Genomic DNA, 44,253 nt, shown 5'->3' with positions numbered 1-44,253 from the left:
AGTGAATGACACGTAAGGATCTGATGGCAATGTACGGACGGATTGGGCTCACCGTAGCGGCTTTCGCTCTCATAGCGGGCATTATCGCAGCACCCATCCTTCCAAAACTTGGATCACCCACCGTAGTAGCATCCGCGCAGCACCAGGAACCGACACCACGCCTGCCAATCTCGCCAGTGAGCCTTCAGGTTGACTAGCGACACCATCAGCCTGAGTTATCTTTGCACCGCTTGTGGTTCGACACGAGCGGTTGTGCCCGTAAAGTCCAACGATGGTTCAGTCGTCCACTGCTCCCGCTGCGATACGGCACTAGGCTGTCTCAGCGATATACGGCGGGAGCTGGCGGAGAGAGCCAAAGCGGACGCACGTACTCTGGCGAACCTAATTTACCAACAAGGCAGAGGTAGCCGATACCCCTAGTACCTGTCGTTTCCGCTGGAGCGCATCGCCTGGATGCTGGATCTCCTCCAGACGCCGGGTTGGCTCCAGCACCGCCTCCAGCACCTCAAGGCTTGTCATCTTGGCAGGCCGGAAGCGGCGGTTATGGAAAGACGCCTCGCCTTCGCCGCCACAGACCCACTGAAGCAGGGGATTATGAAGCTCGTGGAGCAGCAGGCCGTCCCCATACTCGTCCGGTCGGATTTCGCGGATCGTGTAGACGCCTCCAACCTTTGGCACCTCCGTCACGACGTCAGGCCCCGGGAGCCCGCTGTCATCCACGCAGACCACCACCTGACCAACATGAAAGCTCATTGCAGTTTTCCTCTTTCTGTCTCGCTGAATTCTCGTTGCGCCGCCCATCAGACCAGCCAGCGCATGTCCCGCTTGGGCATGTTGTAAACCGTCGTGTTGACGGGACGGGCGAACGTCAGGGCCACTGCGTCCCACTCGTCCGGGGACGGAACGCCACGGCGGCGCATGTCTTCTTTCTTCTCAATCTGGAGGCGGCTCAGGCTGTCGTATTTGTACGTTGGACCGCAGGCATCCGCCTGGAGACTATCCAGGTCCGGGATCTGCACCCCGCCCTCATCCTCCAGCCATTCCTTGGACTTCATCCACATCTCGGCCCGACGATTGACGGGGCCGCCCTTAGGCTTCCCGGTCTCATCCCGTGGCTGCGGCTCCAGAGGCGAGGAGCCGAAGTTCACGGCCTCCACAATGGCGCTGTAGCCCATCTCCACAAGGCGGTCATAAATGCCCGCGCCAATGCCGCCCACGTCCATGAAGACCTTGATGGGCTTCTCGGCATCAATCACCTGCTTGACCCAGCCAGCGGCCTCCATGGCGTTGAGCTTGGAACGGCTCTCCACCTTCAGAAGCTTACGCCCTTTGCGCCAGGCCATCGAGGAGCGGTCCGGCCCCATCCAAGCAGGGTCAAAGCCAATCACCAGAGGCCCGATTGCCTCCGAAACAACGTGCTTGCGCGCCCGGACAATCAGCGGCGCCGGGATGTAGCTATCGTGCCCCGACATCTGGAAGGCCTCGGCTGCCGTGGCCGGATACTCCTGCTTAAACAGGTTCGGGTCCTTCAGCTCCGCAATCTTGTTCCGGCGCCACACCATCTGCTCCAGGTCCAAGCCATAGGCTTCCTGGTATTCCTGCTCCTCTTCGCTCAGGCTGAACCCTTCCGGGACTGCCTTCCGGTACTCATCCTGCCAATACCAGGGGACGAAGATGGCGATGAACTCGCTCTGTCCCATCTCCGCAGCCCGCCAGGACTGATGGAAGTAGTTGCCCAGACCGTTGGCCGTGCTCTCCAGAATGACCTCTGTGCCAGGCATGTCAGGCACCGCCTGAAGGACGCCCGCAGCATGGCTCTCCGCATTCGGCCAGAAGGCCACTTCCGATCCATGAAAGAGCTGCACCGTCGAAGAGCGGCCCGCGCCCTTCGTTCCCGCCGTGCCGACCTTGTAGCCGCTATCCAGATCCGAGAAGTTCAGTTCCTTGGCGTTGGCGGCCCCGGTCTTGGGCTTCACGGCCTCATCGACCTGTTCGTGGTAGCGGTTCACCATCTCGAAGAGGTTCTGTGTGGCCGCGTCCTCGTGAGTCAGGATGAAGCACCGGAGGCCGACGCTGTGGGAAACTCGATGATAGAAGCGGCCTGAGACGTAGGTAGAGCAACCTTGCTGGCGTCCTTTCAGGATCAGAGCCCGAACCCGGCCCGTTGCCGCCTTCTGCTCTTCCAGCTTGGCATGGATGTACTGCTGTGCCCGGTTGAACACGAACGGCTCAATGGCGCCCGTCTTGGTGCGGATCTTCAGGAAGCGCGGTGCATAGGTTGGGAAGTGCGCCCGTTCCTTCTCGTCAATCACGGTCGAGCCGCTGGCTGCCTTCAGCGCCACAACCTGTTCAATCTTCGATAGTCTCCGGGTGAGAGCGCCTACACTCATTTCAGGCCCTCCACGGCAGCTTCCATGGCCTCAAGGCGCCGCTGGAGCTCCTCTACCTTCACGGCATTGGCGAACCCCTCAACGAGCTTACTCAGTTCAGCCGCCTCACCAGGCGTCAGTTCCCCCGTGGCCGTTGCTCCCACGAGAGCAGCCGTTGCCTTCACCACGTCCCCGGCCGTCTCCAGCTTCGGCATGGCAAACAGCACGGGCCGATCCCTCCGGGGTGGCATGATCCGGTCCATGCAAAGCCGCATGGCCGTTGTGTCGCCTTCCAGAGCCATTTCGATAGCCCGGCGCGTCAGCGCCTCGGCTTCCCCGTCCAGGAGTGCCTCCAGGGCCAACGTGGTCTTGTTGCGCGAGCCCTTTGGACGTCCCGCAGGATTGCCGCTCTGCCCCTTCTGAAATGGTGCGGCCTTCCCCTGTTTCTTGATTGTATTATCAGCGACGGGCCTACTCATGCCTGCCTCCGTTCTAAACGCCTCACCAGATACGATACGGCGGCCTGTGACGGCTTTTCTTCCTTCTTGGCTAGTTTGTACCCATCGCAGTCCTCACCAGATCCCAGGACCGTTATTCGAGGGCGAGCCATCGGCCTTGCCGTAGCCGCCCATTTCCTCTGTCATTCCGCCACCGCCATATCCGCCACCTTCACCGCGCTCGTAGGCGTCCATGAAGGCGTCGATCCCTGCTCCAATCGAGGCGTATCCATCCCGCGACGTCACATCGCCAATCGAGAACCCGCCGAGGCTGTCCCCGCGTCCACCGCCACCACCGTGGAAGCCTCCAAGCCCACCCAGGCCACCAACGGTTAGTGTCCCGAGGTTCGTGGCCCCGAGCGGATCCATGTGATGCCCGCCTGCTGCACTCCAGGCTTTGACAGACCGAGGTCGTTCATGAGCCCCCGAGGATGACTGAATGCCAGCCCCAAGGAAGGCATGGGCCAGTTCAAGGGCGACGATGGCCTGCCTGAAGTGCTGCGCCCGGTTTTGGGCGGTATCGCCAGTGGTATCGATGACAACCATGGCGTTCAGCCCTATGCGCCACAGAGCGAGACGTCACCTGGTCTGGTGTCGCTGTGCCTCTTGGTCTTGGCTGGCTCAATCCCGAGCGAGCGGAGGCGATCAACGAGCGCGCGCCTGACGAACTCGGATGATGTGGTCAGGTCGCGGGCCGCAGCCTCAGCGATAGCCTCTGCAAGTCCATTCGGTGCTCGGAATCGGACTACTTCAGAATAAGACGTATGTTGCGGCATTACTCCAACCTCTTCGTAGGCACAATGTAGCAACTAACGGCAGAAAAATCAAGTAAATTAACGGTTTATCGCCTGCATTTTCCTGTAGTTTCCTAGTGCTACTCAATGTATTCCTGAGTATTATTGTTCGCGCTCATACCGAATGGCTCGATTCAAAATCTTTTCAAAACTCGCAGTTTTCTTCGTAGAACCGAGCGGCCATCCGAGAGGTATGCTGAAGTGGCGGTAAGCTTGGTGACATGTGCGCCTTCGAGCGCCCGCACGAGGCCATCCACGCGAAACAGATCATCTGCTTGCCAGCCCATGGATTGAGCCTGCTGGCCAAAGGCATCGAGGAAGCACCCGGCATCATCGACGGCTTGGAGCCATCTCGGGATCGATAGACCGGGCGGCGGCGTCAGTTGCAACCTGGCAAATCCAGCCGAGTAGAGAGGGGGAACACCCCCCTCCATCTCCGCCATGGCTTGCCGCTCATCCATTTCGGAAGGCGTGGGGAAATGTCGGGCAATTTCCATCACACCTGTCACACCCATCACACCTGTTTTTTGAGAGGAGCCGGATTTGAGGAAGGCGCGGAAGGCTTCGCGGTTGGGGCGCATTACAGCACTCCCCACTGCTCAAGAGCCGAGGCTTTGAAAGCGTAGACCGGCACTACCCGGCCATCCACTTTGACGTGGAGACGGTTGGCCTTATCGTTCTTGGACGCCACCAATGCGCCCCGCTCGGACATCATGCGGGCAATGCCCTTGGCCTCTGCAATCCCGGCCAAGACCTCTTTCCAGCCGGTGGACGTAAAGCCCCAGAGAAGCTCACCTTCACGAGACAGACGATAGCCCAGAAGATCCCGGATCGGTGCGTGATCGGTCGTAGAAAGACCTCCGTCATAGACCTTGCGGAAGCGGCTCTCGCCATGCTTCTCGACGGCTGCCTTGATGGCCTCCAAGGCAGACACGAGCTCACCCGGTCCCTCTCCGCCCAGAGTGCCGCGCCAGGCGTCGAAACAGAGCGCCGTTGCGCGTTCCGCCTCGCCTTCAGCCCACGGAAGACCGAGAGCGACACGGGCAAACTCGCCAGCCGTGGCAATCAGCGCAAACCTGTGAGCAACCCGGTAAGCCTGCCCACTGGTTTCGCCAATCCCCTCCAGCAGGGCCCGCTGCATGTCGGCAATGCGCTGCCGGGCGGCTTCCGCCACTGCTTCGGGATCATCCGCCAGATATTCCACAAATGCCGGACCAGCAGTTCCGTAGGTACGCAGTGCCGCTGCTTTGATCTCCTTTGAGAACTCTGCCGGGTCTTGGCCCTTGATGTCCTCGAAAAGCCCCAGACCCCTGCCAGCATCAGCAGGCACATCCACGAGGCGAATGAGTTGCCCAGCCTTTGCCCGCTTGCCCGTTTCAGCAATCTTGTCGCCAAGACCGATTTCACCCGATGACAGGAGCATGATGCGCCATTCTGAGCGCACTCTCACTTCCGCATCACGAGTTGCGCGGGCCTTGCCCTGTCCATTGACCAGGAGATAGGCCGTTGAGCCCGCCTCCTTAGCGTCCAACTCTCCAAGTTCGTCGAGGGCCAGAAGCGTGCCGGAATGTGCCCGTGCGATAGCCTCCAGCGCGTTTCCGGTGGCTCGCCATGTTTGCGTAAATCCTCCACGACCACCGCCACCCCAGACGCTGCCAGCGACTACCAGGGCTGTGCTCTTTCCGAGGGATGACCCACCGACAAGATGCAATCCGCCACCCTCATCATTGAGAAGATCAACAAGAGGTCCAGCGAAAGCGGTCGAAAGAGCTAAGACCAAGCGGGAGTTCCCGGCAGCAGGTCTTGCAACCCTCTCGACCCATGCGGCAAGGGTGCCACTCTCGCCATAGCGGGCAGCATCGGCCCTACCATCATAGACGACGCGTTCGCCGGCTGCGTGTCCAATGGTGACATTAGGCAGAACGAACATGTCACCATGCCATCCGCTTCGCCTGACGAGGCGGACTCGTGAACCGCAATCCAGCCCGGCCAATGCGGCCTTGAACTTCTTCAGACGGTCGGAATGTGGTGAGAGTTCCAGTCCACCAGCAGCAAGGGGCTTCAAAACTTCCGTGCCGTCACCGATCAGATCCGCCAATGGAACGAAGTGGCGGTGCTGGATGTGGTCCCGGTCAGACCATTGGAGGGCAATCGACCAGCCGTCACCATTCGAATCGCGAGCAAGCCCTAAAACCGTGAACGGGCCAGACAACCGGATGGGAGGCTTGTCGTCGCCAGGATCGAACCATAGTCCTGTGGTGTCGAGCACATAGCCGTTCGGCCACCGGATCGGGTTGGATTGGCGCGGTGTCTCGGTTTCCCACTCCGCAGCCCCGAGGCGTTCCATCTCATCAGTGAAAGGATCATCGAGAGCGGTCATACGCGCTGCTCCTTGTTCGAACGAAGGTCATTGAGTGTTCCGAGGGCTGCGCGGGTGTAGGCCACCAATCTGCGCAGCGCGTATTCCAGGCCAGCATCGTCCCCGATGGACGCATAAGTAACGCCCAGCTCCGCCTGGATGCGGGCCATGTCGAGGGTCTCGCTGATGAACTCGCGGTAGGCATCGGGCGTGCCGTGAGGCACACCCGGCATTGCGATGGGATCGGTCATGGGACGTACTCCCCGCCGATCCCGTAGAGCCGGTAAAAGAGGGTCTGAAGCCACTTCTCCTGCTTCGCGGAAGCCTGACGTCCCGTTGAGAGGCGGGAAGCCATATCCGCCACGAACTGACGCTCCTTGAAGTTCATCCGATGAGTGGCGTGTGTGCGGAGCCAACTGGCGATATCCCGCAGCGATGAGGGCTGAGGCGCAGGCTCCGGGGCGGCGTAGTCTCCAGGGATCGCAACCGGCCCACGAGCGGCCAATGCCTGGGCGAGGTCATGGAGATCCAGGCCAGCACTCTTCAGCGTCCGGTCAATGGCACGGGCGGCCGCGACCACTTCGCCATCGTGATCTGTCGCCAGCATCGGAATGAGCTTCGACAACTTCGGGGCGATGGTGGCCAGACTAGACATGACGCACCTCCCGGATGAGGCCCGACAGTTCGGCAATCGCCAGAGCCAGCGCAGGACTAACTTTGGCGCGATGAGCGACCCTGCGGACGGCGTGGATGGCGAGAAGCTCGGTCTCACGAGCCTTGTGCCCTTGGTGAACCTTCTGGCTCTTCTGCATCTCAGACATTGGCGCAACCTCCCGTCTGAGCGAAGTGAGAGGCGAGCCTTGAGAGACCCTGCTTTAGAAGAGAGGCCCGGTGCGGGTTCCCAACTCCGCAGTTGTCGCGGCAGACCGAAACAACAGCGTAGGCGACATTCTCCCCGAGAGAGAGAAGCACACAACCTGCTGCAATGCGGGCCTGCTGCTCAAGGCGCCCGGCGGCTTGCCAGAGGGCTGCCATGCGCCGCCCCGCCTGATATTCGCGATGGTCGATGATGCCTGCGTCCCGCGCCCGATTGAGAGCCGTACCAGGGTGCCCGAACTCTTCGGAAACGGTATGGATGCGCGCTCTATGACCGAGGTTCGGCAGGCGCGGTTTTTCGTTGCGCTTTGAGCGCGATGCTGTATTGATTGTCATGTCGAATATACCCCTGAGCCCCGCGCGAGCCCTCGTCCGGGGCTCTTCTTTTGTCCACGTGAGGCCCTGATTGAGTTGAGGGATCACGCGGCAGTCGCGGTGCTTTCGGAAGTCGAGCGGCGCTCGTGGCTTGCCATCCACTCCTTCACGGTCGGAACGTGATAGCGAACGGCTTTCCCGATTTTCGAGAAAGGAGGAGTGTCGCCCGTCAGGCGGCGCTTATTCCAGGTGCTCGCACTGATGCCGGTAATCTCTGCCAGCCTGCGAACGTCTACGTATTGGTCTTTGTCCATCGAATTCCCCCACTTGAGGAAACACCCGGTCGCGCCGGGAACGATGAGACAATAAGTCTTTGATCGGCCTGGATTCTTGGTAGTTAGTTGGTAGACGATTGGATTTAATTGGATCGCTCAGCCGGGTCCGCTGGATACTCCTTCGCGTATCGACGGCGAAGCCGATCCACCTTGCTCTGTGGCGCACCGTTCCCGGGCGCTCGATCAACGACTTTCCACGCGGCAGCATTGATAGAAGCAACGGCCCCGCTCACGTAAAGGTCATGCATTTCTCTGATGAACGGAGTGTCTGCCGATGAAAGCGATACATTCCCGCGCCGCCTCGGTCGGGAGATAGAAGAGCCAGGCTCCACCTCGTTTAAGTTTCCTGAGATGGCCTGTGCCTCCTGCATAGTGGCGGTTTGATCCTGTGCCGGGAAGCATGCAATGACCTGTGCGGAAGGAACTCTGACGCGGACTTTGTGCTCGTCTGGGTCTAAGCGCTGAATGTAGCGCTCGCCGCCTGAGAGCATCGTTATCTGTACCGACACGGGAAGGCGGCGGTTCTCAAGCAGAGTCTCTCCCTGGCCGCAAAGGTACTCCGCTTCATCGAACCACGTCGGGTCGAGCTTCTTGGTTCCGGTTAGGACATCAACTTGTCCATTCTGAAAGGCTCGCAGAAGCTGTTGCTCAGCGTCTTGGGATGACACAACCATATCGTCATGATCATACTCATCCTCGCCTTTCTCCGGGTTCCACACTGGAGCGTGGAGAAGACGGAAGTCGATCCAACTGTGCCCACTTGTCACCCATTCAGGGTTACGGGATGAGACCCAAATAAGGGCCTGATCCAAGCTCCATCGAGGCAGGTCAAAAGCGCTGTTTGTCATCGCACCGCACATGCATGTCCGCACCATGAATGTTGGTACACGGCAGCCCCGGTGCGGTCGGGGTTTTCGGATGGCCGCCCTAGCCGTGTGTCGTCTCGGTAGTCGTTAGCCTGCCTGACTAACCGGCTTCCTGCATTGGTTAGCCCGCTGCAAGGCAGTGAGTAAAAACTCATCCGTCCTCAGTGCCATTCGAGCCGCTGGCGCCTTCAACTCCTTATCGAACGTAGCAAGGGCTTCGTAGAGGGGCACGTCGGTGCGTTTACACCCGACCCAGAGCACCGTTTGCACGTAGGCCATACAGGCAGACGCGAGTCTCTGATCAACTTCATTCGCAAGACCATTAGTTCCATTAAGAAGATCCCAGAGCGGCTTACACTCTGCAAAGAAGCGATCCGGAGACAAGCCGCCGTACGATCTGAGGGGCAAAGCCACACGGTCCTGCGCTTGAACAGATAGGGATGTGAGCGTGACCAGAAGAGCAGCGAGTATCCTCATAACATCAGCCTCTAGACGGCTCACTAAATCGCACACCAGCACCCCCGCCGTTTTCGGGAATGAACTGTATGCCAGCTCCCTCTAAGGCTCTTTGGATATCAGCAAGAGTCCGGTCATAGGGGGTGCGCTTGCCCGCCTCAAAGTCCGCTAGCGTCTTCTTCGATACGGATGCGGTTTCGGCTAGCTGATCCTGGGTCCATTCAAGCAGCGCCCTTGCCGCCCTGCACTGCCCCCTTGTAATTGCCATTTTTGAATAACCTTACTTTTTAAGAGTTGACTTTGCTCAAACCTTACACTAAAAACGTCACATAGCGCAATAGAGGCAATCATGGCTCTCCACCGCAAGATCAACTGGACCTCCGCGATGCGCGACATGCGCAGCGACCGCGCCGCTCCGACTGACCCCGGCTTTCTTGCTACCCGGGCCATTGAAGCCGCCCGCCTGGATCGTCTCGCCAAAGAAGCCGCTGCCGTCCCGTTTGCAGTAGCTGGCTCCTATGACCGCTCCGCCATCATGAAGGCTGCCATTGCTTCTGCCCGGGCACAGAAGGCCAAGGGCTCCAGGCTCCCTGGTTCCCAGCTCGTGGGCTAACCGTTTAATCCCGGCGCTGGACGATGGTAGGCGTCAATGGGTGTGAGGCAGGCAGCGCTTTTCTCCTATGTTACTGTCTCCGCGGACGAGGACGCACCAGATGCAAGACCGAACGGTTTTCCTGATTAAGCCAGACGGAAGCGTTGGCTACGAGTTCCGGGGTGGGTTGTTGCCGGAAGATGAGCTTGAAGCGGAAGCTCGAAAAGCGGCTTTGGAGGATCAGGCAGGTACCTACGAGGAAATCGCCGCCTGGACGTTTATGGCACCTGCTGCGCCGGGAGAGCAGAGCAACAGCCACTGAGCACGCCCGAGCCGCCGCGTAGTCGAGCGCTATGGGCGCCTATTGGGGATGAATGGCAGTCTCTAGCTAACTTCGCTGCTGCAAGACTATCGACCGTGCCGCCGCCTGCATCTTGGAGGGCCTGAAGGGCTGCCAATGCTTCGCCCTCTCCTCTGTGCTCGTCCAGCCGGGTTTTGCCCGTCGTGCCGATCCGCCCCCAGCGCCGGACAAGGACCACGCGCCCCAGCAGATCCCGCTCCACCTCAAGGGAGTAGAAGCGGGCCATGTTCTTGGCGGGGTCATCCATGCGCAGGATAACGGGTTGCATCTTCTTTACGGGGATGCAGGCTGGTAGCTCCGTGGTGCATCCCCCGGATAGGAGGAAGGCAAAGGACAGCTGGAGCATGGGCACCGTACCGCTGGTGAGTTGTAGCCATCAACGCACGAAATGGCGAGAAGATTTATACTACAGCACGGCTGCATCAAAGCACTACCCGCTCGACGTTGCGTCCAGCTTCTTAGAGATAGAAGTCCGATGCTGCGAGTGACAACACTTCGGGAACATTAATCTGAAAGTCGGCCAACTTGTCGCCGTTGATGTCCCCAGACAGGACGCCATCAATGAACTGCAGTTCCCCTGCTTTGCCGCTAAAGGTTCCGCTGCCAACGAACGTAAAAGCCTGATTGTAGGACTGCTTAGTGCTGGCATCGATGCTGCGCAGGTCGATCTTGTCGACGCCTGAGACAAAATCGCGGATTGTGTCACGTGCGCTCGGCAGAGACTCGCCGACAGACTTGAAAACAAAGACGTCCGCGCCGGCTCCCCCGAAGAGTTCGTCGGCACCAGCGCCTCCATACACCGTGTCACTTCCATCGCCGCCATGCAGGATGTCATTATCGGCGCCTCCATCGAGATAGTCGTTGCCAGAATCTCCATCCAAGGCGTCATTCCCGCCGCGACCATACAGTCTATCGGTCCCAGCACCGCCATTCAGCACGTTAGCAGCATCATTGCCCCTAAGGGTGTCAGCAAAGGCGCTGCCGGTCAGGTTCTCAATGCTGACATACTTGTCACCTTTTGCATCGCCGGTGTTGCGCGATGAAGACATCAAATCGGCCACGACACCTGCCTTCGCTGTCTCGTAGCTGACCGTATCAATACTAGCTCCCCCGTCGAGATAGTCACCGCCGGCCCCGCCGATCAGAACATCATCGCCATCCCGACCGTAAAGAGTATCATTCCCTGCATAGCCGTACAGCTGATCATTGCCGGCACCACCGTTTAGAGTATCGGCATCGCTGGTTCCGGTCAGGACCAGATCCTGGCTCGTGGCCGTCATTGTGGTGGTGGTCTGCTCGCTTGCGGCTAGGTCGGACAGGGCGTACAGCTTGTCCGTGAACTGGAACCACTCGACATTCCATACCACGTCCTTGCCGTCCGGCGTACCGGACCTCAGATCTGCCACCTGCAGCGAGCCATCCGGAAGCAGCGTCACGCTGTAGTGCGCGCGCATGCCGCTGTAGACCGCCGTATCACTGCCTATTCCGCCATCCAGAGCATCATCTCCGCCGCCACCCATCAACGTGTCGTTGCCGGCGGCGCCCTTGAGCACGTTCGCCGCCTGGTTGCCGATCAGCGTATCGTTGCCGCTGCCTCCGATCGCGTTCTCGATGAGGGATCGGCCGTCGCCCTTGTAGAGCAGCGCGTTGGCAATGTTGCCGGCGGCGATCTTCGAGCCGTTGTAGTGAAGCTTCGCAAGCTGGGTCGTCGACGTGGTCGTCCACCCTCCCGGCTGAAGGTCGACCTTCAGGGCGCCGGAATATTGCGAGAAGTCGTAGGTATCCGTGCCGCCGCCGTCCCACACCGTCTGGAAGATGCGGTTGCCGCCCGGCGCTCCCTGGCCGGTCCCGTTGACGGACATCTCGCCCGTGGTCGGGCTCCAGGAATAGGTGGTGTTGCCGCTGTTGGTGGAATAGTTCGCGCCGTACATGTGCTGCAGGGCCGCGATGTCGTACATCATCAGCGACTGTGCATAGCCCCAGCCTTCGTTGACGTATCCGGACGTCGTCGAGGCGCCGACATAGGAACGATAGCTCATGACCGTGTACTCCATCGAGTCACGTTCCTGCGGCATGACGAATTCTTCGTGGGCGTGTTCGAGACCCAGCGCATGTCCGATCTCGTGCATGAAGGTCATGTAGGCATAGTTGCCCTTGGCGGGGCTGTTATAGGCGCCGCTGGATTTGTTGAACCAAGCATCGCCGCCCGCCGCATTCGTCGATGGAAAATAGGCCCAGGCCGTCCTGGGCTTATCGGACATGGCAAAACGGAGATCCGCATGTCGGAACGAGGACTCAGCGGTTTCCGCGAAGCTGAGATTGGCGACCGAAGCGAAGGTCTTCAACGTAGAGCGGACAGTTGCCTGCTGCGCTGTATTGAGCCCCCCAAAGTTGCTAATGTTCTCACCAGTGCCATACGAGGTGCCATAATAGGAGCCCGAGGTGGGGAAACTGTAGGTGAAGCTGTTCACCGCCCACTTGAGGTCGCCAAGAATACCGTTGATATAAGCGTCGCTGGTAAGGCGATAAGTCGTGACAGCAGGCATATGGCCCCCAAGTTATTATATTTTGGCTCGTGATAGGCCTAGTCGGGGATCTGAACCTTAAAGAGTCAGGGCCGAATGGCTTGAGCCTGCGGTCGCTCTATCTCCCAACACAGGTGAGCAGATCAATTCGGCCGTTTGGCCGAATGCCTGGGCAAATTACCGCATGTACGGCACCCTGGAACCAAACGGAAAGGGTAGACTCCTGTTATGTTGCCGGGTTTCATAGTTGGAAATGACCGCCCCTGGTGTCTGAGAACCTTTGGTTCCCGGCACCAGAGGCCCTGTGTTCTATTAGTCTGAATTAGGCCCACAAATCCCATTCGCTGGTCACGATGATGCGGCCCTCATCCAAGCCGTACCTGAGATAGTGCGTCATGGGATCCACATTGGCCGCTGCCACGTCGGGGTTCGCCTCAAGATAGGCCGAGACATCCATCCAGGCGGACGGGTCACGGCCCTCCGACCAGCCGAAGCGGGCAAAGTGCTCATAACCGCTCTTCAGGCTGCCTGCCTCAACAGCCGCCGCCACATCAGCGTTGGTCTGAAGATACCAGGCCTCATCGAACAGGGCGTTCGGATCACGACCTTCTCGGGCGCCTGCCTGCAGGTAGTGCTGCAAGCCACTCGCGAACGCACCAGCCGCCACGGCAGCGGCCACGTCCGGGTTCTGCGACAGGTAGAACGCCTCGTCGACCACCGCCTGCTGAGGAGCAGGAGACCTGCCCTCCTGGGCTCCGAACTTCAGATAGTGCTCCTGCCCTGAGGCAAGAGCTCCCGCCTGAACGGCTGCCGCCACATCAGGGTTTTGCGCCAGGTAGTACCCTTCATCGAAGGCCGGTGCGGCAGGAATCTGCGGATTGTTCGCCAGCACAACCCGATCATCGAAGTGCAGCAGCTCGATGTTCTGGAGGGTGTCCGTGCCAATACCTGCTCCGCTGACCGTCAGGGTGCCGTCGGCATTGTAGGTGAGCGTGGCATCGTTGAAGTTGATGCCGCCAAAGCGAGCCACATCCACTCCGGTTCCGCCGTCGAGCTGGTCGTCCCCCTGTCCACCGCCGAGCCGGTCATAGCCCTCCCCACCGAAGACAACATCGTTGCCCTGGTTGCCGAAGAGCAGGTCACGACCGCCAGCCGAGCCGATCACGTCATCGCCAGCGCCGCCGCGCAGGACATCATCGTCAGCTCCGAGCACGATGTATTGATCAGAGCTGTCACCCCAGACGTTCTGCGAACCCTCACCGCCGGTGACCCTCACGGCACCGATGACAGCTGCGAACTCCACGTTCTGGAGCTGAATGTGGGTTCCGGATGGCAAGCCGCGAGTGTCGATGACGAGAGCCGTCATCGGGTTGCCGGCTGCTTGAGGTGTGCCGGAGATAACAAGAGGTTCATTCGGAGCCGCGGAGGCCCCCGATGCCACTGTGGGTACGATGGTCTGCACCAGCAGCGGGGTATCGGCAGGCAACCTGCCCAGGAAACCTGAGCCGCCGCCGGTGAGCTGGTTCTGGTCGGCAGAGCCTGCTTCCGTGTGGGCGTTGATCTCGCGGATCAGGTCCGTGAGCGAGGTTCCGGCCGTCTTGGGAACTGCCGATCCTGTGACCTGCAGGCCGTAGCCGGTGGGCACCTGCGCCGTCAGGAGGGAGGCACCCGTGCTGGTCTTCACCAGTGGGATATCGGCCACCGTGTTGTTGCCGACCTCCTCTGGACGAGTGGACACGACGACCGGGATGGTAACGACCTGTGAGACCGTGCCGTCCGGGTTGGTGACTGTTCCGGTCTGCACCGGCACACCATCCACAGTATCGGATGTAGGAGGTGTGGGGGGTGTCGGCGGCTGCGGGTTCGGGTTTGATGGCGGGGCGATGACGTTGAGCGTTGTAGGTGCTCCCAACACTGCAGAAGAATTTCCCGCCGGGTCCTCCGCATACGCATAGAACGTCACCGACTGCCCAACCGGCACCTGCATGGCCTGGGCCAGGATCACGTTGTACCCGTCAGCAGGATTGGTGTCGCTCGGATCGATCTCAAAGGGCGTGAACGCCGCGCCCATTGGCGGGATGATCGTGATCTTCGCTCCCGCTTCAGAGAACAGCTTCCCAACCACGGTTCCAATGGGGGTATTCTCAGGAATGCCCTGTACGAACGCGGCAGCCGGGGTAAAGATCGGCGGAGCGGGAGGTTGGTCGTCTATGGTGACAGCACCCAGGGTGCCGACGCTGCTAACGTTACCAGTCGCATCAGTCTGCCGCACCTGCACCGCCCCGGCCGTGTAGGTTCCAGCGGTCACGGTAAAGGTCGTTCCTGTACCTGCGCTCCAGCTGCCACCGCCGTTGGTGCTGTACTCCCAAGTCGCGTCACCCTCAATCCCAGAGATATTGACCTGGCCTTCAGACGTGGTGCCGTCACTGGCACTCTCACCAGAGTCACTGGCCAGCTCAAGGGTTACGGCAGCAGGTTCTTTGGTATCAAACGTGAGTGAAGGAGTTTCGCCGGCCGTGCCAATGTTGCTGGCCACGTCGGAGTAGGAGCCAGCATTGATCGTGATGCTGGCGGTGCCGCTGTTGACCCCCGGATCCGGCGTGAAAATCGCCGTGCGCGTTAGCCCGCTGCCAGAAATCGCCGAAAGTGTGCCGCCGCTGACTGTGATGTCGCCCACACTGCCGTTCCAGGTGAAAGTCGCGCCCGGATCTTCGTTGAACGTGAAGGTGATGGTCGCAGTCTCACCGACTTTCAGCTTCCCTACGTCGCTGGTGATTGTCACGGCCGGCGCGACGGTATCCAGCGTGTAGTCCTGGATATGCATCGGCCCGCCGTTATCGACGGCATTTGCCACACGCACCGCAATCGTGTGCGTGCCGCTCGCCAGCGACGTTGTCAGCGACCAAGTGGTGGAGGTGTCGCTGCTAGCAACTGTCCAGGTTTGCCCGCCATCGAAAGAAATCTCGACGCGTTCGCCGGCCGCCAATTCTGCGTCTAGCTTGCCGGTGATGGTCTGGGAGGCCTGGTTGGTGACAAAGTCTGCGCCGGAAGTGCCAGTGTCGGACGACAAAGCCATATCGCTCACGCGCGTGGCGGGCACGTCGGTGATGACCTGAATTGCCAGAGCTGGCGAAGCCGCGCTGACATTGCCGGCGAGGTCAGTGGCCCTTACGGCGATGCTGTGGGTGCCTTGGGCCAGCGTGCTGCTGGTAATGCTCCATACGCCTCCGATGGCTACGGTCGAGCCGATTGCGGTGGCGCCGTCATAGAGAGTAACCGTTGTGCCATCCTCCGCCGCGCCGCTGAACGTCGGCGTAGTGTCGCCGGTGATGTTGTCGCTGTCGGAGCTGCCGGTATCCGAAGCCGCATCCAAATCAGGCGTGGGCGGCGCCACCGGCGCGTTGGTGTCGAGTACATAGGCGTGAGAGTACGCGGCACCGGCGTTGCCGGCTGCATCGATCACGCGCACCTGCAAGATGCCGCTCCCGCTCAGGGTGGCCGCAAGCGACCATGTGCTACCGTCGGCGGTGGCTACGCCCCAAGTAGCCCCGTTGTCCAGGGAGACCTCGACTCGCTCGCCGGCCGTCAGGTTGGCACTGAGCATGCCGCTGACGGTCTGCACCGCGCTTGAAGTCACCATGTCGGTGGACGAAGCGCCGGTATCGGCCGAAAAGGCGGCGCTCGCGACTACCGTAGCCGGTGCCGTACGGTCGATAGTCACCGTCACGTCGCTAGACGCCGCGCTGGTATTGCCAGCGAGATCGGTGGCTCTGGCAGTGATGGTATGTGCTCCCTCCGACAGCGCATTGGCGGCCACCGACCAGCTGCCGTCTCCGTTGGCGGTCGTGGTCGCGATCACAGTTGTGCCGTCGGTATCGTACAGGCGCACCACCGCGCCGGCTTCGATGCTGCCCGCGCCACCGCTGAAGGTCGGCACGCTGACGTTGGTGATGCTGTCTGTGGAAGAGCTGCCGCTGTCGCTGGCAGCAGCCAAGACGGGGGCCTGCGGCGCCGACGGTACGGTACGGTCAATCGTCACTGTCAGGCCACCAGAGGCAGGGCTCTCGTTGCCGGCGGAGTCGACGACCTTTGCCGTAATTGTGTGAGTGCCTTCGGCGAGCAAACTACTGGTTGCAGACCAACTGCCATCATTCTCGACGACCGTGGTGGCGACTACGATCGTGCCGTCGGTGTCATAAAGCGTGATCGTCGCACCAGCTTCGGCATCGCCTGCAGTACCGCTGAAGATCGTGGTCGTAGCGGCCGTGACGTTGTCCGTATTTGACTGACCGCTATCGCTGCTGGCCATTAGATCGGGCATGGAGGGAGCGGCTGGTAGAACGACCTCGAGAAGAAGTACGCGCCCTTCGATCCCGGCACTGGTGCCATCTGAGGACGCATCAGTCCAAATCGTCCCGAATCTTCCGTCAGCAAACGCAGAGATAACTGGCTCTGTCTGATCACCACGCCGATACTGATTGATTTCAAACTCAGATGGATCGGTGGCATTGCCAGAACTGTCGAACCGACGACCAAAAATGCCATTCATGTCGTAGTCGCCGACGCTCGACTGCCATGCGAGAACGAAGCCTCCTGCAGGCAGGGCCGATAGATCCGGCGAGAACTTGTACCCTTCTAGATTGACGTTCGCGGTTCTGGTGCCACCGACCTGCAGCCCAGTATTGTCAAACAACTGGAACTGAACATCCGCGCTCTCACCATCCTGCGTATAGCTGTCCCAAGCGACGACGAAGCCCCCGCCGGAAAGTCCGACGGCACTAGGGCGCCCGCCCCAGAAATCTACGCCCCATGAAGCTTCCGCATCACTGACCACGATGGTGTTAGCTAGATTGCTGCCGAGCGCGGCATAGATGTTTCCCGTGCCAGCATCGCCCCAGGCAACGACGAAGTCGCCATTGCTCAGCGCAGCGATGCTCGGATTAGCGTCATACTCGCCTGCACTAATCTTTAGCTCCGGCCCAATCAGCGATCCGTCACTTCCACTGATCTTCTGAGCGCTGATAAAACCATCAGATACCCAAGTGATCACAAACGAGCCGTCGTGAAGCATTGTGACCGCCGGGCTATGCTGGAGTATGCCGGCATCCCCGTGAACCACTACTTCGCTTCCAACACCTCCACTCGATGAAACCACACGGAAAGCAATATCGTAGTCACCGCCGTTAGATCCCTTGGCATAGGCGATAACGAAGTTGCCATCCTCCAATGCTGCAACCGCAGGGGTGATCTCGTCGGCGTCGTTACCTGTAGCGGTGACTGGTATCTCAATTCCGACAGGGGAGCCTTCGGCCGTAAAGATTTGGGCCTGAATCGAGTGCGCAGCATTACCGTTCACATCTTGGTCGTGCGACTGCCAGACCGCAATGAAGTTGCCATTGCTCAGTGTTGCCATGGCGGCATTGGACTGGTCGTTCGCTTCAGTCGTGCTTACGCTGAAGTCTTCACTAAAATTGAGATCCTGGCTCGTCTCGGCGGCAACGGTGAAAGTTAACGTCTTGCTGTAGCCTGATCCGCTGATTGGATCGCCATCGCTCTCGCGCTGGAACTGGTCATAATATTTAACTGTAACAGAAACGGTTTGACCGGGCACCACAGCGGCGCTAGAGCCCATAATGAGGTTTGCTAACGTATCCCCGGGTTCTGCCGTGGGCGAGATCTGGAACAATCCCGGAACCGACTGGCTCTCAATCTCCCAATACCCTCCCGAATTGGGCTTGGAATCGGTCGGCGTAAGTGTCGCAAGGATGGTTCCTGACGGCGAATTGGCCAAGATATGGTTGGTATCTGCCTCAATGTTGCTCGGCTCAAGATCAGGACTAATGAAAAAGTTTGTGCTTGTGGAGGGATCCCAACGCAAATGGAAGTCCTGTGCCGTCGCGGTATCATCCGCTCGGTCGTCGACATAACGTACCGTGGCGTTCAAGGGCGCAGCCGTTCCACCATTCGTCCTCGATGGCACGCCGCTGTTCGCTGCGCTGTAGTACTCAACCTTTACGAGATGCCAGACGCCATCACCGGTGTTATACTCGAAGTGACCCCGCAAGCCGGCGTCGTACTCCTCTTTGCTCAAGGCCTCATTGACGAGGAAGGAGAGATTATCCCCACGGGTATTCACCCAACTGGTGCCGATCTCACCAGGACGAGCAACGGCCGTTTGGCCCTGTGGCTGAGGATTGTTGCCCCAGGTATCCCCCTGAACGGTATTTGTCGTCATGTCTGCCCCGATCAGCCTTATGGCTTATACTTTGCTTTTCTGCCCTTGCTGGGCCACTAGGATTAAAGACAAACACCACAGCAGTTTTGGTGTCAATTGCGGTATCTATGCAGGTAGACGACCCTTCCTAAGTTGTCTGAGCATTCTCTTAGGCATTGTGTCTTCTGGATCACTATTGATTGGAACGCATCTAGAGCGATTTGCCTATGGCATCTATTTGCAATCCAAATAGCCAGTTAAAAGCATTCGAATTGATGATCACTTTCTTGGAAATTCCTAGCCAAAAACTTAGCCGGCTTTGGCGGTCCGAGAGAAACCTATCTCGGATCTGTTTACCTCGCTTGTGCGGGAGTCCTGTTTTATTCTAACCTCCGACGGATTGTCGGAAACGCGATTACCTCACAGGCTGACGCCGTACCGCATGTGCGACTGAGTTGTCCTGCCCGCGCCTGCCCAGCCACGGCGCTAAAGAGGGCGCGCAGGCCGTATAGACGGGGAGGTGCAATTGCAAATGTGCGAAGAGACGACCGTCGGGCAAAAAAATTGACGGCAAGCCTAGAGGAATGCCCAGTTGCGGTTCGGTTAAACAGGAAGAGCGGCCTTGCGACCGCCCCTGCTCCGAAGAGCCCCTACCCCACCGGACTGCGCCACACCGGGCTAGACCACGCCACGCCACGCCACGCCACGCTACGCAACGCCACATCGCATCCCGCCAATCCAAGCCTTGCTTGACCGCGCTCTAAAGTGCCTGCGCGCTGAAGCGCCCGAACTTTGGGCGCCAATCGCCAATTCCGACGACCGCGCCCGCCGTGCGGACCATTTCCTCAACCTCGGACCGGTTCAACTGACCGGGCACGAAGTCTACGGAAATCTCTGATGCCCATTCCCTGAAGATTGGGCGTGTTCTCATCACCTTGTTGCGCTGGACCTTAACACCAACAGTAAGGCGGAAGCGTTCATCGGCCCACAGCTCGGTTGTTGTGCGTGGACCGTCATACTCAATCGCAAAGTTGCCGCTTGAGATGAGGCCGGCCTTCGCCTGTTGCCCCTTGCGCATTTTGCGAGCAGCCTCGACCAGAGTGGCCTCGATAATCTCACCCGGGAGGCAAGGCTCACCATTATCCAGGTACAGCCCACCAAGGAACTCCAGTCGCGCCAACTCTTCGAAGTCAGCGTCAGTCTTTGCCCGCTTGCTCGAAACACGCTTCATTTCTTTGGCTATCGGATCGAGCGGGTTGGCGAGGCGCCCATTGTGACAGATCAGGCCCGATACGCCGGTAAGACGAAACTTCAATCTCTGGTACTGCATGTTTCACCTCGACATGGCTTGGCGTCACGCGCTCGAAATTGCTCACTGTGTGGACACGGGCGGCATAGCGGCGGCGGCGGATGAGGGTCGTGATGGCGTGGTGGCAGCCATCAGGTCCACCACAGAGAGTCGTCAGGTCATCAACGGTTTCCGCCCCGAGTACAGTCGGATAGGTACGGTGATGGACTTCCAGCCCTTCCGCTGCATTGCAGCCACGACAGCGGAATCCATCGCGAGCCAGAGCCTCCTGGCGCAAGGCCGCCCATTGAGGTGATGCAATGTAATCCTCGTATGTCACGCCCATCATCCTCGCCTGCGGTGAGAAACAAGAATCAGTTCTGCGTCCAGATTAAAGCTTAGCCGTTAGCGTGGATGGAGAGCCACTTTGGAGGGAGCAAAGGGTGCGGACGGATATTACTGACACGGCAATATGGACTATGACGCGTTACGGTCAGCCGTTGAGCGAAGCAGCTCAATTTCGCAAGGCAAGCGAGGCGGCCTGCAAGGATGCTCCAGTAATCTCGGTCACACGGGTCACACCAATCACAAAGCTCGTGTGACTGACTAAGCCATTGAAACATAAGGCGGTCACACGAGTCACACCGGTCACATCAAGTAATCTGTTGTGTCAGCGGCAATCCACCCTGCGGCGTCAGGCCGTTGGCCGCACCACAAAAAATTAGCCGTGATCTGGGCAGCGATAGGGACAGTACAGGGCAGAACCGACGCAATTCCACCAGCCTGATGTACTCGCATGTCAGGGCAGGAAGGGGCGCCTGATACAATTGGCACTCTGGACTCGCCCCACACAATCCTAGGAAGGAACCTACAGGGCTTGCGGCCCTCAAAGCCGCCGGGTATAGCAGCGCTCCCTTCGGCTGGACCTAAAACCATTAAGCCGTGGGCGCGTAGCTCAGTGGGAGAGCACTACGTTGACATCGTAGGGGTCGCTGGTTCAATCCCAGCCGCGCCCACCATTAGCAGAACGGCTGCATCGCGCGGATCGGCCTAAACCAAGCGCATCTATTGTACGAACAGCTTCTGAGCAGAGCGAAGTGCGTCATCGTCGGATGGGAACGGCCCCTGAGGCTCACCGATTTCCTGCCCCTCGACACTAATCTGGTAATACCAGCCGAAATCGTCCTTCTGGCCCGGAAGCGAGGAGTCGATTCGAAAGACCTCGATGCTGGGAGTGAGGCCGTTGCTAAGGGAGATTGTATGGACCTGACTCATAGCTGCCTGACAGGTTTCGACAGACGTTAGTTGGCGCATTTTTATTGCTAATAGATCGAGTTCAACCCAGCACGTGGGTACGCTGTTCCTTTACACAATATATGACGGGCGACGGGGCTCGAGCCCGCGCGCGATCTCCGGCGTGAACCGACTGAACTACGCCCGCACGCTCCAATGTTTTCGACCACTTGGTCTTTGGTAGAGCCACAACTCGCTTACGGTCGCTCTCAACTGCCGTGGTCACCCGGTGGTCACCGAAGCCATGCGGCAGGAACCTACCTGGGGTAGTCGCCCATCCAACTCACTAGGATTTAAAGGGAAATTTGGTGGAGCCAGGCGGAATCGAACCGCCGACCTCTTGAATGCCATTCAAGCGCTCTCCCAACTGAGCTATGGCCCCACTCCGGTTGCGGCGCTTGGGTGTCGCCGCAGGGGAAGCCGCCGAAGCAGCGGCGTCTCTATAGTCGGGTCTGACGGGAGGTTCAAGCCTCTTCGTCGTCCTCCAGATCGCTGTCGATCAGATCGGAAACGTCGTCGTCGCCCTCCTCCTCGTCCTCGAGGAAGGTGTCGTCGTCGGCCACGTCGTCGCCCACGTCGATGTCGTCGTCCGACGGCAGATCCTTGTCGGCCTCGCTGGCCTCGACCTCATCCAGGGAAACCAGCTCCGGACCCACTGATTCGATATCGCTCTCGTCGTCGTCGGTGCTGCGGGCCACCACAGGCGCCGGGGCACGGGCCAGAGCCGTCGCCTGGAACACGGTGCCGCATTTCGGGCACACCGCAGGGTCCTTGTTGAGATCGTAGAATTTCGCGCCGCAGCTCATGCACTGGCGCTTCAAGCCGAGTTCCGGTTTGGCCACGGGGGTCTACCTTCGAAGTGATGGTCGGGAACGCTCCGTTAGTCGCGGGGGCATCCCTTGTCAAATAGGAAATTGCAGCGGATGGCCCCATCGGGGACAGCTTCGGGATGACGGCACCGAAACCCCGTGTTAGGAGCCGCCCCGAAGGACGAGAGGAAGCAAGAATGTCGCACGCGCATGGCTTGGCATCACCGGTCACGAGCAAGGCGGGAACGGCCCTGAAGGGACGCATCCGCGTGCCGGGCGACAAATCCATCTCCCATCGCTCCATGATCTTCGGCCTGCTGGCCATCGGGGAGACGCGGGTCGAGGGCCTCCTCGAGGGCGAGGACGTGCTGCGCACGGCGGAAGCCTGCAAGGCCCTGGGAGCCGGTATCACGCGGGAGGCGCCGGGGCGCTGGCGCATCCGGGGCGCGGGCATCGGCGGCCTGAGCGAGCCCGCAGGCGTTCTCGATTTCGGCAATGCGGGCACGGGCTCGCGGCTCATGATGGGGGTCGCCGGCAGCCATCCCATCACCGCGACCTTCGATGGCGACGCCTCCCTGCGCAAGCGTCCCATGCGCCGCATTCTCGATCCTCTGGTGCGCATGGGCGTCACGGTGGTCAGCGAGGCCGAGGGCGGCCGGGTGCCGCTGACCCTGCGCGGGCCGCGCGAGACCATCCCGATCACCTACGAGACCCCCGCGGCCTCGGCCCAGATCAAGTCGGCGATCCTGCTGGCGGGCCTGAACTCCCCCGGCCGGACGACCGTGATCGAGCGCGAGGCGACCCGCGACCACACGGAACGGATGCTCCGTCACTTCGGCGCCACGGTGGACGTCCAGCCCCATGGGGAGGATGGCCGCGCCGTCACCCTTCAGGGACAGCCCGAGCTTCGCGGCTCCACGGTCGTGGTTCCGACGGACCCCTCATCCGCCGCCTTCCCCCTCGTGGCGGCCCTGATCACTCCCGGCTCCGATATCGTGATCGAGGGAGTGATGATGAACCCCCTGCGCACGGGCCTCATCACGACGCTCCTTGAGATGGGCGCGTCCATCGAGCGACTGAACGAGCGCGACGAGGGCGGGGAGACCGTGGCGGACCTGCGCGTGCAGGCGAGCCGCCTGACGGGCGTGACGGTTCCCGCCGCTCGGGCGCCGGCCATGATCGACGAATACCCGATCCTCGCGGTCGCGGCCTCCTTCGCGGAGGGCACCACCAGGATGCAGGGGCTTCACGAACTCAGGGTCAAGGAATCCGACCGTCTCGCAGCCGTCGCGGCAGGGTTGGCCGAGGCGGGCGTCGAACACGAGATCGAGGGCGACGACCTCATCGTCCACGGCTCCGGCGGACGGGTCCGCGGCGGCGGCAATCCGGTCAAGACCCATCTCGACCACCGCATCGCCATGTCGTTTCTCGTCATGGGGCTTGCAGCCCGGGAGCCCGTGACCGTCGACGACGGCGCCATGATCGCCACGAGTTTCCCGTCCTTCATACCGCTCATGCGCGAACTCGGCGCCGCGATCCAGGATTGAGCCGCCGCATGATCATCGCCATCGACGGTCCCGCAGCATCGGGCAAAGGCACCCTCGGCAAGCGTCTCGCCGAGCATTTCGGCTTCGCGCATCTCGACACCGGGCTCCTGTACCGGGCCGTGGCCCGCGTCCTGCTGGACAGGGGCGTCGCCCTCACCGACCGGGACGCGGCGGCTCTCGTGGCACGGGAGCTCGACGTCACCCACCTGGACGATCCGCGCCTGCGCGGCGCCGAAATGGGAGAGGCCGCCTCCGTCGTTTCGGCCTATCAGCCCGTCAGGGACGCCCTGCTGGCGTTCCAGCGCCAGTTCGGCGACCAGGAGCCCGGCGCCGTGCTCGACGGACGGGACATCGGAACGGTGGTCTGCCCTCATGCGGACGTGAAGCTCTTCATCACGGCCAGCCCCGAGGAGCGGGCGAAGCGGCGGCATCTCGAACTCACCAAGCGGGGCGAGGCCCCGCCCTACGAGACGATCCTCGACGACATCCGCCGTCGCGACGAGCGGGACATGAACCGCAGCAACGCTCCTCTCAAGGCCGCGGACGACGCCCTGACGCTGGACACCACCCATCTGGACGCGGATGCTGTCTTTCAAGCTGCGCTGGAACTCGTGCGGGGGAAGCAGACTTAACCTTGAGCTGGCCTGGGAAGCCGGCAAATCCTCAGAACCGACCCTGCTCCGAAGAGGAGAGTTCGATGGTTCGCCGCGGCTGCACTTCTCTCGTCGCAGGGCTGGCCCTGCTGTGCTCCCTCTTCGCCCTTCCCTCCGAAGCCGAGGCCCAGACCGAGGTGGACCTCGCCCTCGTGGTGGCGGTCGACATCTCGTTTTCCATGGACACGGAAGAGCAGGCTCTCCAGCGGGAGGGCTTCGCCCAGGCCTTCCGCTCCCAGCTCGTTCACGAGGCGATCCGGGGCGGAATGCTCGGAAGGATCGCGGTCACCTACATGGAATGGTCCGGCTCGATGGAGCAGAAGGTGATCGTTCCCTGGACGGTTCTCGACAACTCGGAAAGCCTGATGGCCTTCGCCGACAGGATCGCCACGGTGCCCCTGCGCCGCGCCCAGCGCACCTCCATTTCCGGCGCCATCGACTTCAGCGTCAAGCTGCAGGAGGAGAGCGGGTTCGAGGCGACGCGCCGCGTCATCGACGTGTCGGGCGACGGCCCCAACAACCAGGGCCGTGCGGTCGTCCAGGCCCGCGACGAGGCCCTGGCGAAGGGGATCACGATCAACGGGCTCCCCATCATGCTGCGCAAGCCCGGCTATCTCGACATCCCGGAGCTCGACGTCTACTACAAGGACTGCGTGATCGGCGGTCAGGGGGCGTTCATGGTACCGGTGCGGGAGCGCGACCAGCTCATCGAAGCGATCAAGACCAAGATCCTCCTCGAGATCGCCAATCTCACCCCTCCCGAGCCTGAGGGATCCCTCATCAAGCGCATTCAGGACACGCCACGCACCAATTGCCTGTCCGGCGAGATGCAGTGGCGGGACCGCTGGAACAACTGACAGACCGACCATGACCAAACTGACGTTGGCGCTCGTGGCCCACGACGCCAAGAAGGACGACATGGCCCGCTTCGTGGCCATGCACGAGAACGCCCTGCGCCCCTTCGAGCTCTTCGCGACGGGAACGACCGGCAGCCGGGTGATGGAGAAGTGTCCGTCCCTCTCCGTGACGCGCCTCAAGAGCGGCCCCCTGGGCGGGGACCAGCAGATCGGCGCGATGATCGCGGAGGGAAAGGTCGACGTCCTGTTCTTCTTCGTCGATCCGCTCTCGCCCCACCCGCACGACGTGGACGTGAAGGCGCTGATGCGCCTTGCCCTCGTCTACAACATTCCCATGGCCCTCAATCCCGCAACGGCGGAACGGCTGATCGCCACATTCGCCTCTTAGGTCCCCCGGGGCTTGGCCCGGCGGGTGGGCGGCGCCGTCACCGGGTCCTCCGGCCAGGGATGCTTCGGATATTGCCCGCGCATATCCGCCCGCACGGCGGCCCAGGACCCGCGCCAGAAGCCGGGGAGATCCCGCGTGATCTGGATCGGCCGCTGCGCCGGCGAGAGCAGGTGGAGGATCAGCGGCACCCGGCCGCCGGCAATGGTCGGATGCTTGTCCAGACCGAACAGCTCCTGCACGCGAACGGCCAGGACCGGTCCTTCCTCGGCTCCGTAGTCGATGGGGATCTGCGATCCGGTCGGGACTTCGAGATGGGTCGGCGCCTCCGCATCGAGGCGCCGCTGCAGGTTCCACGGCAGCAGCGACCGCATCGCTTCGCTCAGGAGATCGGCGCCGATGTCGCCGAGGCCGCTTCTCCCGACGAGATGCGGCGCAAGCCAGTCCTCGATGCCGGCGATCAGCGCCTCGTCGGAGAGGTCCGGCCACTCGTCTCCCTCCGCCCGGCGGAGGAACATGACGCGCTCGCGCCACTGCGCCAGCGCCTTCGAGAAAGGCAGGGCCTCGACCCCCAGAGACCCCAGACCCTCCGCGAGGCTGCGGGCCGCCGCCTCCGTCGCCGGAACCGGCAGGGGCCGCTCGTTCAGGGAAAGAGCCCCGTAGCGCCGGATCGCTCGCGCCCGCAGGGCGCGGGCCTGCCGGTCGAAGACGACCTCCTCCCGCTGCTCGATGTCGCCGCCGAGGCAGGCTTCGATCTCCTCCGGCGTGATCGGAGCGGCCGCCAGGATCCGCGCCGCCGCGGCTCCGCCGGAAATTTCGGCGATGGCCAGATAGGGCTCCTTTGCCAGCCTGTCGTGCGGCTCCAGGGCGGCGCCCCGGCCATTAGCCATCAGATACTCACCCGTCTTGCCCCTCGCCTTGGCGAGACGGTCGGGATAGGCCAGCGTCAGCAGGGCGCCGACGGAGCGGGCCTCACCCCTTCCCTGCGCGGCGCTCCTGGCCCAGCCCTGCGCCATCCGCCGCATGTCCTCGGCCCGTTTCGAGCGGTCGCGCCGGAAGCGCTCCACCCGCTCGGTCAGGTCCGCCGCATCCCCGCCGAGGCCCCGCTCCACGAGGATTGCGGCAAGATCGGCCGCATCCTGCGCCTGTCCGGTCTCGCCCGCGACGAGCACCATTCGCGCGAGACGCGGCGGCAGCGGGAGGTTGCGCAGGCGCCGCCCCGTTTCCGTGATCCGCCCGTCATCGTCGAGCGCATGGAGTTGCTGCAGCAGCGTGCGCGCCTCCTTCAGGGCCGGGCGGGGCGGCGGATCGAGGAAGGCGAGCGTCGTCGGGTCGGCAACGCCCCAGGCCGCGCAGTCGAGCAGCAGCGGCGCGAGATCGGCGGAGAGGATCTCCGGCCGGGCATAGGCTTCGAGCGCCCCCGTGGCCGCCTCCTCCCAGAGGCGGTAGCACACCCCCGGTTCGGTTCGCCCGGCGCGCCCCCGGCGCTGATCGGCGGCGGCGCGCGAGACGCGCACGGTCTCCAGCCGGGTCAGGCCGATATTCGGCTCGAAGACGGGGACACGGGCGAGCCCGGAATCCACCACCACGCGCACGCCTTCGATGGTCAGCGACGTCTCGGCGATGGAAGTCGCGAGCACCACCTTGCGGCGGCCGGGCTTGGCGGGGCTGACGGCGAGATCCTGCTCGCCCCGGTCGAGGGCGCCGTAGAGCGGCGCGATGTCGACGGCAGGATCGGCGACCCGCTCGCGCAGGAGCGTTTCGAGACGGCGGATTTCGCCCTGCCCCGGCAGGAAGACGAGGATGGAGCCGGGTTCGGCCCGCAGCGTCCGCGTGACGGCATCCGCGAGCTGCTCCTCGATGCGCCGGTTGGGATCCCGCCCGAGATAGCGGGTCTCGACCGGAAAGGCCCTGCCTTCGGATTCCACCACGGGGGCGTCGCCGAGGAGCCGCGCAACCCGGGCGCCGTCGAGGGTCGCGGACATGACGAGGAGGCGCAGGTCCTCCCTCAGGCCTCCCTGCGCGTCGAGGGCGAGCGCGAGCCCCAGATCCGCATCGAGCGAGCGCTCGTGGAACTCGTCGAACAGGACCGCCGCCACGCCCTCCAGGGACGGATCGTCCAGGATCATGCGGGCGAACACGCCTTCGGTCACCACCTCGATCCGGGTCCTGCTACTGATCTTCGATCCCAGGCGGACGCGCAGGCCGACCGTCTCGCCGACCGCCTCGCCCAGGGTCTGCGCCATGCGGGCCGCCGCGGCCCGCGCCGCCAGGCGGCGCGGCTCCAGCAGAATGAGCTTTCCGCCCCCGACCCAGGGCTCGTCGAGGAGGGCCAGGGGAACGCGCGTCGTCTTGCCCGCGCCCGGAGGGGCGACGAGGACCGCGTTCGGGCGCTCCCGCAGCTTCCCGGTCAGCTCGGCAAGAACGGCGTCGATGGGCAGGGACGTGTCGAAGGCGCGCATGGGGCCTGATCGCTCAACACCGCCGAGAGGGCAAGCCCGCTCTCAGACTTCGATGCCGTGCTTGCGCAGCTCGGCCGCCAGATCCATCGGCTCGGCATAGTGGATCGCGTGCATGCCGACGGCGCGGGCGCCTTCCACATTGGCCTTGGAATCGTCGATGAAGATGCAGTCCTGCGCCTTCAGTCCGTAGCGGTCGAGCAGCAGGCGGTAGATTTCCGCGTCCGGCTTCAGCATGCGCTCGTCGCCCGAGACGATGACGCCGTCGAAGCTGGCCAGGAAGGGATAGCGCTCCTTCGCCTCGACGAACTTCGCCCCGGAGAAATTGGTGATGCAATAGGTCGGAACGCCGGCCTCCCGCAGCCGCCCGAGCAGGGCCACGTTTTCCTCGATGACGCCGGCGACGGTCTCGTGCCACCGCTCATGGAAGGCGCGGATCGGCGTCTCGTGGTCGGGGTAGTCCTTCACCAGAAGGGCGACCGCCTCGTCCCAGTCGCGGCCGCGATCCTGCTCGATGTTCCACTGGCTCGTGCAGATCGTGGACAGGAACCACTCCATCTGCGCCTCGTCGTCGAAGATGCGGCGGTAGAGATTGCGCGGGTCCCAGCGCAGCAGAACATTGCCCACGTCGAACACGACGATCTTTGGCTTCTCGGTAGTCAAGACTTATCCCCCAAACGGCTTCGCGGAGGATTTAGCCTTTCCGGAGGTGTAAGGCTATTCTCAAAACCGGGCCCCTCCGGGAAGGCGCCATCGGCGGGGTCACCCGCCGATGTTGTAGGCCGCAAGCGCCGCCATGTTGACGATGTCGGCATCGGTCGCGCCGAGGGAGACGATCTGGACCGGCTTGTCGAGGCCGACGACGAGCGGTCCCAGCACCATCGCGCCGCCGAGTTCCTGCAGCATCTTGGTGGAAATCGAGGCCGAATGGAAAGCCGGCATGACCAGGACGTTGGCCGGCCCCGTGAGCCGGCTGAACGGATACTGCACCATCAGGTCCCGGTTCAACGCCACGTCGGCGGACATCTCGCCGTCGTACTCGAAATCCAGGCGCATGCCGTCGAGGATCTGGACCGCCTCCTGGATCTTCTCCGCCCGCTCCGCCCGGGGATGGCCGAAGGTGGAGAAGGAGAGAAGCGCCACGCGGGGCTCGTAGCCGAGGCGGCGGGCGACGCCGGCCGCCTCGATGGCGATCTCGGCCAGCTCCTGGGCGCTCGGCATCTCGTGGATGGCGGTATCCGCCACGAGCACGTTGTGGCTCCGCGTCAGGCAGAGCGAAATGCCGATGACCCGGTGCCCCGGCTTGGCGTCGATCACGTGGCGCACGTCCGCGAGCGCGGTGGAGTAGTTGCGCGTCGCGCCGGTCACCATGGCATCCGCGTCGCCCAGGGCGACCATGGAGGCGGCGAAGTGGTTGCGGTCCTGGTTGATCAGGCGCTGGCAGTCGCGGAACAGATAGCCTTTGCGCTGCAGGCGCTCGTACAGGAACTGCGCATAGGTGCTGTTGCGCGAGGAAAGCCGGGCATTGTGGATCTCGATGCCCTCGCGCCCCTCCAGCTCGATGCCGGCCGCCGACGCGGTTTCGTGGATGCGGTCCTCGCGGCCGACGAGGATCGCCCGCCCGAGCCCCTGGTTGACGAAGGAGAGCGCGGCGCGGATCACCTGCTCCTCCTCGCCCTCGGCGAAGACGACCCGCTTCGGGAACTTGCGCACGCGCTCGAAGATGCGGTTGAGGGTGCCGGCCACGGGATCGCGCCGGGCGGAGAGCTGCGCCTTGTAGGCGCGCATGTCCACGATGGGACGACGCGCGACGCCCGTATCCATGGCGGCCTTCGCCACCGCCATCGGGATCGTGTGGATCAGGCGCGGATCGAAGGGCACGGGAATGATGTATTCGCGCCCGAAGCGGGGACGCGCGCCCTGATAGGCGGCCGCGACCTCGTCGGGCACGTCCTCCCGGGCGAGCTCCGCCAGGGCCTGCGCCGCCGCGATCTTCATCTCCATGTTGATGGTGGTCGCCTGCACGTCCAGCGCGCCGCGGAAGATGTAGGGGAACCCCAGGACGTTGTTGACCTGGTTCGGGTAGTCGGAGCGGCCCGTGGCGATGATCACGTCGTCGCGGATGCGGGCGACCTCCTCCGGCGTGATCTCCGGATCGGGGTTGGCCATGGCGAAGATGATCGGATTGGGCGCCATGGAGCGGATCATCTCGTCCGTGAAGGCCCCCTTGGCGGACAGGCCGAACACCGCGTCCGCGCCCCTCAGGGCGTCCGCGAGGGAGCGGGCGTCGGTCTCGGCCGCATGGGCCGATTTCCACTGGTTCATGCCCTCCGTCCGGCCCCGGTAGATCACGCCCTTGGTGTCGCAGAGGATGACGTTGTTGGGCGCGAAGCCCATGGCCTTGAGGAGTTCCGTGCAGGCGATGCCCGCCGCGCCCGCGCCGTTGACCACGAGCTTGGTCTTCGCCATGTCGCGCCCGGTCAGATGGAGCGCGTTGATGAGACCGGCGGCGGCGATGATGGCCGTGCCGTGCTGGTCGTCATGAAAGACGGGAATGTCCATCATCTCGCGCAGGCGCTCTTCGATGATGAAGCATTCCGGAGCCTTGATGTCCTCGAGGTTGATGCCGCCGAAGGAGGGACCGAGATAGCGCACGCAGTTGATGAACGCGTCCGGATCCTCCGTGTCGACCTCGAGATCGATGGAATCCACGTCGGCGAAGCGCTTGAACAGGACCGACTTGCCCTCCATGACCGGCTTCGAGGCGAGCGCGCCGAGATTGCCGAGGCCGAGAATGGCCGTGCCGTTCGAGATCACCGCCACCATGTTCGAGCGGGTGGTGTAGTCGAAGGCGCGGGACGGATCCTCCGCGATGGCGAGAACGGGCACCGCGACGCCCGGCGAATAGGCCAGCGACAGGTCCCGCTGGGTCGCCATGGGCTTGGTGGGAACCACCTCCAGTTTTCCCGGTCGGCCCTGCGCGTGGAACTGCAGCGCCTCCTGATCCGTGAAAGTCGGGCGGCTGCGGCGAGACGAGGGCTGATCGGTCATGGAGTTATCGTCTTTGTGGCTGGGCGTTTCCGTAGGACCTGCGACCTTAAGGCATGGAGCGGGATTTCCTCAAGACTTGTCCACACCCTTTCCGTGGACCCTGTGACACGGGTGAAAGGCGCGGCCCACTTTGGTAAGAGGAGGACATGTCATCCCAAGCCCTCTACCAGCCGCCCGGAACTCCCGCGAAGCCAGAGCCCGCCGCCTCGAAGGTGGCGCAGGACAGCCGCGTCACGCCCATGATGGCCCAGTACATCGAGATCAAGGCGGCCAATCCGGACAGCCTCCTGTTCTACCGCATGGGAGACTTCTACGAGCTGTTCTTCGAGGATGCGGAGATCGCGAGCCAATCCCTCGGGATCGTGCTGACCAAGCGCGGAAAGCACCAGGGCCAGGACATTCCCATGTGCGGCGTGCCCGTGGACCGGGCCGACGATTACCTGCAGCGCCTGATCGGCCTCGGCCACCGGGTCGCGGTGTGCGAGCAGACCGAGGATCCGGCCGAGGCGAAGAAGCGGGGCTCCAAATCGGTCGTGCGCCGGGACGTGGTGCGCCTCGTCACGCCCGGCACGATCACCGAGGAGCGCCTGCTCGAGCCGGGCCGGGCCAACTACTTCCTCGCCATCGCGCGCCGGCGCGTCTCGGATACGCAATGGTGCTACGGCCTTGCCGCCGTCGACATTTCCACCGGCCATTTCGTCCTGAGCGAGACGGATGCGGCGGGCCTCCCGGCCGAGATCGCCCGGTTCGACCCCCGCGAGATCCTGGTGCCGGACGTCATCCACGACGATCCGGAACTGGCGGCGTTCTGGCGCGAGACCCGGGCCTCGATCACGCCGCTGTCCCGCGAAGGCCTCGATCCGGCATCGGCCGAGCGGCGCCTGAAGGACCATTTCGGCGTCGCGACGCTCGATTCCTTCGGCTCCTTCGGCCGGGCCGAGATCACGGCTGCCGGCAGCGCCCTGTTCTATATCGAGAAGACCCAGATCGGCAGCCGCCCGATCCTCAACCCGCCGACCCGGGAGGATGCGGGCGCGACCCTGGCGATCGATTCCGCCACCCGGGCCAATCTCGAACTCACGCGCACCCTTTCCGGCGAGCGCGCCGGGAGCCTTCTGGCGACCATCGACTGCACGGTGACCCCGGGCGGTGCCCGCTGCCTCGCCGAGCGCCTGGCAGGTCCCCTCACCGATCCGCACCAGATCCAGGACCGGCAGGATGCCGTCGCCGCCCTCGTGGACAACGGGGACCTGCGCGACCGCCTGCGGCGCATCCTCAAGCGCTCGCCGGATCTCGCCCGGGCGCTCTCGCGCCTCAGCCTCGGACGGGGCGGGCCCCGCGACCTCGCCTGCGTGCGCGACGGCCTCTTCGCGGCGCGGGATCTGGGCCTCGAACTCGCGATCACCCCGGACCTGCCGAAGGAACTCCGACACGCCGCGGAACGGCTGCAGTCGCTGCGCACGGATGCGGCCGACCGGCTCGCGGCGGCGCTTGCGGAGGACCTGCCGCTGCTCAAGCGCGACGGCGGCTTCATCCGCACGGGCTTCGACCAGAACCTGGACGAGCTCCGCGAGCTCCAGCACGATTCCCGCCGCTTCATCGCCGCCCTGCAGACGCGCTACGCATCGGAGACGGGCTGCCGGACCCTGCGGGTGAAGCACAACCACATGATCGGCTACTTCGTCGAAGTGCCGCAGAACGTGGGCGAGGACCTGCTGAAGGAGCCGTGGAAGGACACCTTCGTCCACCGCCAGACCATGGCCGGCGCCATGCGCTTCTCCACCATGGAACTGGGAGAGCTCGAATCCAAGATCGCCTCCGCGTCGGACCGGGCGCTCAAGATCGAACTGGGTCTTTTCGACGACATGGCCCAGGAACTGCTCGATCTCTCGGCCGATATCGCCACCGCCGCCGAGGCGCTGGCCGTCGTGGACGTGACGGCAGCCCTGGCGGATCTCGCCGTGCGGCTCGATTGGCGCCGGCCCGTGATCGACACGAGCCTCGCCTTCCGGATCAAGGGCGGGCGCCATCCGGTGGTGGAGGCGGCCCTCAAGCGCGAGGGCGCGGCCTTCATCGCCAACGATTCCGACCTGTCGGGCCGCGATGCCGGGCACATCCTTCTGATCACCGGCCCCAATATGGGCGGCAAATCCACCTATCTGCGCCAGAACGCCCTCATCGTCGTGCTGGCGCAGATGGGATCCTTCGTTCCGGCGAAGGAGGCCCATATCGGAATCGTCGACCGGCTCTTCTCCCGCGTCGGCGCGGCGGACGACCTGGCGCGCGGACGCTCGACCTTCATGGTCGAGATGGTGGAAACGGCCGCGATCCTCAACCAGGCCACGCCCCGCTCCCTCGTGATCCTCGACGAGATCGGCCGCGGCACGGCCACCTTCGACGGCCTCTCCATCGCCTGGGCCGCCATCGAGCATCTGCACGAGGCAAACCGCTGCCGGGCTCTGTTCGCCACCCATTTTCATGAGCTGACGGCCCTGGCCGACCGCCTGGCCCGCGTTTCCAACGCGACCTTGAAAGTGACGGAGTGGAACGGGGAAGTGGTGTTCCTGCACGAGGTCGTGCCCGGTGCCGCCGACCGGTCCTACGGCCTGCAGGTGGCGCGCCTTGCCGGCCTGCCGACGGCGGTGGTGGATCGGGCCAAGACGATCCTGAGCGAGCTGGAGCGGTCCGACCGGGAGAGCCCGAAGAAGGCGCTCGTCGACGACCTGCCCCTGTTCGCGGTGCCGCTCCGCCAGGAGCCCCCCGCCCCGGCGCAAGCGGATTCCCTGCGCGAGGCCCTCGACGCCCTCGACCCCGACCAGATGACGCCTCGCGAAGCGCTGGAGGCGCTCTACCGCCTCAAGTCGGAGCGCTGATCCGAGGGCTCAGGAGACCTGGGGATTGTCTTCCCGGCGCAGGGCGCCGAAAGGAACGAAGGTCATCGTACGGGCGGCCTGCCGCTCGTCCTGCTGCTCGGAGGTGACATAGGCCAGGGCCTCCCTGACGCCGCGCTCCGTGTAGGGCTTGGCGATGACCCCGCAGGCGCCGGCGCAGTCCTCGGGAATGCGCTTGGCGTTCGCCGTCATGAACAGGACGGTGACGCCGAGTTCTCCCGTCAGGCAGCGGGACACGTCGACGCCGGTCGGGCCGTCGGACAGGTGGATGTCCACGAAGGCGAGATCGGGGGCGAGGTTCTTGCCCATGGCCACGGCCTCCTCGCAGGAGGCCGCGATGCCGATAACGTCGTGACCCAGATCCTGCAGCAGGCTTTCCAGCTCCAGGGCGATCAGGATCTCGTCTTCGACGACAAGGATGCGCAGGGATTTGCTAGGACTCAAACTGGATTTCCTCCGCGTCCAACGGCACGACGATTTCGACGCGTAAACCTGGCTTCGTGTCGAGCCAGGTCAAGTGACCTTTCAATTGGCGGACGAGCATGTCGATCAGCGTCCGGCCGAGCCCACCTTCGTGGAGGACCGCCCCGTCGAAACCGACACCGTCGTCCGCAACCGCGAGTTCGAGGCCCTTTTCGGTTTTCCCGATCTCGATTGTCAACGTCCCTTTGCGCCCCTCGGGAAAGGCGTGCTTCACGGCGTTGCCGACGAGCTCGTTGAGAAGGAGGGCGAGAGAGGCCGCCTTTGCGGCCGAGACGCTGACGGGCTCCACGTCGAGATCGAGCTCGACCTGTCCAAGGGGCAGGCCCGCCGACAATTCGGGAATCAGCTCGTGGGTGAAGGCTGCGAAGTCGAACCGGCTCACGTCCCCGGACGTGTAAAGGAGCCTGTGGACGGTCGAGAGCGCACTGATGCGCTCCGCCAGCTCCTGCAGGACCCTCCGGCTTTCGGGGCTCTTCAGGCGTCGCGCCTTCAGGAGCACGATGGACGAGATGACCTGGAGGTTGTTCTTGACCCTGTGCTCCACCTCATGGAGCAGCGCCGTCTTCTGATCGAGGGCCGATTGCAGGTCCAGGATCTGGTTCTCGATCCGCTCCTCCAGATCGGCCTTTGTCCTTGCCAGCTCGAGCTCGGCCTCCTTCTTGGCGGTGATGTCGCTTTGAAGCGAGATGAAATGGCGGAGATTGCCGTCCCGGTCATGGACCGGGCTGATGGCAAGGGCATTCCAGAAAGGGGAGCCGTCCTTGCGGTAATTGAGGACTTCCGTCTCGATGCCCTCGCCGGCGCGAAGGGCGGCATCGATGGCGGCCACCGTCGCCGGGTCCGTCCCGGGACCCTGCAGGAAGCGGCAGTTCAGGCCGACCACCTCTTCGGCGGGATAGCCGGTCATGCGGGAGAAGGCGTCGTTGACGAACACGATCGGATCGTCGGCCTGGCGGGGATCGGTCATCACCACGGCCGTCCGCAGCGACCGGAGAGCCGTCTGAAAGGCTCCGTCTGCGCCGATGTCGATCTCTTGCCTTACGTCGGTTTCGGAGGAGGAGGACTTCGCCAGCATGATCTTCTCTGACCGACGCGATCTACGGCTTCATGGGAGGCGCGAAGGCCTGTGCTCAAGCGAAATCGTGTCGTCCCTTGCCACGGCGATCTCCTCCCATCCGGTCGGGGTTCGATTCCCGGGCTCTCCGGCCCGGTTCTCTTGCCCCAGTCCGACTCAACGTCACGCCGTGGCAAGGGTTCCCGGCTGCCGGCTTCCCTGCGGCAAAGATGATCGGATGCTTAATGAAACGCTATTAAGTTTTAAACGATCGCGCTAAGAACGGGGCTTGCTTCAGGGAGGCACGCCTCATGGTCACGCGCATTTCAACCGTCGCCTTCGAGGGCATCGAAGCGCGGGCGGTCGATGTTCAGGTCCAGATCTCTCCCGGCAACGTCGCCTTCATGGTCGTCGGGCTGCCGGACAAGGCCGTGGCCGAGTCCCGCGAGCGGATCCGCTCGGCCCTGATCGCTTCGGGGCTGGCCCTGCCGGCCAAGCGGATCACGGTCAATCTCGCGCCCGCCGACCTCCCCAAGGAGGGGAGCCATTACGACCTGCCCATCGCGCTGGGCGTCATGGCGGCCATCGGGGCCGTTCCGGCGGATGCGCTCAACGGGTTTACGGTTCTGGGCGAGTTGGCCCTCGACGGCTCGATCACGCCGGTCGCGGGCGTGCTTCCCGCCGCCATGGCGGCCTTCGAGCGCCGGCACGGGCTGATCTGCCCCGCCGCCAGCGGACCGGAAGCCGCCTGGGCGAGCCGGGACATCGAGATCCTGGCGCCCCGCTCCCTGATCCAGCTCGCCAACCACTTCAAGGGCACCCAGGTCATGGCCCGGCCGGAGCCCGCGATCATGCCCCTCTCCGGCGCCCTCCCCGATCTGCGCGACATCAAGGGCCAGGAGAGCGCGAAACGCACTCTCGAAATCGCCGCCGCCGGCGCCCATAACCTGCTCATGAACGGCCCGCCCGGCGCCGGAAAGTCCATGCTGGCCCAGCGCCTCCCCTCGATCCTGCCGCCGCTCGCCCCTCGGGAGCTGCTGGAGGTGTCGATGATCCAGTCCGTGGCGGGCCTCCTGGCGAACGGCGCCCTGTCGGACCGCCGCCCCTTCCGGGCGCCGCATCACTCCGCCTCCATGGCGGCTCTCGTGGGCGGCGGGCTGAACGCGCGTCCGGGGGAGGCCTCGCTCGCCCATCACGGGGTCCTGTTCCTGGACGAGCTGCCGGAGTTCCAGCCGCAGGTGCTCGATTCCCTGAGGCAGCCCCTGGAAGCGGGCGAGATCCTCATCGCCCGCGCCAATCACCGGGTCACCTATCCGGCGCGGTTCCAGCTCGTGGCGGCCATGAATCCCTGCCGGTGCGGCCAGGCAACCGAGCCGGGCTATGTCTGCCGCCGCCAGCCCAACGAACGCTGCATCGCCCAATACCAGGCGCGCCTGTCGGGCCCCCTGCTCGACCGCATCGACCTCGTCATCGACGTGCCGGCCGTCACGGCCGCGGACCTGATCCTGCCGCCGCCGGTCGAAGGATCGGCCGAGGTGGCCGCGCGTGTCGCGGAGGCGCGCGACCGCCAGTCGAGGCGCTATGCCGCCCTGAAACTCGACGGCGTCTCCACCAACGCCGCCTGCCCCGCCCCCCTCCTCGAGGAGGTCGCCCGGCCGGATGCGGAAGGCCTGGCCCTGATCCGCGACGCGGCCAATGCCATGCGCCTCTCGGCCCGCGGCTTCCACCGGGTGCTGAAGGTGGCGCGCACATTGGCGGACCTCGACGGCGAGGACAGGGTCAGGCGCATTCATCTGGCCGAGGCCCTCTCCTATCGTGCTCATGCCGACCGTCATCCGGCGGCCGCCTGAAGCACGGGAAACTCATGGACGAACCTTGATTAGCCGCCTTATTTCCTCGATATCTCGTGTCACAAAACCGTTCGAAATGAGCTCTATGTCACGGCGCAAGGCATCCGGCCCAGGTTCCGGTCCCCATTCGAGCGAGGTTTCGATGAGTCTCTCCCCGTTGCCCGAAGCGGGCACGAGTCCCCTGGTTCCTGCAGCCGATACGCCGCACCTCGACGACATGAGCCGCTTCGTTCCCGGCCTCGCGAAGAAGGTTCGCGACTACGGCCATCTCAATCCGGTACTGGGCCGGATCGGCTCCCTCGAAGTCCGCCTCGCCACCACCACCCAGGAGATCCGGCAGGCGCAGAAACTGCGCTTCAAGGTGTTCTACGAAGAGATGTCGGCGGTCCCGAACAGCATCTCCCTCGTTTCGCGCCGGGACATCGACGATTACGACACCCTCTGCGACCACCTGCTCGTGCTCGACCACGACGTGAAGGCGAAATCGCCGCGCGGTGCGAAGCCGAAGGTCGTCGGCACCTACCGCCTCCTGCGCCAGGAGGTGGCGGACCGGAACTGGGGCTTCTACACCGCCGGCGAATACGACATCGCTCCGCTGATCGAGGCACATCGGGATCTGCGCTTCCTCGAACTGGGCCGCTCCTGCGTGCTCAAGCCCTACCGCAACAAGCGCACGGTCGAGCTCCTGTGGCACGGCATCTGGGCCTATGTGCTGCATTTCGGGATCGACGTGATGATCGGCTGCGCCAGCCTGGAGGGTACGGACCCGCAGCAGCTTGCGCTCCCCTTGAGCTTCCTGCACCACTTCGCCTCCGCGCCCGCCGAGTGGCAGGCCAGCGCCCTGCCCGAGCGCTTCACCCCCATGGACCTTCTCTCCAGGGATGCGGTCGATCCGAAGGCGGCGCTCCACGCGCTGCCGCCCATGATCAAGGGCTATCTCCGCCTCGGCGCCAGCTTCGGCCGGGGCGCGGTGATCGACCGGGAATTCGGCACCACGGACGTGCTGGTGATCCTGCCGGTCTCGGCCATCAGCCCGCGCTACATCGACCATTTCGGACCGGGCGCGAACCGTCACGCTACCTGAGCGGTCTCGTCCGCGGTGCGGCGCCATTCGCTGCGCACATCCGCATCGGCCTCCTGCTCCATCCGCTTCTCGCGATGGGCCGCCACCGCCTCCGCCGGAAGCAGGCGGGCGATCGCCCACACCGCCATGGCGCGCACGAGCGGGGACGCATCGTCGAGGAGATGCACGGCCTCTTCCGCCAGCGCCATGTCTCCCGAATTGCCGATGGCGATCAGCACGTTGCGGACGAACCGGTCGCGCCCCGTGCGCTTGATCGGCGTGCCTGAGAACCGGGTGCGGAAGGCGGGATCGTCGAGCCGGGCGAGTTCCGCCAGCGGCAGGGCGGCGAGATCCTCGCGCTGCACGAGCCGCGCCTCGCGTCCGGCCTGGGCGAACTTGTTCCACGGGCAGACCGCCAGACAATCGTCGCAGCCGAAGACCCGGTTGCCGATGCCGGGCCGCAGCTCTTCGGGGATGTGCCCCTTGTGCTCGATGGTCAGGTACGAGACGCAGCGGCGGGCATCGAGCTGGTAGGGCGCCGGGAAGGCGTTGGTCGGGCAGATGTCGAGGCAGCGGCGGCAGGAGCCGCAATGGTCGCGCTCAGGATCGTCCGCAGGGAGTTCCGCCGTGGTGAAGATCGCCCCGAGGAAGAGCCAGTTGCCGAATTCGCGCGAGACGACGACCGTGTGCTTGCCCTGCCAGCCGAGGCCGGCGGCGGCGGCCAGCGGCTTCTCCATCACGGGAGCGGTATCGACGAACACCTTCACGTCCGACCCGGCGCGGGACGCGAGGAAGCCCGCGGCCTCCTTCAGCTTGCCCTTGATGACGTCGTGATAGTCGCGGTTGCGGGCATAGACGGAGATCGAGGCGCGGTCCTTCATCGCCAGCGCGGCGAGCGGGTCCTCGGTCGGCCCGTAGTTCAGGCCGAGCAGGACGATACTCCTCACCTCGGGCCAGAGGGTCCGGGGATCGGCGCGGCGCTCGGCCGTTTCCGCCATCCACTCCATGGAGCCGTGATGGCCTTCGGCGAGCCAGGCCTGGAGGCGCCCGGCCGCGAGCGGGATCGCATCGGGCCGCGCAATGCGCACGATGTCGAACCCCAGGGCCTGCGCCCGATCGGCGAGCGCGCGCTTGAGCGCCTCGCCGTCTAGAAGTCGAGGTTGTCGTAATGCGCCGCCGGCGCCATCCCGGGCACCCGGTCCGCCAGGAGCGCGCGAAAGGACGGCCGGGACTTCACCCGGGCGTACCAATACTTCGCTGTCTCGTTCTCGTCCCATGGCACGTCGCCGAGATAATCCACCACAGACAGATGGGCAGCCGCCGCCAGATCCGCATAGGTCATCTGGTCGCCCGCCAGCCAGTTCCGCTGTGCAATCAAGTAACCGATATAGGTGAGGTGGTATCGCACATTGGTGCGCGCCGCGCGAATCGCCCCCATATCGGGGGGACCGCCACCCAGTTCGGCGGGCATGAACCGCTTATAGATCTTTTCTGTGGCGAGATAGGCGGAAACCTCGTCGTGGAACTTGACCAGGAACCATTCCAGGAGCCGACGCACCTCGACCCGCTGCACCGGGTCCTGCGGCATGAGGCGCCGATGGCCGATGGCCTCGCCGCGGGTATCGTCGAGATATTCCGCGATGATGGAGGCGCCCGGCACCGCCAGCCCATCCTCGTCGATGAAGAGAGGAAGCGATCCGCTCGGGTTGATCTCGAGGAACGGCATGCGCCGCTCCCATGGCTTCTCCTCGAGAATATGTGCGCCAATCCCCAGCTCGGCCAGGATCAAACGGGCAAACCGCGAGTGCGGGCAGAAGGGATAGGAGTGCAGGATGGCCATGAGCGTGTCAGACGCGAAACAGAGGGCGAGAATAAGGCCGCGCTTCGTTAAGGGTCGGTAAGGAGTTTTGGTGAATCCCATGTGCCGGATGCAAGCCGGCGGCACAGCATGCGCAAGCCTCCTTGACAGTCCGGGGTACACCCCTGCATCTGGCGCCGATTCAAGGATTTTCAACGATGACGCAAATCATCGAGGCTCTTTTCCTGGGCCTCATCGAAGGACTGACCGAGTTCCTGCCGGTCTCGTCCACCGGGCACCTGCTCCTCGTCGGCCACTTCCTCGGCTTCGAATCCACCGGCAAGACCTTCGAGGTGCTGATCCAGCTCGGCGCGATCCTGGCGATCCTGACGGTCTACTTCAACAGGCTCTGGACCATCGCCAAGGCCCTGCCGCACGACCCGGATGCGCGCCGTTTCGTCATCGGCGTCCTCATCGCGTTCCTGCCCGCGGCGCTCATCGGCGCCGTGCTGCACGGCTTCATCAAGGAGGTGCTCTTCAATCCCTGGATCGTGTGCATGACGCTGATCGCGGGCGGCTTCGTGCTGCTCCTGGTCGACGGCCTGCCGCTGAAGGAAGAGCACCGGGACGCGACCCGTTTTCCCCTTTCGATGTACCTCAAGATAGGCTTCATCCAGTGCATGGCGATGGTGCCCGGCGTCTCGCGCTCGGGAGCCACCATCGTGGGCGCGATGCTGCTGGGCGCGAGCAAGCGGGCGGCGGCGGAGTTCTCGTTCTTCCTCGCCATGCCGACCATGGGCGGCGCCTTCGCCTACGACCTGCTGAAGAACTACGGCATCCTGTCCGCCAACGATGTCGCGATCATCGTCGCGGGCTTCATCGCGGCCTTCCTGTCGGCGCTCGTGGTGGTGAAGGTCCTGCTCGACTACGTGTCGCGCCACGGCTACGTGCCGTTCGCCCTGTGGCGCATCGTCGTCGGCGCGGCCGGCCTCGCCGGCCTGATCGTCTTCGGGTGAGACGGCTGCCGCCTCGCCTCTCCTATCCCAGCGTCTTGTCCGGATAGCGGCACAGGTCGCTGATCGGGCAGCGCCAGCACTCGGGCTTGCGCGCCTTGCACACGTAGCGGCCGTGCAGGATCAGCCAGTGATGGGCGTGGAGCCGGTATTCGTCCCGGATCAGGGCCTCGAGCGCCACCTGCGTGTCCAGCGGCGTCCTGGTGACGGCGAGCGGAATGCGGTTGGTGACGCGGAAGATATGCGTGTCGACCGCGACGCGCGGATCGCCGAACGCGATGTTGACCACCACGCTCGCGGTCTTGCGCCCGACGCCCGGAAAACTTTCCAGGATCTCGACGGAGTTCGGCACCTCGCCGCCGAATTCCTCCACCAGCCTGCGGGAGAAGGCGATGACGTGCTTCGCCTTGGTGTTGAAGAAGTTCAGGCTCTTGATGTGCGCCTTCAGCCCGTCCTCGCCCAGGGCCAGCATCTTCTGCGGCGTATCGGCAATGCGGAACAGCTCGCGGGTGGCCTTGTTGACGCCCACGTCCGTCGCCTGGGCGGAGAGCGCCACGGCGACGAGCAGCGTGTAGGGATTGGTGTGTTCGAGTTCGCCCTTGGGCTCCGGCATCGCCTCGTGGAAGCGGCGGAAGATCTCGATCATCGTCGTCCGGTCGACCGGCTTGGGCGCGCGGGCGCGCGGCGTTTTGGCCGCACCCTTCGCGGGCGCGGCGGGACTTGCCTTGGGTTTGGAAATACGGCGGGGTGACCGCTTCAGATCGGACATGTCTGCGTTATATCTGGACTATGGCAAGCGGCAAGCTGACATCGGCGGACTCCGAGCGGTTCGAGCGCCCCGTCTTCTCGGCCGTGATCCGGCCGCACCGGTCCCTGAGCCCGCAGGGCTTCAGGATCGTGATGGTCCTCGTGTGCCTCACCTCCCTGGTTGCCAGCATTCCCTTCCTCGTCATGGGCTTCTGGCCCGTGGCCGGCTTCTTCGGCCTCGATTTCCTCGGCCTCTATATCGCGTTCCGGGTCAGCTACCGACAGGGCGAGGCCTTCGAACTCCTGGAACTGACGCCGATCCGCCTTCTCCTACGCAAGGTCACGCACCGGGGCGAGGTGCGGGAATGGCGCTTCAATCCGCTCTGGACCCGGGTGAACCGGCAGGAGGACGACGAGTTCGGCCTGCAGGAGCTGACCCTGACCTCCCGGGGCCAGAAGGTGGTCTTCGCCCACGACCTCTCCCCGCCCGAGCGGGAATCCCTGGCCGATGCCCTCGGCCGGGCTCTGGCGGATGTGAAGCGGGGCTATTGAGCCGCGGTCCGTTTCCGCGAGGGCGCGCCGCGAGGGCTCGGACGAAGGGACAGCCGGGAGAAGGCAAGAGCCGGTGTGGAACATGAATCTCCTTTCTCGGCTCTGCGGAGAATCGGAACCGACACAGGCATGGAACGAGGCTGGAAAAGGCATGGGTTTTCGGGCTGCGGGCGTATGCGCGCGGCCTTGTGGCAGTCGAGGGGGCGCGAGGAGCGAACCGGCTCGAAGGGTGGTGGTGGAGAGGGAAGAGCCGGATGGCCCCTCGCGCACGGTTCTTTTCAGGCGAACAGGCGGCGCTGGTCCGTGAACGGCCGCAGGCGAACGCCGCACGCCTGGTGCGGCCGGGCCTGCGACCCGCTCCGGCCCCAGGGCGGGTGCCTGGGCCTCCTGCCGCAGGAGGGTGCGTTCCCCTCCGGCGCAGGACTGTGTCCGGTCCCACAATCACGACGCCTCGCGAGCGCGCCCCTCGGTGGACCGGACAGGAACGATATAGCTTAGCTTGGCACAAGTGTCAAGAACAAAGTGGGAACGTTTCTGCTGGTGTTGCGGTGTCTCCCTGGCGCATGAAGTGCGGGAAGGGGATCCATTCTTCGGCTGGTGCGCATCGGTGGATTCCCTTCCCCTCCGCTGCGCTCCGGCCGGGAATGACAAAGGTGTGCGTTGCCGTCATTCCGGGGCCGCGCAGCGGAGCCCGGAACCCATAAACTCGACAGGTTCAAGAAAAGACTGTGAGCGCTTCGCTTCATCCTGCGCCGTCAGCGGCTATGGGTTCCGGGCTCGGCTCTAGCGAGCCGCCCCGGAATGACGGCGTGGAGGCCCCAACGCCACTTGAAAGCGTGGATGGCCGGGATGGCCCGGCCATGACGGGAGTGGAGCCGACCGGCTCTCCTCCCCCACGAGTTCGGCCGGTTCGAAGGCTCACGCGGGTGGCGCCAACCTGCTCTCCTCCCCCTTGTGGGGAGGAGGTGGAGGTGGGGGTGTGGGCGCCACACCGTCATAGGCTATCGCTCACACCCCCACCCTGGCCCTCCCCACAAGGGGGAGGGAATGAGGTCGCGCTGAACACCGCCTCATCCGGCAGCCTTGCACCCCCCTCAGCCGGACCTGCTCGCCTGTTGAGCATCCCACTCCTGGTCCACGGGGCGAAGAGCGCCAGTGGACGCTTCGATGCCGCTGCCGCCCTATCCCTGCTCCCTTGCCGTCTGCCGAGCGGCGGCCGGATACCCCCAAATAGCCGGATGCAGCCGGCGAATCTCCTTGCGCGTGCCTTCACACCCGCGAATCGCCACCTGGAAGCGGGGCGCGTCGCGGCCGAAAGACACAATGCCGCCAAGTTTACGCCACACCGAGCCCGGCATGTAGACCAGCTTCAGACATACTCCGTCCACAGAAGATCAAGCTGGCGCAAAATCACAAATAACTGTCCAAATATCGCAAGACACCTTTTCGGGAGCCTGGGTATTCGACGGTCGTTCGCTTGAATTATTTGGTTCAAGCATCCCACCCGCCGGACAGACTGTTTTAATTCTATAACCAGAATATTTGTCTGTTCGAACCAAGTATAAGTCTGAAATTAATACTTCAAGAACCCTCGCAAAAGAGGGACATGAAGGGGCACAATCCAATGACATTTTCAGCGTCTCAATGGCGTCCGACCACCTATGACAACGACACGTTCGTCATGGACAACTACGCTTTCATGGTCAGCGCCGAGTACAATCACAGCTTCGCCTACAACCCCACCAGCGACATCTACCGCTTCGAAGTGCGCAAGGGCGACCAGTTCTCCTCCTCGCGCTTCACCGACGTGGCCGGCTCGGAGCGTTCCGAGATCAGCCAGTCCCTGCGCCAGTCCATCGGCGGCGCCGCCAGCCACTTCTCGATCGCCTACGACTTCATGA

Annotated in this window: 38 protein-coding genes and 2 tRNA genes; 14 read left to right on the top strand and 26 right to left on the bottom strand. The window is 63.5% G+C overall.

All coding sequences use genetic code 11. From position 1 onward, the window contains the following. Positions 1-381: 381 nt before the first annotated feature. The 9 genes from ACFOYU_RS00200 to ACFOYU_RS00160 all read right to left on the bottom strand — a co-directional run bounded on the left by ACFOYU_RS00200 (position 382) and on the right by ACFOYU_RS00160 (position 6,840). Complete coding sequence (locus tag ACFOYU_RS00200) at positions 382-753, bottom strand: hypothetical protein (protein ID WP_377032000.1); 372 nt, start codon at positions 751-753, stop codon at positions 382-384. Positions 754-800: 47 nt separating this feature from the next. Further along, positions 801-2,390, bottom strand: coding sequence for a hypothetical protein (locus ACFOYU_RS00195; RefSeq protein ID WP_377031999.1), 1,590 nt, complete (start codon positions 2,388-2,390; stop codon positions 801-803). Further along, on the bottom strand, positions 2,387-2,848 hold the full coding sequence (locus ACFOYU_RS00190) for a DUF5681 domain-containing protein (RefSeq protein WP_377031998.1): 462 nt from the start codon (positions 2,846-2,848) through the stop codon (positions 2,387-2,389). The genes ACFOYU_RS00195 and ACFOYU_RS00190 overlap by 4 nt, the downstream gene beginning before the upstream one ends. A 93-nt stretch (positions 2,849-2,941) precedes the next feature. Then, the gene (locus ACFOYU_RS00185) at positions 2,942-3,235 is read right to left on the bottom strand and encodes a hypothetical protein (RefSeq protein ID WP_377031997.1); all 294 of its coding nucleotides are present in this window, start codon (positions 3,233-3,235) and stop codon (positions 2,942-2,944) included. A gap of 559 nt (positions 3,236-3,794) precedes the next feature. Continuing rightward, a complete protein-coding gene (locus tag ACFOYU_RS00180) occupies positions 3,795-4,241 on the bottom strand; it encodes a hypothetical protein (RefSeq protein WP_377031996.1) in 447 nt (148 codons plus the stop codon). Then, positions 4,241-6,040 carry a DUF927 domain-containing protein gene (locus ACFOYU_RS00175; RefSeq protein ID WP_377031995.1) on the bottom strand — a complete coding sequence of 600 codons (1,800 nt, stop codon included), beginning with the start codon at positions 6,038-6,040 and terminating at the stop codon, positions 4,241-4,243. Before ACFOYU_RS00175 ends, ACFOYU_RS00180 begins: the two co-directional genes overlap by 1 nt. Further along, the gene (locus tag ACFOYU_RS00170) at positions 6,037-6,270 is read right to left on the bottom strand and encodes a hypothetical protein (protein WP_377031994.1); all 234 of its coding nucleotides are present in this window, start codon (positions 6,268-6,270) and stop codon (positions 6,037-6,039) included. The genes ACFOYU_RS00175 and ACFOYU_RS00170 overlap by 4 nt, the downstream gene beginning before the upstream one ends. After that, a complete protein-coding gene (locus tag ACFOYU_RS00165) occupies positions 6,267-6,674 on the bottom strand; it encodes a hypothetical protein (protein ID WP_377031993.1) in 408 nt (135 codons plus the stop codon). Before ACFOYU_RS00165 ends, ACFOYU_RS00170 begins: the two co-directional genes overlap by 4 nt. Then, entirely contained in the window at positions 6,667-6,840 is a 174-nt protein-coding gene (locus ACFOYU_RS00160) for a hypothetical protein (protein ID WP_377031992.1), read from the bottom strand. Before ACFOYU_RS00160 ends, ACFOYU_RS00165 begins: the two co-directional genes overlap by 8 nt. Positions 6,841-6,910: 70 nt before the next feature. Between ACFOYU_RS00160 and ACFOYU_RS00155 the strand changes: the two genes are divergently transcribed. Then, positions 6,911-7,207 (top strand): hypothetical protein, encoded by a 297-nt coding sequence (locus ACFOYU_RS00155; protein WP_377031991.1) that lies wholly within the window; start codon positions 6,911-6,913, stop codon positions 7,205-7,207. Positions 7,208-7,314: 107 nt separating this feature from the next. Here the strand turns inward: ACFOYU_RS00155 and ACFOYU_RS00150 are convergent, their stop codons facing one another. The 3 genes from ACFOYU_RS00150 to ACFOYU_RS00140 all read right to left on the bottom strand — a co-directional run bounded on the left by ACFOYU_RS00150 (position 7,315) and on the right by ACFOYU_RS00140 (position 9,135). After that, complete coding sequence (locus ACFOYU_RS00150) at positions 7,315-7,524, bottom strand: helix-turn-helix transcriptional regulator (protein ID WP_377031990.1); 210 nt, start codon at positions 7,522-7,524, stop codon at positions 7,315-7,317. Between the two features lie 104 nt (positions 7,525-7,628). Further along, the gene (locus ACFOYU_RS00145) at positions 7,629-8,219 is read right to left on the bottom strand and encodes a hypothetical protein (RefSeq protein ID WP_377031989.1); all 591 of its coding nucleotides are present in this window, start codon (positions 8,217-8,219) and stop codon (positions 7,629-7,631) included. 673 nt (positions 8,220-8,892) lie between these two features. Continuing rightward, positions 8,893-9,135 (bottom strand): helix-turn-helix transcriptional regulator, encoded by a 243-nt coding sequence (locus tag ACFOYU_RS00140; RefSeq protein ID WP_377031988.1) that lies wholly within the window; start codon positions 9,133-9,135, stop codon positions 8,893-8,895. Positions 9,136-9,216: 81 nt separating this feature from the next. On the opposite strand from ACFOYU_RS00140, the gene ACFOYU_RS00135 reads away from it, so the two are divergent. Both ACFOYU_RS00135 and ACFOYU_RS00130 read left to right on the top strand, forming a co-directional pair. Then, positions 9,217-9,480, top strand: a complete 264-nt coding sequence (locus ACFOYU_RS00135) for a hypothetical protein (RefSeq protein WP_377031987.1) — start codon at positions 9,217-9,219, stop codon at positions 9,478-9,480. Between the two features lie 100 nt (positions 9,481-9,580). Beyond that, complete coding sequence (locus ACFOYU_RS00130) at positions 9,581-9,781, top strand: hypothetical protein (protein WP_377032002.1); 201 nt, start codon at positions 9,581-9,583, stop codon at positions 9,779-9,781. Here the strand turns inward: ACFOYU_RS00130 and ACFOYU_RS00125 are convergent. From ACFOYU_RS00125 to ACFOYU_RS00110, 4 genes are all read right to left on the bottom strand, one after another. After that, entirely contained in the window at positions 9,738-10,067 is a 330-nt protein-coding gene (locus ACFOYU_RS00125) for a WGR domain-containing protein (RefSeq protein WP_377032001.1), read from the bottom strand. The genes ACFOYU_RS00130 and ACFOYU_RS00125 overlap by 44 nt on opposite strands. Before the next feature lie 211 nt (positions 10,068-10,278). Then, the gene (locus ACFOYU_RS00120) at positions 10,279-12,366 is read right to left on the bottom strand and encodes a M10 family metallopeptidase C-terminal domain-containing protein (protein ID WP_377031986.1); all 2,088 of its coding nucleotides are present in this window, start codon (positions 12,364-12,366) and stop codon (positions 10,279-10,281) included. A gap of 301 nt (positions 12,367-12,667) precedes the next feature. Then, entirely contained in the window at positions 12,668-18,580 is a 5,913-nt protein-coding gene (locus ACFOYU_RS00115) for an Ig-like domain-containing protein (protein WP_377031985.1), read from the bottom strand. 739 nt (positions 18,581-19,319) lie between these two features. Next, positions 19,320-19,889 (bottom strand): hypothetical protein, encoded by a 570-nt coding sequence (locus tag ACFOYU_RS00110; RefSeq protein WP_377031984.1) that lies wholly within the window; start codon positions 19,887-19,889, stop codon positions 19,320-19,322. 902 nt (positions 19,890-20,791) lie between these two features. Here ACFOYU_RS00110 and ACFOYU_RS00105 point away from each other — a divergent pair. After that, positions 20,792-20,866: transfer RNA gene (locus ACFOYU_RS00105), tRNA-Val, on the top strand. 580 nt (positions 20,867-21,446) lie between these two features. Here ACFOYU_RS00105 and ACFOYU_RS00100 read toward each other — a convergent pair. Both ACFOYU_RS00100 and ACFOYU_RS00095 read right to left on the bottom strand, forming a co-directional pair. Continuing rightward, positions 21,447-21,522 (bottom strand) — tRNA-Ala (locus ACFOYU_RS00100). Positions 21,523-21,604: 82 nt separating this feature from the next. Next, entirely contained in the window at positions 21,605-21,982 is a 378-nt protein-coding gene (locus ACFOYU_RS00095) for a TIGR02300 family protein (RefSeq protein ID WP_226736911.1), read from the bottom strand. Between the two features lie 164 nt (positions 21,983-22,146). Between ACFOYU_RS00095 and aroA the strand changes: the two genes are divergently transcribed. The 4 genes from aroA to ACFOYU_RS00075 all read left to right on the top strand — a co-directional run bounded on the left by aroA (position 22,147) and on the right by ACFOYU_RS00075 (position 25,394). Beyond that, on the top strand, positions 22,147-23,496 hold the full coding sequence (aroA, locus tag ACFOYU_RS00090; RefSeq protein WP_226736913.1) for a 3-phosphoshikimate 1-carboxyvinyltransferase: 1,350 nt from the start codon (positions 22,147-22,149) through the stop codon (positions 23,494-23,496). A gap of 8 nt (positions 23,497-23,504) precedes the next feature. Next, complete coding sequence (gene cmk, locus ACFOYU_RS00085; protein ID WP_226736915.1) at positions 23,505-24,128, top strand: (d)CMP kinase; 624 nt, start codon at positions 23,505-23,507, stop codon at positions 24,126-24,128. 65 nt (positions 24,129-24,193) lie between these two features. After that, positions 24,194-25,006 (top strand): DUF1194 domain-containing protein, encoded by an 813-nt coding sequence (locus tag ACFOYU_RS00080; RefSeq protein WP_226736917.1) that lies wholly within the window; start codon positions 24,194-24,196, stop codon positions 25,004-25,006. Positions 25,007-25,016: 10 nt separating this feature from the next. Further along, positions 25,017-25,394, top strand: coding sequence for a methylglyoxal synthase (locus tag ACFOYU_RS00075; protein ID WP_377031983.1), 378 nt, complete (start codon positions 25,017-25,019; stop codon positions 25,392-25,394). Here the strand turns inward: ACFOYU_RS00075 and hrpB are convergent. From hrpB to ACFOYU_RS00060, 3 genes are all read right to left on the bottom strand, one after another. After that, on the bottom strand, positions 25,391-27,853 hold the full coding sequence (hrpB, locus tag ACFOYU_RS00070; protein ID WP_377031982.1) for an ATP-dependent helicase HrpB: 2,463 nt from the start codon (positions 27,851-27,853) through the stop codon (positions 25,391-25,393). The genes ACFOYU_RS00075 and hrpB overlap by 4 nt on opposite strands. Positions 27,854-27,895: 42 nt before the next feature. Then, on the bottom strand, positions 27,896-28,513 hold the full coding sequence (locus tag ACFOYU_RS00065) for an HAD family phosphatase (RefSeq protein WP_226736923.1): 618 nt from the start codon (positions 28,511-28,513) through the stop codon (positions 27,896-27,898). A gap of 99 nt (positions 28,514-28,612) precedes the next feature. Beyond that, complete coding sequence (locus tag ACFOYU_RS00060; RefSeq protein ID WP_377031981.1) at positions 28,613-30,901, bottom strand: NADP-dependent malic enzyme; 2,289 nt, start codon at positions 30,899-30,901, stop codon at positions 28,613-28,615. Positions 30,902-31,047: 146 nt separating this feature from the next. Here ACFOYU_RS00060 and mutS point away from each other — a divergent pair, with 146 nt between their 5' ends. Further along, on the top strand, positions 31,048-33,774 hold the full coding sequence (gene mutS / locus ACFOYU_RS00055; protein ID WP_377031980.1) for a DNA mismatch repair protein MutS: 2,727 nt from the start codon (positions 31,048-31,050) through the stop codon (positions 33,772-33,774). Between the two features lie 9 nt (positions 33,775-33,783). Here mutS and ACFOYU_RS00050 read toward each other — a convergent pair whose 3' ends face one another. Both ACFOYU_RS00050 and ACFOYU_RS00045 read right to left on the bottom strand, forming a co-directional pair. Further along, a complete protein-coding gene (locus ACFOYU_RS00050; RefSeq protein ID WP_377031979.1) occupies positions 33,784-34,236 on the bottom strand; it encodes a response regulator in 453 nt (150 codons plus the stop codon). After that, on the bottom strand, positions 34,226-35,350 hold the full coding sequence (locus ACFOYU_RS00045; protein ID WP_377031978.1) for a PAS domain-containing protein: 1,125 nt from the start codon (positions 35,348-35,350) through the stop codon (positions 34,226-34,228). The genes ACFOYU_RS00050 and ACFOYU_RS00045 overlap by 11 nt, the downstream gene beginning before the upstream one ends. Before the next feature lie 290 nt (positions 35,351-35,640). Between ACFOYU_RS00045 and ACFOYU_RS00040 the strand changes: the two genes are divergently transcribed. Both ACFOYU_RS00040 and ACFOYU_RS00035 read left to right on the top strand, forming a co-directional pair. After that, on the top strand, positions 35,641-37,179 hold the full coding sequence (locus tag ACFOYU_RS00040; RefSeq protein ID WP_377031977.1) for a YifB family Mg chelatase-like AAA ATPase: 1,539 nt from the start codon (positions 35,641-35,643) through the stop codon (positions 37,177-37,179). 142 nt (positions 37,180-37,321) lie between these two features. Beyond that, on the top strand, positions 37,322-38,263 hold the full coding sequence (locus ACFOYU_RS00035; protein ID WP_377031976.1) for a GNAT family N-acetyltransferase: 942 nt from the start codon (positions 37,322-37,324) through the stop codon (positions 38,261-38,263). Here ACFOYU_RS00035 and queG read toward each other — a convergent pair. Next, positions 38,251-39,492, bottom strand: a complete 1,242-nt coding sequence (gene queG / locus ACFOYU_RS00030; protein WP_377031975.1) for a tRNA epoxyqueuosine(34) reductase QueG — start codon at positions 39,490-39,492, stop codon at positions 38,251-38,253. The two genes, ACFOYU_RS00035 and queG, sit on opposite strands and share 13 nt — an antisense overlap. Next, on the bottom strand, positions 39,390-40,082 hold the full coding sequence (locus ACFOYU_RS00025; protein WP_226736939.1) for a glutathione S-transferase family protein: 693 nt from the start codon (positions 40,080-40,082) through the stop codon (positions 39,390-39,392). The genes queG and ACFOYU_RS00025 overlap by 103 nt, the downstream gene beginning before the upstream one ends. Positions 40,083-40,258: 176 nt before the next feature. Here ACFOYU_RS00025 and ACFOYU_RS00020 point away from each other — a divergent pair, with 176 nt between their 5' ends. Then, entirely contained in the window at positions 40,259-41,056 is a 798-nt protein-coding gene (locus ACFOYU_RS00020) for an undecaprenyl-diphosphate phosphatase (RefSeq protein WP_377031974.1), read from the top strand. 22 nt (positions 41,057-41,078) lie between these two features. Here ACFOYU_RS00020 and nth read toward each other — a convergent pair whose 3' ends face one another. Beyond that, positions 41,079-41,822, bottom strand: a complete 744-nt coding sequence (gene nth, locus ACFOYU_RS00015; RefSeq protein ID WP_377031973.1) for an endonuclease III — start codon at positions 41,820-41,822, stop codon at positions 41,079-41,081. A 20-nt stretch (positions 41,823-41,842) separates the two neighbouring features. Here nth and ACFOYU_RS00010 point away from each other — a divergent pair, with 20 nt between their 5' ends. Both ACFOYU_RS00010 and ACFOYU_RS00005 read left to right on the top strand, forming a co-directional pair. Beyond that, the gene (locus ACFOYU_RS00010) at positions 41,843-42,352 is read left to right on the top strand and encodes a DUF2244 domain-containing protein (RefSeq protein WP_226736945.1); all 510 of its coding nucleotides are present in this window, start codon (positions 41,843-41,845) and stop codon (positions 42,350-42,352) included. A gap of 1,624 nt (positions 42,353-43,976) precedes the next feature. Next, a partial coding sequence (locus tag ACFOYU_RS00005; RefSeq protein WP_377031972.1) for a hypothetical protein occupies positions 43,977-44,253 on the top strand: 277 nt, incomplete at its 3' end.

This window comes from Microvirga sp. GCM10011540, from assembly GCF_042650665.1.
GTDB lineage: Bacteria > Pseudomonadota > Alphaproteobacteria > Rhizobiales > Beijerinckiaceae > Microvirga > Microvirga lenta.
Note: the sequence above shows the minus strand (reverse complement) of the source record. Positions and strands in the feature narration are given on the sequence as shown.

Coding starts and splice junctions, on each gene's coding strand:
- ACFOYU_RS00200 (WP_377032000.1), bottom strand. CDS start 753: ATGAGCTTTCATGTTGGTCAGGTGGTGGTCTGCGTGGATGACAGCGGG.
- ACFOYU_RS00195 (WP_377031999.1), bottom strand. CDS start 2,390: ATGAGTGTAGGCGCTCTCACCCGGAGACTATCGAAGATTGAACAGGTT.
- ACFOYU_RS00190 (WP_377031998.1), bottom strand. CDS start 2,848: ATGAGTAGGCCCGTCGCTGATAATACAATCAAGAAACAGGGGAAGGCC.
- ACFOYU_RS00185 (WP_377031997.1), bottom strand. CDS start 3,235: ATGGATCCGCTCGGGGCCACGAACCTCGGGACACTAACCGTTGGTGGC.
- ACFOYU_RS00180 (WP_377031996.1), bottom strand. CDS start 4,241: ATGCGCCCCAACCGCGAAGCCTTCCGCGCCTTCCTCAAATCCGGCTCC.
- ACFOYU_RS00175 (WP_377031995.1), bottom strand. CDS start 6,040: ATGACCGCTCTCGATGATCCTTTCACTGATGAGATGGAACGCCTCGGG.
- ACFOYU_RS00170 (WP_377031994.1), bottom strand. CDS start 6,270: ATGACCGATCCCATCGCAATGCCGGGTGTGCCTCACGGCACGCCCGAT.
- ACFOYU_RS00165 (WP_377031993.1), bottom strand. CDS start 6,674: ATGTCTAGTCTGGCCACCATCGCCCCGAAGTTGTCGAAGCTCATTCCG.
- ACFOYU_RS00160 (WP_377031992.1), bottom strand. CDS start 6,840: ATGTCTGAGATGCAGAAGAGCCAGAAGGTTCACCAAGGGCACAAGGCT.
- ACFOYU_RS00150 (WP_377031990.1), bottom strand. CDS start 7,524: ATGGACAAAGACCAATACGTAGACGTTCGCAGGCTGGCAGAGATTACC.
- ACFOYU_RS00145 (WP_377031989.1), bottom strand. CDS start 8,219: ATGGTTGTGTCATCCCAAGACGCTGAGCAACAGCTTCTGCGAGCCTTT.
- ACFOYU_RS00140 (WP_377031988.1), bottom strand. CDS start 9,135: ATGGCAATTACAAGGGGGCAGTGCAGGGCGGCAAGGGCGCTGCTTGAA.
- ACFOYU_RS00135 (WP_377031987.1), top strand. CDS start 9,217: ATGGCTCTCCACCGCAAGATCAACTGGACCTCCGCGATGCGCGACATG.
- ACFOYU_RS00130 (WP_377032002.1), top strand. CDS start 9,581: ATGCAAGACCGAACGGTTTTCCTGATTAAGCCAGACGGAAGCGTTGGC.
- ACFOYU_RS00125 (WP_377032001.1), bottom strand. CDS start 10,067: ATGGATGACCCCGCCAAGAACATGGCCCGCTTCTACTCCCTTGAGGTG.
- ACFOYU_RS00120 (WP_377031986.1), bottom strand. CDS start 12,366: ATGCCTGCTGTCACGACTTATCGCCTTACCAGCGACGCTTATATCAAC.
- ACFOYU_RS00115 (WP_377031985.1), bottom strand. CDS start 18,580: ATGACGACAAATACCGTTCAGGGGGATACCTGGGGCAACAATCCTCAG.
- ACFOYU_RS00110 (WP_377031984.1), bottom strand. CDS start 19,889: ATGCAGTACCAGAGATTGAAGTTTCGTCTTACCGGCGTATCGGGCCTG.
- aroA (WP_226736913.1), top strand. CDS start 22,147: ATGTCGCACGCGCATGGCTTGGCATCACCGGTCACGAGCAAGGCGGGA.
- cmk (WP_226736915.1), top strand. CDS start 23,505: ATGATCATCGCCATCGACGGTCCCGCAGCATCGGGCAAAGGCACCCTC.
- ACFOYU_RS00080 (WP_226736917.1), top strand. CDS start 24,194: ATGGTTCGCCGCGGCTGCACTTCTCTCGTCGCAGGGCTGGCCCTGCTG.
- ACFOYU_RS00075 (WP_377031983.1), top strand. CDS start 25,017: ATGACCAAACTGACGTTGGCGCTCGTGGCCCACGACGCCAAGAAGGAC.
- hrpB (WP_377031982.1), bottom strand. CDS start 27,853: ATGCGCGCCTTCGACACGTCCCTGCCCATCGACGCCGTTCTTGCCGAG.
- ACFOYU_RS00060 (WP_377031981.1), bottom strand. CDS start 30,901: ATGACCGATCAGCCCTCGTCTCGCCGCAGCCGCCCGACTTTCACGGAT.
- mutS (WP_377031980.1), top strand. CDS start 31,048: ATGTCATCCCAAGCCCTCTACCAGCCGCCCGGAACTCCCGCGAAGCCA.
- ACFOYU_RS00045 (WP_377031978.1), bottom strand. CDS start 35,350: ATGCTGGCGAAGTCCTCCTCCTCCGAAACCGACGTAAGGCAAGAGATC.
- ACFOYU_RS00040 (WP_377031977.1), top strand. CDS start 35,641: ATGGTCACGCGCATTTCAACCGTCGCCTTCGAGGGCATCGAAGCGCGG.
- ACFOYU_RS00035 (WP_377031976.1), top strand. CDS start 37,322: ATGAGTCTCTCCCCGTTGCCCGAAGCGGGCACGAGTCCCCTGGTTCCT.
- ACFOYU_RS00025 (WP_226736939.1), bottom strand. CDS start 40,082: ATGGCCATCCTGCACTCCTATCCCTTCTGCCCGCACTCGCGGTTTGCC.
- ACFOYU_RS00020 (WP_377031974.1), top strand. CDS start 40,259: ATGACGCAAATCATCGAGGCTCTTTTCCTGGGCCTCATCGAAGGACTG.
- nth (WP_377031973.1), bottom strand. CDS start 41,822: ATGTCCGATCTGAAGCGGTCACCCCGCCGTATTTCCAAACCCAAGGCA.
- ACFOYU_RS00010 (WP_226736945.1), top strand. CDS start 41,843: ATGGCAAGCGGCAAGCTGACATCGGCGGACTCCGAGCGGTTCGAGCGC.